Raw genomic sequence first — 56386 nt, 5'->3', positions numbered from 1 at the left:
GTAGCCCATGGGTTTGCCGTCCGCCACGAACGAGAAGGGCACCGAGCTTTCACGGTGGGCGATGCGGATGGCCCCGGTCTGCTGGATGCGCAACACCACCGAGTTGGGTGACGCCGCCCACGCCGGCAGGGCCGGCAAGGCAAGCAGCGTGGCGAGGAAACATACAACAAGCGCCGTGCCCCTGAAGGAGGCACGGCGCGGCAGGCCCGTATTGGTCATGAATGACACCCGTCCGAAAATTGTCTGGAAAGAAAACCCGGAAAACCCCGTTGGCCGGATGGGTCCGGCTCTGTACTGCCTTGTTGTTACCGCCTTGTTGTGCTTCTTTTCGGATTAATCCGATTGCGCTGAGTGTGTCGGATTGTTCCACGGCAGGCGCCCGACGCACAACCGCCGCGCTAGTAGGCGTGCTCGGGCTGCAACGCTTGGCCTCGCGCGCGGTTGACGGGGGCTTTCCCTTAAGGAGTTGTCCGACTTATTGCCCGGCCCCCGAATCGATATTCTTCAAACGTGCCTTGCGAGCAGGGCACCGAGGAGAGACTCTTGGGCCCGTTTGCTAACGGGCCCTTCTTTTTGGGGCGCTTCTTTTTGGGCCGTGCGGCCCCGGCCCCTGGGGTCGACTACAATTCGGGCCTGTTTCCAGTCTCCCCACCATGGCCCTGTTCTCCATTTCCGATGCCCAACTTGCCTTCGGGCACGTGGCACTGCTCGACCACACCGATTTCTCGCTGGAAGCCGGCGAACGCGTTGGCCTGATCGGCCGCAATGGCACGGGCAAGTCGTCGCTGCTGCGGATCGTGGCCGGCATGTCCGCCCCGGACGACGGCCTGATTGCCCGCCAGAGCGGCGTCACCACTGCATATGTTGCGCAGGAGCCACAATTCGCGCCCGGGCTGACCGTGTTCGATGCAGTGAGCCTGGGCATGGGCGCCGCCCACGACCTGCTGGCCCGCTACGAGGCGGCGCTGGCCAAGCTCGACACCCATCACGACGAGGCCACGCTGGCCGAGTTGCATCGCGTGCAGGCCGAACTGGACGCCGCCGACGCCTGGACGCTGCGCACCCGCGTGGAAACCACGCTGGCCCGCCTCGACCTGGACCCCCACGTGCGCGTGGATTCGCTGTCCGGCGGCCTGCAGAAGCGCGTGGCGCTGGCGCAGGGGCTGGTGGCCGAGCCGGACATCCTGCTGCTCGACGAACCGACCAACCACCTCGACGTCACCGCCATCCGCTGGCTCGAAGACCTGTTGATTGGCTTCCGGGGCAGCGTGCTGCTGATTACCCACGATCGCGCCTTCCTGGACCGCGTGGCCACCCGCATCGTCGAACTGGACCGGGGCCGGCTGGTGTCCTTCCCGGGCAACTTCGCGGCCTATCAGGCCCGCAAGGCCGAACTGCTGGCCGCCGAGGCGGTGGAGCAGGCCAAGTTCGACAAGCTGCTGGCGCAGGAGGAAGTGTGGATCCGCAAAGGCGTGGAAGCGCGCCGCACGCGCAGCGTGGCGCGTATCCAGCGGCTGGTGACCATGCGTACCGAGCGCGCGGCGCGGCGCGAGGTGCAGGGCAATGTGAGGCTGGAAGTGTCGCAGGCGGACCGCTCCGGCAAGATCGTGGCCGAACTGACCAATGTGTCGAAGTCCTACGGCGACAAGCCGGTGGTCCGTGACTTCACCGGCACCATCATGCGTGGCGACAAGGTCGGCGTGATCGGCCCGAACGGCGTGGGCAAGACCACGCTGCTGCGCCTGATCCTGGGCGAACTGGCGCCGGACAGCGGCACGGTGCGCAACGGCAGCAACCTTCAGGTGGCGTATTTCGACCAGATGCGCACGGCGCTGGACCTGGAGAAGTCGCTGGCGGACACCATCAGTCCGGGCAGCGACTGGGTGGAGGTCAACGGCCAGCGCAAGCACGTGATGAGCTACCTGGGCGATTTCCTGTTCGCGCCGGAGCGCGCGCGGTCGCCGGTCAAGTCGCTCTCGGGCGGCGAGCGCAACCGGCTGCTGCTGGCGCGCCTGTTCGCCCGGCCGGCCAATGTGCTGGTGCTGGACGAGCCGACCAACGACCTCGACATCGACACGCTCGAACTGCTGGAGGAACTGCTCCAGGACTACAGCGGCACGGTGTTCCTGGTCTCCCACGACCGGGCCTTCCTGGACAACGTGGTCACCTCGACCATCGCCGCCGAGGGCGAGGGGCAGTGGCGCGAGTCGGTCGGCGGGTATTCGGACTGGGAAGCGCAGTCGGCCCGGGCCGGGGCCATCCAGGCCGCCAAGCCGGCCGAGGCGAAGCCCGCCGAGGCGCTGAAGACGCAGAACACGCGCGAGGCGCGCGGCGCCAATCGCACGGTCAAGCTCTCCTATAAGGAACAGCGCGAGCTGGATGGCCTGCCCGAGCGCATCAACGTGCTGGAAGCGGAGCAGAAGACGCTGGCCGGCCAGCTGGCGGACGGCGCGCTCTACGCGAACGACCCCGCCCGCGCGGCCCAGTTGGCCAGCCGGCACGACGAGATCGAGATGGAACTGCTGGAGGCGCTCGAGCGCTGGGAAGTGCTCGAGGCAAAGACCAAGGGCGAGGCGCAGTAAGCTAGCCGCTTACCCGCACCACGCCAGCACCATATTGGTGAGGTCGACCATGAACGCCGGCCGCAGGTAGGCCAGGAAGCCAAGCGTCAGCACTCCGGCCAGCGCCAGCAGGCCCACCGTCTTAAACAGCTTGGCCTTGAGCCAGGGATGGTGGCGTGCGGCGTCCATGGCTCAGACCGCTATCGGCTGCGGGCGCGTCAGCGCCTGCTCGCGGATCGGCAGGTTGACCAGCGCCGCCACCACCCCCAGCCCGATGGCGATGAACCACACGAGGTCGTAGCTGCCGGTCCGGTCGAACAGGAACCCGCCCAGCCACGCGCCCAGGAAGCTGCCGATCTGGTGCGAGAAGAACACCACCCCGCTCAGCATCGACAGGTACTTCACCCCGAACACCTGGGCGATGATGCCGTTGGTCAACGGCACGGTGGACAGCCACAGCAGCCCCATCAGCGCCGCGAACACCCACGTGCTGGCCGCCGTCAGCGGCAGCAGCAGATAGCCGGCAATCACGAACGAGCGCGCCAGGTAGATGAACGAGAGCAGGTAGCGCTTGGGCATGCGCTGGCCCATCGCCCCGGCGGTGTAGGTGCCGAACACGTTGAACAGGCCGATCAGCGCCAGTGCCACCGTGGCGATCTTGGGATCGGTGAAGCCACGATCCTTCAGGTACGGCGTCAGATGCACGCCGATGAACACCACCTGGAAGCCGCACACGAAATAGCCGAGCGTCAGCAACTGGAAGTTGCGATTGCCGAAGGCCTCGCGCGTGGCCTCGCCAATGGTCTGGTGATGCCCGCCCGTGGTCGCCGCCACCTTCGGCTCGCGCAGCGCGAACACCAGCGGGAGCATGAAACAGGCCATCACGGCCATGGTAAACAGCGCGTTTTGCCAGCCGACGAAGGAAATCAGCGACTGTTCGATCGGAATCATCAGGAACTGGCCGAACGAGCCGGCCGCCGCCGCGATGCCCATCGCCCAGATGCGCTTCTCGGCGCTGGCCACCCGGCCGATCACGCCGTAGACCACGCTGTAGGTGGTGCCCGCCTGGGCAATGCCGATCATCACCCCCGCCCCGGAGGCGAACGCCGTGCCGCTGGTGGCCATCGCCATCACGACCAGGCCGGCCACGTAGAGCGCCACGCCGACCAGCATGATGCGGATGGGGCCGAATTTGTCGGCCAGCGCGCCGGCAATCGGCTGGGTGACGCCCCACATCAGGTTCTGCAGGGCCAGGGCGAAGGCGAAGGTCTCGCGGTTCCAGCCGTGGGCCTGGGTAATCGGCAGGTTGAACAGGCCGAAGCCGTGCCGGATACCCATCGATAGCGTGACGAGCAAGCCACCGCACACGAGCACGGTGGTCAGGGAGAGTTTGCGGTCGGTCATGTCGGGCTCGGGACTTTGGCAGTCCTTTTCTCTGGTTATCGGGGGGCGCCGGGGGATTCCCTCTGCAGCCGGGCGAGTTTACCCCGGGTGGCGTATTTATGCCGAAGCCGCCGGTTCCGCGCGCCAGCGTACCGAGCCCGCCCCGGTCATCCATTACAATGCTGCGCAATCCGGCCGCGACGGCCGGGAGATCCACTTCTCCGTAGCGACTCCATGGCGAGCAAAACCAGTCAGTACAGCGAATCTTCCATCCGGGTCCTGAAGGGCCTGGAGCCGGTCAAGCAACGGCCCGGCATGTACACCCGTACCGACAATCCCCTGCACATCGTGCAGGAGGTGATCGACAACGCGTCGGACGAGGCGCTGGGCGGCCACGGCTCCGAGATCCTGGTCACGCTGCACCGTGACGGCAGCGTTAGCGTGGAAGACGACGGCCGCGGCATTCCGGTGGGTATTCACCCGGAAGAGCAGGTGCCGGTGGTGGAGATCGTGTTCACCCGCCTGCATGCGGGCGGCAAGTTCGACAAGGGCAAGGGTGGCGCCTACGCCTTCTCGGGCGGCCTGCACGGCGTGGGCGTGTCCGTGACCAATGCGCTGTCCACCCGTCTTGATGTGACGGTCTGGCGCGACGGCACGCTCTCCACGCTGACCTTCTCGGGCGGCGACGTCACCACGCCGCTCGCCGGCCGCAAGCTCGAACGCGGCGAGAAGAAGAACGGCACGCGCGTGCAGGTCTGGCCGGATGCCAGCTATTTCGACTCCGCCACCATTCCGCAGGCCGAACTCCAGCGGCTGCTGCGCAGCAAGGCGGTGCTGCTGCCGGGCGTGAAGGTCACGCTCGAAATCGAGAAGACCGGCGAAAAGCAGGTCTGGCAGTACGACCAGGGCCTGAAGGGCTACCTCGTCGAGGCGCTGGCGCAGGGCAGCGGGTCCGAACTCGTGATCCCGATGTTCGAGGGCGAGCACTTTGCCGACCCGGACGGCAATCCGGGCGAGGAAGGCTTTGCCGAGGGCGAGGGCGCCTCCTGGGTGGTGGCCTGGACCGAGGACGGCGCGCCGGTGCGCGAGTCCTACGTCAACCTGATCCCGACGCCGGCCGGCGGCACGCATGAGTCCGGCCTGCGCGAGGGCTTGTTCCTGGCGGTCAAGAGCTTTATCGAGATGCACTCACTCCAGCCCAAGGGCGTGAAGCTGATGAGCGAGGACGTGTTCGCGCGCGCCTCGTTCGTGCTCTCGGCCAAGGTGCTCGATCCGCAGTTCCAGGGCCAGATCAAGGAGCGCCTGAACAGCCGCGACGCCGTGCGCCTGGTCTCCACCTTCAGCCGCCCCGCGCTGGAGCTGTGGCTGAACCATCATGTGGACTACGGCAAGAAGCTGGCCGAACTGGTGATCCGCCAGGCCCAGGCGCGCACCCGCGCCGCGCAGAAGGTGGAAAAGAAGAAGGGCTCCGGCGTGGCCGTGCTGCCCGGCAAGCTGACCGATTGCGAGTCGACCGATGTGTCGCGCAACGAGATTTTCCTGGTCGAGGGCGACTCGGCCGGCGGTTCGGCCAAGATGGGCCGCGACAAGGAGTTCCAGGCCATCCTGCCGCTGCGCGGCAAGGTGCTGAACACCTGGGAGACCGAGCGCGACCGCCTGTTCGCCAATAATGAAGTGCACGACATCGCCGTGGCGATTGGTGTGGATCCGCACGGTCCGGACGACGAGCCGGACCTGTCCAACCTGCGCTATGGCAAGATCTGTATCCTGTCCGATGCCGACGTGGACGGCGCGCACATCCAGGTGCTGCTGCTCACGCTGTTCTTCCGTCACTTCCCGAAGCTGATCGACAACGGCAACGTCTGCGTGGCCCGCCCGCCGCTGTTCCGAGTGGATGCTCCGGCACGCGGCAAGAAGCCGGCCCAGAAGCTCTACGCGCTGGACGAAGGCGAGCTGGAAGCCATCCAGGACAAGCTGATGAAGGATGGCGTCAAGGAAGGCGCCTGGCAGATCTCGCGCTTCAAGGGCTTGGGCGAGATGAGCGCCGAGCAGCTGTGGGAAACCACGATGAATCCGGACACGCGCCGGCTGCTGCCGGTGGCGCTTGGCGAATTCGACTTGCCCCAGACCGTGAGCATGATGAACATGCTGATGGGCAAGGGCGAGGCGTCGCAGCGGCGCACGTGGCTCGAGGAAAAGGGCAACGAGGTGGAGGCGGATATCTGACCGCTCCGGCAACGGGTGCAGCGGTCGGCAACGGAGAAGCACCATGCGGACCATCGGCAATCGCCGCGCCCTGGCGCGGCTGGCAAGGCGGGTCACGGCGCTCGGGCTGGCGCTGGCGGGCCTGTGCGCGACCGGTGCCGCCCACGCCGAGCTGTATGGCTATATCGACGAAGACGGCGTGGCCCACTTCGCCGATGAAAAGATCGACGATCGCTACAAGCTGTTCCTCAAGGACGGCGGCAAGCTGGACACGCTGGCCATGCCGCGCGTGGCCGGGGTGCGCATGGTGGGGCGGCCCGGCAAGGGCGATGCCGACGCCGGCAAGCTGTTCCGCTATGTGCTGAACCACCCCAACATCGCGCTGGTCGATCCGATCATCCGCCAGATTGCCACGGCCCAGAACGTGGACCCGGCGCTGGTCAAGGCGGTGATGGCGGTCGAGAGCGGCTTCAACCCGAGCGCGGTGTCGCCCAAGGGCGCCATCGGCCTGATGCAGGTGATTCCGGACACCGGCGTGCGTTTCGGCATCGCCGCCGACAAGCGCCGCTCGGTGGAGCAGAAGCTCACCGACCCGCGCCTGAACATCTCGGCCGGCGTGCGCTACCTGAGCTGGCTGCAGGGCCAGTTTCCCAACAATCTCGAGCTGGTACTGGCCGCCTACAACGCCGGCGAGGGCGCCGTGGCGCGCTACAACAACCAGATCCCGCCTTTCCCCGAAACCCGCCAGTACGTGAGCACGGTCATGGAGTTCTACCGGATCTACCAGCCGTCCGGGGTGGCCGTGGTGCGCACCGGCAGCCATGCCGGACGCGTGAAAATGGTGATCGGCGGCCGGCGCAACATGCCGGAATGACCCCCTTGTGACACCCGCTGTCACATCGATCGGGCCTCACTTTCCTGCGGGGCGCCCGAGTTTCGTTAGAATCCCACGCTGACAAGCCGACCCACAGGGTTTGCGAGGCGCCGCCCGGCGCCCGCGTGCCGCATTCTTGCCGACCATGGATCAACCAGACATTTCGTTTCAACCCGAAGAGCCCGCCGATTCGCTGACCCTGGCGCGCTACGCGGAGCGGGCCTACCTCGACTACGCGGTGAGCGTGGTCAAGGGCCGTGCGCTGCCCGAGGTGGCCGATGGCCAGAAGCCCGTGCAGCGCCGCATCCTCTATGCGATGGCGGCCATGGGCCTGCGTGCCGACGCCAAGCCGGTCAAGTCCGCGCGCGTGGTGGGCGAGGTGCTCGGTAAATTCCACCCCCACGGCGACCAGTCGGCCTACGATGCGCTCGTGCGTCTGGCGCAGGACTTCTCGCTGCGCTACCCGCTGATCGACGGCCAGGGCAACTTCGGCTCCCGCGACGGCGACGGCGCGGCGGCCATGCGCTACACCGAAGCGCGCCTGACGCCGATCTCGCGGCTGCTGCTGGACGAGATCGACCTCGGCACGGTGGATTTCCTGCCCAACTACGACGGCTCGGAGGAAGAGCCGAGGCTGCTGCCGGCGCGGCTGCCGTTCGTGCTGCTGAACGGCGCCTCCGGCATCGCGGTGGGTATGGCGACGGAAATCCCGCCGCACAACCTGCGCGAAGTGGCCGGGGCGACGGTGGCGATGATCCGCAACCCGGCCATCTCGCTGGCCGAGCTGCTGGCGCTGATGCCCGGCCCCGACTATCCGGGCGGCGGGCAGATCATCTCGCCGGCGGCCGATATCGCCCAGATCTACGAGGGCGGCCGGGGCAGCCTGAAGGTGCGCGCGCGCTGGAAGATCGAGGAAATGGCGCGCGGCCAGTGGCAGATGGTGGTGCACGAGCTGCCGCCAGCCACCTCGGCGCAGAAGGTGCTCGAGGAAATCGAGGAAATCACCAACCCGAAGATCCGCACCGGCAAGAAGGCGCTGACGCCGGAGCAGGTGCAGCTGAAGACCTCGCTGCTGGCCGTGCTGGACGCGGTGCGCGACGAATCCGGCAAGGATGCGCCGGTGCGGCTGGTGTTCGAGCCCAAGAGCAAGAACGTGGACCAGCAGGAGTTCATCCAGACCCTGCTGGCCCATACCAGCCTGGAGTCCGGCGCGCCGATCAACCTGGTGATGATCGGCACCGATGGCCGGCCGCGCCAGAAGGGGCTGCAGGAGATCCTGCGGGAGTGGATCGGGTTCCGCTTCGAGACCGTGACGCGGCGCACGCGCTTCCAGCTCAACAAGGTCGAGGACCGCATCCACATCCTGGAAGGGCGGATGCTGGTGCTGCTGAAGATCGACGAGGTGATCCGCATCATCCGCGAGAGCGACGAGCCCAAGCCGGCGCTGATCGAGGCGTTCCAGCTCTCGGACCGGCAGGCCGAGGACATCCTCGAAATCCGCCTGCGCCAGCTGGCGCGGCTGGAGGCCATCCGCATCGAGCAGGAACTGGCCAAGCTGCGCGACGAGCAGGCCGAACTGGACGTGCTGCTGAAGTCCGAGACGATGATGCGCCGGCGCATCATCAAGGAAATCGAGCAGGACGCCAAGCAGTACAGCCCCGAGGAGAAGGACCCGCGCCGCACGCTGATCCAGGAAGAGCGCCGCGCCGCCGCCGAGGTGCGCGTGGTGGACGAGCCGGTGACGGTCATCGTCTCGGGCAAGGGCTGGGTGCGCACGCGCCAGGGCCACGGCCACGAGACGCAGCAGTTCACCTTCAAGGCGGGCGACAGCCTGTACGACACCTTCGAGTGCCGCACCGTGGACACGCTGCTGGCCTTCGGCAGCAACGGCCGGGTCTATTCGGTGGCGGTGGCCGGGCTGCCCGGCGGCCGGGGCGATGGCGTGCCGGTGACGACGCTGATCGACCTCGCGCCGGGCTCGCAGATCGCCCACACCTTTGCGGGTGGCGCCGAGCAGCGCGTGCTGGTAGCCACGGCCGGCGGTAACGGCTTCGTGACCAAGGTCGGCGACATGATCAGCCGGCAGAAGGGCGGCAAGTCCTTCATCACGCTGGATGAGGGGGACACGCTGCTGCCGCCGACGCCGATTGCCGACGAAGCCACGCATGTGGCCTGCTTCTCGGGCAATGGCCGGCTGCTGCTGGTGGGCCTGGACGAGGTGAAGGTGCTGTCGGCCGGCGGCCGGGGCGTGATCCTGATGGAACTGGAGCCCAAGGAGCCGCTGACGCACGCCGTGACGGTGGGCGCGCCGGGGCTGCTGATCTCCGGCACCGGCGTCCGGGGCGGCAAGATGCCGCCGCAGAAGCTGGCTGGCAAGACGCTGCTGCCGTACGTCGGCAAGCGCGCCCGCAAGGGCAAGGCGGTTGAACCACGTCTCAAGGAAGTGAAGATCGAGCCGGTGAAGGTGGACGGCGGGAGCTAAGGCAGCCGCCGGGTTGCTCCGCTCTCCCAGGGGGGAGGGGAGCAACCCACATCACCGTCCCTGACCCCCTCTTGCGCATCCGTGATGACCGCGTGCCACGCGGGCCGTCGCGATTGCCGTAGTATGTCGGCAGCCCGCGCCACCCCCTGCGTGGGCATTTATCGCCGCCTATCATGTCTGCCGCCCCGCTGCCCGACGTCTCCGAGCCTGCCCTGGCTCCGCCCCCCAACGCCCGCACCCTGTTCTTCGAATTTGCCCGCATGGGGCTTTCCGGCTTCGGCGGGGTGCTCCCGTTCGTGCGGCGCGCCGTCGTGGAGCGCAACCGCTGGCTCAACGACCGGGATTTTGTCGAGATCCTCAGCCTCGGGCAGGTGTTGCCCGGCCCCAACGTTATCAACCTGGCCCTGATGCTGGGCCTGCGCTTCGCCGGCCTGCGTGGCGCCGTGGCGGCCTTCTGCGGGCTGGTGCTGGTGCCGATGGTGGTGGTGCTGTGCGCCATGGCGCTGTACCTGCGCTACCAGGACGTCACCGCCGTGCGCCAGATGCTGGCCGGCATGACGGCGGTCTCGGCCGGGCTCGTGCTGTCCACCGGGGTCAAGCTGGCGGAAAGCCAGCCGCGCACGGTGCGCGCGGTGGTGGTCGGCGTGGCGGCGTTTGTCGCCATCGGCCTGCTGCGCTGGCCGCTGCTGCCGGTGATGGCGGTGCTGGTGCCGGTGGCGCTGGTGCTCGAACATCGCGCCGAAAAGCGCCGGGGGCAGGCATGAGTTCCCCGGAGATCCTGCGCAGCCTGCTCGGGCATTTCGGCATGCTGTCGCTGCTGGCCGTGGGCGGCGGCGGCACCGTCATCCCGGACATGCACCGCTACCTCGTGGAAGCCAACGGCTGGATGACCGATGGCCAGTTCGCGGCGCTCTACGCCATCTCGCAGGCGTCGCCGGGGCCGAACATCCTGTTCGTGGCGCTGTTCGGCTGGCAGGTAGCGGGGGCGGGCGGCACGTTCGCGGCGATGGTCGGCATGTGCGGGCCGTCGAGCCTGATCGCGCTCGGCTTCGAGTACTTCGCCGGCCGCTCGCCGCACGCGCGCTGGCCGGGGCTGATCAAGCGCGGCCTGTCCGCGCTGACCATCGGCCTGCTGATGTCCACCGGCTGGGTGCTGGCCAGCAGCGTGGACCACAACTGGACCGCCGTGGCGGTGACGCTGCTGACCATCGCCCTGATGCTGAAGACGCGCGTCCACCCGCTGATGCTGGTGGCGCTGGGCGCCGGCGCGGGGCTGCTCGGGTTGGTCTGACCCCGGTCTGACCCGGTCCGATCAGTCCACGCCGACGAAGCCGCCGGTCTGGTGCGCCCATAGCCGGGCATAGAGCCCGCCGCGCGCGAGCAGTTCGGCGTGGGTGCCGGTCTCGACGATGTGGCCACCGTCGAGCACCACCAGCCGGTCCATCCGCGCGATGGTCGAGAGCCGGTGGGCGATGGCGATCACGGTCTTGCCCTCCATCAACGCCTCCAGGCTCTCCTGGATGGCCGCCTCCACTTCGGAGTCGAGCGCCGAGGTGGCCTCGTCGAGAATCAGGATTGGCGCATCCTTCAACAGCACCCGGGCGATGGCGATGCGCTGCCGCTGCCCGCCGGACAGCTTCACGCCACGCTCGCCCACCAGCGCGTCGAGCCCCCGCTGGCCGTTCCCATCGATCAGATCGCCGATGAAGTCGTCCGCCCGGGCACGCCGCAGCGCCTCGCCCAGGTCGGCATCGCTACTGTCCGGCTTGCCGTAGAGCAGGTTCTCGCGGATCGAGCGGTGCAGCAGCGACGTATCCTGCGTGACCATGCCGATCTGCGCGCGCAGGCTCTCCTGCGTCACCCCGGCCACGTCGTGGCCATCGACCAGAATCCGGCCAGTTTCGACGTCGTAGAGCCGCAGCAGCAGGTTGACCAGCGTCGACTTGCCGGCCCCGGACGGCCCCACGAGCCCGATCTTCTCGCCCGGCTGCACGGTCAGGTTGACATGCTCGATCACCCCGGCGCCCTTGCCGTAGTGGAAGCCCACGTCCTCGAACTGCACCTCGCCCCGGGCGATGCGCAGCGGCTGCGCGTCCGGCCGGTCCACCACGTTGCGCGGCACGGCAATCGTCTTCATGCCGTCCTGCACCTGCCCGACGTTCTCGAAGATGCCATTGACCACCCACATGATCCAGCCGGACATATTGTTGATGCGGATGACCAGCCCGGTCGTCAGTGCGATGGCGCCCGTGGAGATCAGCCCCTGGTTCCACAGCCACAGCGCCAGCCCGGTCGTGCCGGCGATCAGCGCGCCGTTCATCGCCGTGATGGTCACGTCCATGGCGCTGACCATCCGCCCGGCCATGCGCATCTTGTCGGTGTGACTGGCCATGGCGTCGCGCGCGTAGCTTTCCTCGTGGCGCGTGTGGGCGAACAGCTTCAGCGTGGTGATGTTGGTGTAGCCGTCCACGATGCGGCCCATCAGCCGCGAGCGCGCCTCGGTGGCCACCACGGAACGCTGCTTCACGCGCGGCGTGAAGTACGCCAGGGCGGCGATGTAGCCGGCAATCCACAGGATCAGCGGGATCATCAGCCGCCAGTCCGCCTCGGCGAACAGGATCAGCGCGCTGATGGCGTAGATGATCACGTGCCAGAGCGCATCGAGCGCATGCACGGCCGAGTCGCGCAGCGAGAACCCGGTCTGCATGATGCGCTGGGCAATCCGCCCCGCGAAGTCGTTCTGGAAGAACGACAGGCTCTGCTGGAGCAGGTAGCGATGGTTCTGCCAGCGGATCAGGTTGGCCAGGTTGGGGTTGATGACCTGATGCAGCAGCACATCGTGCAGGCCGAAGAACAGCGGGCGCAGCAGCAGCGCCACGGCGGCCATCCACAGCAATTCATTCTGATGGCGCGCGAAGAACTGCCCGTCCGGTGTTCCTTTGGCGAGGTCCATGATCCGGCCGAGGAAGCTGAACAGCGACACCTCGATCAGCGCGGCGATCAGGCCCACCACCAGCAGCGCGAACAACACCCCGCGCACCTCGCGCAGGAAGTACGCGTAGAACCGCCAGATGCTGGCCGGCGGCTGCGTATCCGGCATGTTCCGGAATGGATCGATCAATCTTTCCAGGCGGCGAATCGGCATACGGCGGTCCCTCATCTCGTCTGTTGGAGTGAACCGGTGATGATACGCCCAACAAAAAGCCCCGCCATGAGGCGGGGCTTGTCTGCATGCCTGGTCGAGCAGGCAATATCAGTGAATCGCCATCAGTGAATCACCATGTGCGTGAACGGCGGCACGTACGCCTGCAGGGTCACGAACAGGCCGACGAGGATGGCCAGCACGACCGAGTGGAAGAACACGTAGCGCAGGATCTCGCCCTCGTGGCCGTACCACTTGGTGGCGGTGGAGGCCACCACGATCGACTGGGCGTCGATCATCTTGCCCATCACACCGCCCGAGCTGTTGGCGGCCGCCATCAGCACCGGCGACAGGCCCAGCTGCTCCGCCGTGGTCTTCTGCAGGCCGCCGAACAGGACGTTGGACGCCGTGTCGGAACCGGTCAGTGCCACGCCCAGCCAGCCCAGCATCGTGCCGAACAGCGGGTAGAACACGCCGGTCTGCGCAAAGGCCAGGCCCAGCGTGGCGTCGAGACCCGAGTAGCGGGTCAGGTAGCCGATGCCGAACATGGCGCAGATGGTCAGCAGCGAGTAGCGCACCAGCTTGATCGTCTCCCAGTACTCCTTGAGCAGGCGCGGCACCGAGTAGCCCATCAGCAGGCCGCCGACCAGCGCCGACACCAGGATGCCGGTGCCGGCCATCGACAGCACGTTGAAGTTGAACACCGCCCCTTCGACGATTTCCTTCGGCACCACCGGCGGACCCTTGATGATGGCCTTGTCGAGGCCCGGGATCGGGAATTTGTACTGCCAGATGCCGTCCACGAGCTTCTTGAACTCGGGGATGCCCCAGACGAACACGAACACGGTCAGGATGACCCACGGCATCCACGCCTTGACCACCGAAATGCCGACCGACGCCGCGTTGGCGCGGGCTTCGGCTTCCAGGGCTTCGGGGTGATCGACCTTCGAGTCGTCGTGGCGGCCGAGGATGCGGGTGGAGGTCCAGATCTCCTTCGGATGCCAGATCTTCAGGAAGGCGGTCAGGGCGCCCATCGAGATCAGCGCGGAGATCACGTCCACCAGCCACGGGCCGTGGTAGTTCGAGACCAGGAACTGCGGCACGGCGAAGCTGACGCCCGCCACCAGGATGGCCGGCCAGATGGCCAGCATGCCGCGGAAGCCCGCGAACGCCCAGATCAGCCAGAACGGCACCAGCACCGAGAAGAACGGCAGTTGGCGGCCAATCATCGCGGAGAGCACGGTCTGTTCGATGCCGGTCACCGACGAGAGGCCGATGATTGGCGCGCCGAGTGCGCCAAACGCCACCGGAGCGGTATTGGCGATCAGCGCCAGGCCAGAAGCGGCTAGCGGCGAGAAGCCCAGGCCGATCAGGATGGCGCCGGTCACGGCCACCGGCGTGCCGAAGCCGGCTGCGCCCTCGAAGAACGCGCCGAAGCTGAAGGCCACCAGCAGAAGTTGGAGGCGGCGATCTTCGGTCACGCCCGAGATCGAGTTCTGCAACACCCTGAATGACCCGTTAAGTGTGGTCAGCCGGTGCAGGAAGATGATGTTGAGGACGATCCACCCGATCGGAAACAGCCCGGAGACGATGCCCAGCCCGGCCGCCTTGCCGGCCATGGCCGCGGGCATGCCGAACACGAACGACGCCACCGCGATGCCGACCGCCAGCGCCAGTCCGGCAGCGATGTGGGCCTGCATGTGAAAGAACGCCAGCGCTGCGAGCAGCACGGCCACAGGGACCCCCGCGGCAATGGTAGACAGCGCCATATTGCCGAGCGGGTCATAGATTTGACTCCACACGATTGAATCCTCCTCTGGGTTTGGAAGGCAGCCGTGCCTCTGTCGGGCCTGGACTGCCGCTACTGCATAGCAACTGGGCGTGCGGCGGCAAGCGCATCGCTGCGCACAGAAAGGCGATTGTAAGGACGCGAGTTCCCCGCAATCGCTTAAATCCGGTCACCGGGTCGATGAATCGGATTCAGGGATCAGGGTTTGTTCGGGGGGAGCAGAGCGCACCTCACAACTCTCGGGCGAGGGTACTCCTAAAACGGACGTTCGAATTTGGCGTGGCCGTCGAGTGCGGCCAGGAAAAGTGACGCCTGCGCCGCTAGTCAGATCGGACAAAAACCGATCGACCAAAGGCGCAGGACGATTCAGCGCAGCGGCAGGACGAGGATGCCGGTGGCTGCCGGCCGGGCGCGCATGTCGTCCAGCCAGCGTTCGAGGTTGGGCCGTGCCGTGTGGGGCACGGGCGTGCCCATCCAGCGGTGTGCCGCGCAGGCCAGCGCGATGTCGGCCATGGTGAAGCGGTCGCCGCCGATGAACTCGCGGCTGGCGAGCGCCTTGTCCAGCATCGCGGCCAGCGGCTCGGTCCGTTCGCACGACTTGGCGATGACCGCCTCGTCGCGCTTCTCGACCGGCACGCGCACCATCTGCAGGAAGGCCGAGACCATGGCCGGGCTGAACGCCGTGGTCTGCCAGTCCATCCAGCGGTCGGCGGAGGCGCGCTCCTTGACGTCGGACGGCCACAGCGTGCCTTCGCCATAGCGCGCGCACAGGTAGCGCACGATGGCGTTCGATTCCCACAGCACGAAGGGCTCGCCGGCCACGTCCGTATCGCGGAAATCCTCGATCACCGGAATCAGGCGATTCGGATTCAGGCGAATGTAGGCCTCGGTGTCCAGCTCGCCCTGGTGATTGCCGATGTCGATGCGCTCGTGGTCCAGGTGCAGCTCGCGCGCGCACCAGACCACTTTCTGCACATTGATCGACGACAGGCGGCCCCAGATGCGCAACAGGCCTTGCGGCTCCTCCACGTCCATGGCGATCGGCTCTCCTTCAGGGTTCCGGGGCTAGCCTCAGGCAGCGCGCGGCTGCGGCGCTGCCTTGGCGATGGCTTCGCGGAACAGTTCGCCGAGGATCGTCACGCCTTGCTCGATCCGCTCCGGCGGCACCGTCACGAAGGCCAGGCGCAGCGTGTTCATGCGCGGATTGCCCGCATAGAACGGCGCGCCCGGCACGTAGGCCACGTTACGGCGCACGGCTTCCTCGAGGATCTTCATGCTGTCCAGGCCCTCGGGCAGTTCCACCCAGATAAACATGCCGCCTTCGGGCTGGTTCCACGTCACGCCGGCGGGCATGTGGCGCTTGAGTGCGTCAAGCATCACTTCGCATTGCTTGCCGTAGAGCGCGCGGATGGTCGGGATATGGCGTTCGAGCAGGCCGTCGCGCACGGACTCGTAGGCCATGCGCTGGGTGAAGCTCGGCGTGTGCAGATCAGATGCCTGCTTGGCCTGGCACAGCTTGAAGTGCAGTTCGGGCGGGGCGATCACGAAGCCCAGGCGCAGGCCGGGGGCCAGCACCTTCGAGAACGAGCCCATGTAGATCACGCCGTCCGGGTTCATCGAGAGCAGTGTTGGCAGGATGTCGCCGGTGTAGCTCAGTTCGCCGTAGGGGTCGTCTTCCACCAGCAGCAGGTTCAGTTCCTGCGCGCGCTTGACCAGCGCCTTGCGGCGCTCCAGGGGCAGGCGGCGGCCGGTGGGGTTCTGGAAATTCGGCAGGGCGTAGAGGAAGCGGGCGCCGGCGGTCAGCTCCGGCGTCAGCGCCTCGGGCACCAGTCCGCGCTCGTCGGTCGGCACCGAGACGAACTCGGGTTCGAACAGCGAGAACGCCTGCAGGGCGCCGAGGTAGCTCGGCGTTTCCACCAGCACCGGGCTGCCCGGGTCGATCATCACCTTGGCGATCAGGTCCAGCGCCTGCTGGCTGCCGGTGGTGATCAGCACGCGCTCCACCTCCACGTTGTAGCGCTTGGCCACGAATTCGCGCAGCGGCAGATAACCCTCGGTGGCGGCATATTGCAGCGCGCCCTGGGGGTTATCGGCGAATACGCGGGCCACCGCCGCTTCCATGGCCGCTACCGGGAACGACGCCGGGGACGGCAGGCCGCCGGCGAAGGAAATGACTTCCGGACGCTCGGTGACCTTCAGGATTTCGCGGATGGCCGAGCTGGTCAGTTGCTGTGCTCGGCGGGAGATGGCCCATTTCATGATCTGTCTCTGGTGGGGTGAATCTTGGACTGCGTGGTGGAAAAAATACGAATTATGCGATTTCGACGATCATTTCGATCTCGACGCAGGCGCCCATCGGCACCTGGGCCACGCCGAACGCGCTGCGCGCATGGCGGCCCTTGTCGCCGAAGACCTCGACCAGGAACTCGGATGCGCCGTTGGTCACCAGGTGCTGCTCGGTGAATTCCAGCGTGGAGTTGACCAGGCTCATCACCTTGACGATGCGCTGGACCCGGTTCAGGTCGCCGATATGGGCGTGGAGCGTGGCCAGCAGGTCGACGGCGATGGCGCGCGCGGCGGCCTTGCCGGTCTCGGTGTCGACGTCCTTGCCGAGCTTGCCGGCCCAGACCTTGCCGTCCTTGCGGGCGATGTGGCCCGAGAGAAAGACGGTGTTGCCGCTGGTCGCGGCCATGACATAGGCGGCGGCGGGGGCGCTGACGGGGGGCAGTTCCACGCCGAGGCGGGCGAGGGTGTCATATACGGACATGCATGGCTCCTGTTAGTGAAGTCGTCCTGGAAATATGGGGGGCGCCCCTTCGGCCGCGGTGGCGGCCGGTGGCGTGGCGGGTGCCGTGTTGCGCACGGCGGCGCGGCGGCCAAGGGCCACCACGGCAATCACCGCCACGGCAAAGGCGAGGGTGGGGGCGTCGAGGGGCTCGGCCAGGATCACGGCGCCGCCCGCCAGCGTGAGGAACGGCTGGAGCAATTGTATCTGGCCTACGCGGGCGACGCCGCCTTTTGCGAGTCCGGCGTACCAGAACAGGAAGCCGATGAACATCGAAAAGACCGAGACATAGGCCATGCCGAGCCACGCCCGGGAGGATGCCGCGCCGATCTCGGGCGCGTGCGCCATGGCCAGCCACGCCACCACGGGCACCAGTACCGGCAGGGACACGACCAGCGCCCAGCTGATGGTTTCCAGCCCGCCCAGCTCCCGTGACAGCTTGCCGCCCTCGGCATAGCCCAGCGCGCCAAGTACCACGGCGGCGAACAAATACCAGTCGGCATGTTGCAGGCCGCCGGCCCCCTGCCACAGGGCGAAGGCGATCACCAGCGCGCTGCCGGCCACGGCCGAGAGCCAGAAGGCCGGGGAAGGGCGCTCGCTGCCGAACCACGCCGCGAACACGGCGGTGGCCAGCGGCAGCAGGCCAATCACGATGGCGCCATGGCCGGCCGGCACCTCGCGCATGGCGAGTGACGAAAACAGCGGAAAGCCGACCACCACGCCCAGCGCCGTCACGGCCAGCCGTGCCCACTGGCGCCCGCGCGGCCGCCGTGCCGGGGCCAGCGCGCCGCGCAGGGCGAGCAGGCCCAGCGCCAGGCAGGCCGCCAGCACCGCGCGGGCCAGCGCCACGAAGATGGGGTCCAGCTCGGCCACGGCCATGCGCGTGAACGGGAGCGTCTGGCTGAAGATCGCCACGCCGATGAAGCCGAGCCACATGCCGCCGGAAGCGGGCGGATGGGAGGGAGAAGCAGAAGCAGAAGGATTTGCCATGATGCGGAGGCCCGGGAAGATCAGTGCGGCTGCGCGGCAAGGGCGATCCAGACCGCCGTCACGCCGAGCGCCAGCCCCATCGTTCCATTGAACCAGCGCACGCGGTTGCCCTGCGCCAGCCAGTGCCGCAGCGAGGCGCCGAGCAGCCCATAGGCGCCGTTGCTGAAGAAGCCGAACACCCCGAACACGGTGCTGACCAGCGCGATGCGCTGCGCGGGCGAGGGCGCGCCGGCCATGTACGAGGCCGCCACGGCCAGCGCCAGCATCCACGCCTTGATATTGGCGTACTGGAACGCGGCCGACTGCCAGACGTTCATCGGCTTGAGGACGGTCTTCTCGGCCAGCGAGGCGCTCCGGGCAATCTTCCACGCCAGCCAGAGCAGGTAGGCCACGCCGACGACATGGATGGCGCGCGCCAGCATCGGGCTGGCCAGTATCAAGGCGCCCACGCCGGTGGCGCACAGCGCGACGATGCTCGCGAAGCCGAACGCCACCCCGATGCAATGCGGCAGCGTGGCGCGCAGCCCGAAGTTGGCCCCGGTCACGGCGGCGATGGTGGTGTTGGGGCCGGGCGTGAACGCGCCCACGGCCAGCAGCGTGATCAATGCGAGGAACTGGGCCATCGACAGGCCCGTCAGCCAGTTGGCATCCATGACGGCGACCTCAGGCCAGCGCGGCGAAGTTGACCACCACGCGGCGGTTGGTGCGGCTCTTCTTTTCGATCTTGGTCACGGTGACCGCGCCGATCTCGCCCGTATTGGCCACGTGGGTGCCGCCGCAGGGTTGGCGGTCCACACCGGGGATCTCGATGATGCGGATGGTGGACGTGCCGGCCGGCGGCGCGGCGCCCACGGTGCGCACCAGATCGGGCTGCGCGGCGAGCTGTTCGGGCGTGATGCGGTCGATCCGCACATCGGTCTTCGCGCCGATCAGCGCGTTGAGCTGCTCGGTCAGTTCGGCCTTGTCCAGCGTGGATTCGGGGAGGTCGAAGTCGATGCGCGCGGAATCGGGCGAGATGCTGCAGCCAGTCACCGGCACCGGGATCAGCGATCCCAGCAGGTGCAGGCAGGTGTGCAGCCGCATCAGCTTGTGGCGGCGCGCCCAGTCGATGCGCACTTCGCCCTGGTCACCGGGCTGCACCGCCGGGGCGTCCGGCGCCGGCACGTGGAGGATGCGGGTGCGGTCCTCGGCGTAGATCGTGTCGATCAGCGCCACCACGCGGCCATCGGCCAGCACCAGCGTGCCGGTGTCCCCGGCCTGCCCGCCGCTGCGCGCGTAGCAGACGGTCTGGTCCAGCTCGATGCCGGCCTCGCTCACGGCCACGACCGTGGCGTTGCAGTGGTCGAGATAGGCGTCGTCGTCGAAACGCTTGGTGGTGGTGGCGGACATCGTCGGGGGCTCCTTCGGGGGTATTTATATAGTCAGCACAGGGTCTTGGTGCCTGCTGGGGTGTCGATTTCGGCCACCAGTTGTGGCGGCCCATCGGTCTGTTCGATCTCGATCAGGTCTGCCGCGCCGATCCACGCCAGCCCCTGCCGCAGCAGTTCCGCCTGTGGATGGCTGCCGCGCAGCCGACGCAGCGCCAGGTCCTGGCGCGGGAGGCTGATGGCGGGGTGGTTGGGCACGTCCCACTGGATCAGCGTGGGGAACAGGCCATCGCCCGCATGCGTCGCCTCACCCGGCCAGGCCGGCAGGCTGCCGTCGTCGGGCACGGTCAGGCGCCAGTGCAGCGCGCCGCGCGTCATCGGAATGGCCGGGGCGATGCGGTCCGGGTACTGCGCCTGCCAGCGCGACAGGTCGATCGGCCGTTCCACGCGGGCGGCCCAGTGGGCCAGGAACGGGCCGTCGGCCAGCCGCTCGCGGATGGCTTCGCTGTCCAGCCCGAACCAGCGCGGCCGATCCGGCGCCGGGGCGGCCGGGTCGATCGCGATCACTTCGAGGTACATCCCGCCGAACAGCCCCATGACGCGGTTGTGCGTGCCCATGCGCGGGTGCGCGCCGCCGCCTTGCGGGGCAACGCCGAGCAGGTCGGCAACATGGTTCGCGCCGGATTCCAGATCCGGGGCCGCGATCACGAGGTGGTCTATGGCGAGCGTCATTGTCGGTTGATGGTAGACAAGGTTATCGGTACAGTACCGATACAGTTCAGCAGATCGTATTCAGTACAGTTGCGGGAGCACCACATGGAAGGCAGTGAAGCGGACGAAAGGCGGCACCCCGGGCCAGACCGCAAGGATAGCGGAGGCCGCTCGGGTGCGTCGGGCGGCACACGGCCCTTGAGGCTGGTGATGCCGACGGCCGGCCACGAGCAGTTGCCGGACCCGATTCCTTCGGCCCAGATGACGCTGGTCGAGCAATTGACTGAATGGGCACGGCTGCGCATCGACGAACGGGTGTTCCGGGCCGGTATGCGCATGCCGTCGATCCGGCAACTGGCTACCGAGAAGGGGATTTCGCGCTTCACCGTGGTGGAAGCCTATGAGCGGCTGGTGGCGCTGGGCTACCTGGAGTCGCGGCGCGGCTCGGGGTTCTATGTGCGGGAGCGCGTGGCACATCCGTCCACGGCCGCCACGCCGCCTTCGGACGCCATCCGCAATATCGACGTGACCTGGCTGCTGCGCAGCATGTTCCATTCGGCGGAGAGCCACAAGGCGCCGGGCTGGGGCTTCCTGCCGAACGAGTGGCTGGACGGCGAGCTGATGTCCGGCGCGCTGCGCAGCCTGGGGCGGCAACCGGGCAACCATTTTTTGTCGAGCGGCACGCCGCAGGGGTTCCTGCCGTTGCGGCAGCAGTTGCGCACGCGGCTGGAGGAGCTGGAGATCGGCGTCACGCCGGACCAGATCGTGATGACCTCCGGCATCACGCAGGCGTTCGACCTGATCGCACGGCAATACCTGCACCCCGGCGATACCGTGCTGGTCGGCGATCCGGCCTGGTTCGTGATGTTCGCGCGCTTCGCCGCGCAGGGCGCCCACGTGATCGGCGTGCCGTACACGGCCGATGGCCCGGACCTGGACGCGCTCGAGCGCGTGGTGCAGGCCCATCGGCCCAAGCTGTTCGTGGTCAATTCCGTGCTGCACAACCCCACGGGCACCTCGCTCTCCGCCGCCCGGGCGTTCCGGCTGCTGCAACTGGCCGAGCAGTACAACTTCCTGGTGGTGGAGGACGATATCTATTGCGATCTCTGCCCGCCCGGCCACGCCGCCACCCGGCTGGCCAGCCTCGACCAGCTCCGGCGCGTGATCTATCTCGGCAGCTTCTCCAAGACGCTGGCCGCCAACCTGCGCGTGGGGTTCATCGCCGCCAGCCCGGAGCTGGCCGTGACGCTGACCGACAGCAAGCTGCTGACCGGCATGGCCACGCCCGAGATCAACGAGCGCGTGGTCTACAAGGTGCTGACCGAGGGCCACTACCGCAAGCACGTGGAGCGCGTGCGCGGCCGGCTGGACCGGGCGCGCGACGAGACCCGCCACCAACTCGAACGGCTGGGTTTGCGGATGTTCCCGGGCCAGCACGCCGGCATGTACCTGTGGGCCGATACGGGCGTGGACACCAATGTCATCGCTACGGCGGGGCACGAGGAGGGCTACCTGTTCGCCCCGGGCAGCCTGTTCTCGCCCAGCCAGATGCCATCCACCTGGACGCGCTTCAACGTGGCCAGCAGCGCCGATCCCGGCATGCTGCGTTTCCTGGCCGCGCAGATCGAGCGATTATCCGGCCAGCCGGCCTCTGGCACCCATACCGCCCATGCCCCCGCCACCCCGGGGGCTTGAAAAACCGTCCGCCCATCCCGATTTGAAGGGCCATCGACCCCGCCGCGCACCGCGCCCGGGGCAACCCCGGATGTGCCCGCTTTGTTTTCAAGCTTTCAAGAGGAGAACCATGACCGCACCGCACGAAACGATGAGCTTCCAGGCGGAAGTGAAGCAGCTGCTGCACCTGATGATCCACTCGCTGTACAGCAACAAGGAGATCTTCCTGCGCGAGCTGGTGTCGAATGCTTCGGACGCCACTGACAAGCTGCGCTTCGAGGCGATCGCCAACCCGTCGCTGCTCGAGAACGATGCCGACCTGGCCATCCGCATCGAAGCCGACGCCGCCAGCCGCACGCTGAAGATCACCGACAACGGTATCGGCATGAGCCGCGACGAGGCGATCCGCAACCTCGGCACGATCGCGCGCTCGGGCACCAAGGAATTCTTCCAGCAACTGTCCGGCGACCAGCAGAAGGACGCCGCGCTGATCGGCCAGTTCGGCGTGGGCTTCTACTCGGCCTTCATCGTCGCGGACAAGGTCACGGTGGAGACGCGCCGCGCCGGCGTGCCGGCCGAGGAAGCCGTGCGCTGGGAAAGCACCGGCGACGGCGAGTTCACGGTGGACGCCATCTCGCGCGCCGAGCGCGGCACCACCATCACGCTGCACCTGCGCGAGGGCGAGGACGACTTCCTGTCGTCGTACCGCCTGCGCCACATCATCCAGAAGTATTCGGACCATATCTCGCTGCCGATCCGCATGCCCAAGGAAGAGTGGGATGCCGAAGCCAGCGCCCACAAGACCACCGGCGAGTGGGAGAGCGTGAACCAGGCCAGCGCGCTGTGGACGCGCGCCAAGTCCGACATCACCGACGAGCAGTACCAGGCGTTCTACCAGCACATCGCCCATGACCAGGAAGCCCCGCTGACCTGGACCCACAACCGCGTGGAAGGCCGCAGCGAGTACACGCAGCTGCTGTTCATCCCGGCGCGCGCCCCGTTCGACCTGTGGGACCGCAATCACAAGGCCGGCCTGAAGCTGTACGTGAAGCGCGTGTTCATCATGGACGACGCGGACCAACTGCTGCCGGCGTACTTGCGCTGGGTCAAGGGCGTGGTGGATTCGGCCGACCTGCCGCTGAACGTCTCGCGCGAGCTGCTGCAGGAGAGCCGCGATGTGCGCGCGATCCGCGAGGGCAGCACCAAGCGTGTGCTGTCGATGCTCGAATCGCTGGCGGACAGCGAGGACGAAGCCGATCGCGCCAAGTACAAGACCTTCTGGGAGCAGTTCGGCCAGGTGCTCAAGGAAGGCATGGGCGAGGACCAGGCCAACGCCGAGCGCATCGCCAAGCTGCTGCGCTTCGCTTCCACCCACAGCGACACGGCCGAGCAGTCGGTCTCGCTGGGCGACTACGTGAGCCGCATGAAGGAAGGGCAGGACAAGGTCTTCTACGTCACCGCCGACACCTGGGTGGCCGCCAAGTCGAGCCCGCATCTGGAAGTCTTCCGCAAGAAGGGCATCGAAGTGCTGCTGCTGACCGAGCGCGTGGACGAGTGGATGCTGTCCTACCTGCACGAGTTCGACGGCAAGGAACTGGTGTCCGTGGCGCGTGGCGACCTGGACCTCGGCGCGCTGGCCGACGAGACCGAGAAGGCCGAGCAGGAAAAGGCCGAAACCGACTGGAAGGACGTGGTCGACCGTGCCAAGGGCGTGCTGGAAGGCAAAGCCAAGGACGTGCGCGTGACGCTGCGCCTGACTGAATCGGCTTCGTGCCTGGTGTCGGACGATGGCGACATGAGCGGCTACCTGCAGCGCCTGCTCAAGCAGGCCGGCCAGAAGGCGCCCGACGCCCAGCCGATCCTGGAGCTGAACCCCGAGCACGCGCTGGTGAAGAAGCTGCGCGACGTGGCCGGCGACGAAGCCTTCGCCGACCGCGTCAGCGTGCTGTTCGACCAGGCCCTTCTGGCCGAGGGCGGCATGCTGGAAGATCCGGCCACCTACGTGCAACGCGTGAACCGCCTGCTGGCCTGAGGCCGGTTTGCGGCCCCGCTCCCGCCTGCGGGGGAGGGGCCGCCAGCGAAGACCCTCCCAAGATGACCACCAAACGCTGTTTCCCGCCGGTCGTCGATGCCCACACCCGCGTCCTCGTGCTCGGCAGCCTGCCGGGCGAGGTCTCGCTCGCCCAGAACCAGTACTACGCGCACAAGCAGAACCGCTTCTGGCACCTGATGGGCGATGTCCTCGGGGTCGATCTCGTCGGCCAGGACTACCCGGCCCGCCTGCAAGCGCTGCTTGGGTACGGCGTGGGGCTGTGGGACGTGGTGGCCGAGGCGCGGCGCGATGGCAGCCTCGACAGCAATATCCGCGACCATGCCGGGAACGACCTGCTCGGGCTGATCGGCACGCTGCCGAGCCTGCGGGCGATTGCCTTCAACGGCGGTACGGCGGCGAAGATCGGGGAAAAGGCGCTGGGGGCGCTGGGGGCGCATGGCGACCGCCATGCCATCCTGCGGCTGCCGTCGAGCAGCCCGGCCTATACGCTGGCCTATTCGGAAAAGCGGGTCGCGTGGCAGGCCTTGCGCGCCTGGCTGGACTGAATCGCCCAGCCAGGCGTGGGGCGTCTTCTTTCGATGACGAAGGGGCGACGCCGTTCAGGCCGTCGTGTTGACGATGTTCCCGGTGCTGGAGGCGCCGGCCTGCTGAATGGCTTCGGCCAGCTTGGCGACGGCCTGCTGGAGCGACGCCGAGGTCGACGTGACACCGGCCTGCAGCGCGGCCACGGTGCTGGCCTTGGTGCTGTCGTCCGCGCCACTGTTCTGCGCGGCCTGGAGCTGCTGCATCTGGGCTGCCAGCTGCTTCTGCAGCGCCTCGATCTGCTGCTTCAGCGCCTTGATGACCGCCGAGTCGCTGTCTTCGCTGCTGGCCGCGCTGGCGTCTGCGGCACCTGCGCCGCCCAGGCGTCCGGCGCCGCCCGGGCCCTTGATGTCGCCGCTGGCGCTGGCCGAGGAAGCCGAGGAGGCCGACGCGCTGCCGTCCGTGCTGGCGGCGGCGGCTTGCGCCGCGTCGTCAGCCGGCGCGGTGAAGCGGCGGGTGTTGGTTACGTTGGCGTCACTGGCGGTGACGATCTGAGGGGTAACGCTGCTGATTGTTGTCATATGCGTGGTTCCGATCGGGAGAGAGCCCACCCCTTCTTCGGCGCAAATCCGCAAAACTTTAGGCGTACCGAACAAGTCTCACCGTCAGTCACTTCTGTCACAATCGCGGCCATGGCTCGCCCCGCGCGGCGGGCCGGCCTCCCATTTCGATAAATTCCTATGTCCAGTCTCGGCCTTGGCGGTATTGGCGGTATCGGCCTGCATGTCATCGTCGCCATCTTCTTCGCGGTGCATGCGGTGCGCACGCACCAGAATATGTACTGGCTCCTGCTGCTGTTCCTGTTCCCGGGGCTCGGCAGCGTGGTCTATTTCTTCGCGGTCTACCTGCCCAGCCTGCGCCAGACGCGCGGGGCGCGGGCGGCGGGACGGGCGATCCGGCAGATCGTGGATCCGAACCGTGCCGTGCGGGAGGCCCGCGACGCCTTCGACCGGGCACCCACCGTGGACCACCGCATGCGCCTGGGCGCCGCGCTGCTCGATGCCGGCCAGCCGGCCGAGGCGCTGACGCACTACCAGACGGCCGCCAACGGCCCGTTCGCCTCCGACCCGGCCTTGCTGGAAGGGCTGGCGCGCGCCCAGGTGGCCACCGGCCAGCCCGGGCCGGCGCAGGCCACGCTGGAGACGCTGTTCTCGCACCACCCGCAGGCGCGCGAGCAGGCCACGCCCTCGCTGCTGTACGCGCAGACGCTGGCCGCTACCGGCGCGCCGGGCACGCGGGCTGCGTTCGAGCAGGCCCTGACCAGCGCCAGCGATGCCGCGCCGCGCTGCCTGTTTGCCGACTGGCTGACGGCCCAGCCCGATGCCGCCGACCGCGAGCGCGCGAAAGCGCTCTATGCCGATATCGTCCATGACGCGCGCCACTGGCCGCGCCATGCCCGCGAACACAATCGCGAATGGCTCCAGCGCGCCCAGACCGCGCTGGGCCAATGATTCGCCCCCATGATCCGCGCCCTTGGCGCCTTTTTCTCCGCTATGACGCTTCTGAAACGCAAATCGATCGAGGCCGTGGCCTCGCGCCGTCCCGCCCGCGGACACCGTGACGCATCGCGCGGCAACCTGAACGCCCGGCAGGATTCCCGGCAGGACCCCCGTCACGAAGCCCGCATGAAGCCGCGCTTCGCGCCGGTGACGTTCTCCGAGATGGACGGCGTGCGCTACCTGCATTTCGGCACGGAATGGGTCCAGGGCGCGATGCGCCTGCGCAAGCCGGATGCCATCGAGCTCGAATACGCGCAGCAGATGATGGCCTGGCTGCTGTTCCAGTCGCCCTCGGTCGACGACTTCCACGTGGTGCAGTTGGGCCTCGGGGCTGCCGCGTTGACCAAGTTCTGCCATCGGCAGTTCGCCCGCGCCAAGGTGACGGCAGTGGAGCTGAATCCGGCCGTGATCGTGGCCGGCCGCAGCATGTTCGGCCTGCGCGAAGATGACGCGCGCCTGACCGTGCGCGAGCAGGACGCCTGGGACTTCGTGATGGACAGCGCCAGCACGGCGGCCATCGATACGCTCCAGGTGGACCTCTACGACGCCACCGCGCGCGGCCCGGTGCTGGACACCACGGCGTTCTACCGCGCCTGCCGCCGCGTGCTGAAGACGCCCGGCGTGATGACGATCAACCTGTTCGGCGACCACGAGAGTTTTCCGAAGAACATCGTGCGGATCTGCGATGCCTTCGACAACCGCGTGCTGGTGTTCCCGGAAGTGCATGACGGCAACGTCATCGCCATGGCGTTCAACGGGCCGGCCATCGACGTCTCCTGGGAGACGCTGGAAGCGCGCGCGGACGTGGTGGAAGCCGCGACCCAGCTGCCCGCCCGGGACTGGGTCAAGAAGCTGCGCGCGGCCAATGCCAATCAGGAAGACCGGCTGGTGATCTGATCGCTTTCTGAGGGAAAACGGTCATTCCTTGTGGAAGAACTGCGCCAGCGACCATTCGTCGGTGCGGGCCTCGTAGCGCAGGCCCTTGCGCATCGCCCACATCGCCAGCTGGCTGTGCGAGGGGATGATGGCGTGATCCGCCAGCGCGACCTTCGCCGCGGCGCGCGCGGCTTCCTCGCGCGCCTTGTCGCTGCTGACCGTGGTCAGTGACGTTTCGATCAGCTTGTCGAGCTGCGGATTGCTGTACTTGCCCCAGTTCCACGTGCCATAGCCGGTCTTCGGGTTGGGCGTGCCGGTGATCGAGCGCAGCGCCACATCGGCCGCCGCCGAGCCCCATCCCAGCATCTGGAACGAGAACTCGCCCTGGCGCGCGCGCGTGAAGTAGGCTGCCACGGGCAGGGTCTCCACCTTGGTCTGGATGCCGATGCGCGTCAGCATGCCGGCCGTGGCCTGCGCCACCTGGCCGTCATTGAGGTAGCGGTTGTTGGTGGCGTGCAGCGTCAGCGCGAAGCCATCGGGGTAGCCTGCCTGGGCCAGCAGCTTCTTGGCGCCCTCGACATCGTAGGCGTCCGGCTTGGTGCCCGGATGGCCGAAGATCTGCGGCGAGACGATCGACGAGGCCGGCACCGCCAGCCCCTCCATGATGCGGCTGACGATGGCGTCCCGGTTCAGCGCCTTGCTGACCGCTTCCCGCACGCGGGCGTCCTTGAACGGGTTCTTGGCCAGCGGCTTGCCGGCCTTGTCGGTCACGAACGGCGAGTTGTCGCGCGACTGGTCCATCTGCCAGAAGATGGTGCGCCACGACACCGTCTGCTCGATCTTGAACTTCGGATTCTGCTTGAGCTTCGCCACGTCGGCCGAGGGCACGCTCTCGATCACGTCCACGTCGCCGGCCAGCAGCGCCGCGCTGCGTGCGCCGTTGTCGGTGAGGATGCGGAACACCGCGCGGTCCCAGTCCACCTTCGGCCCCCAGTAGTCGGGGTTCTTCGCCATCACGATTTCCTGCCCGCGCGCGAAGCGCACGAACTTGAACGGCCCGGTGCCGATCATCGCCTTGCCCGAGTCGAAATCGGCCTGGGTCAGCGTGGCCGCGACCTTCTTCGGCATGATCGGCACGCTGTTCAGGTCGTTGGCGAGGTTGGCGTAATTCGGCACGTTCATGGTCAGGCGCACGGTGAGCGCGTCGGGCGTGTCGATGCGGGCGATCGGCTTGGTATAGCTGGTGAACGAGCCGGGGCTGTTGGTCAGCTTCTCGGGCCGCTCCAGGGACGCCTTGACGTCCTCGCTCGTGAACGGCGTGCCGTCATGCCACTTCACGTTCGGGCGCAGCTTGATCTCCCACGTGATGGCGTTCACCGGCTTCCAGGACAGCGCCAGCCCGGGGATGTAGCGGGCGTTCTTGTCCATGAACACCAGCGATTCGAAGATATGCAGCGCGATGGCGTTGTTCGGGCCCGCGTTGTTCCAGTGCGGGTCCATCGAGGTGACATCGGCAGCCAGGCCGATGCGCAGGTCCTCGGCGTGCGCGGCGCCCACGGTCACCCCGGCGGACATCGCAACGGAGAGCAGGGTGCCCAGCAAGGCATGGCGGATCTTGGCGGAACGATGGCTCGCTTTCATCGACAGGCTCCTCGGGTGGTGCGGGATGTGGGATGGGACGCCATGCATTGTGCCGTCAAACGTACACGCCTGCGTGGGTTGGGGGACTTCCTGGGCGATGGCACGGGTATGGGGTGTTTTCGGCACTTCCGGTTGGCGGCACCTTCCACCGCTTCGCGCCGATAAAAAAACCCGCTTGCGCGGGTTCTTTTATGAGTCGGCGGCCAGCTTAGTGGAACAGCGGCTGCTGGGTCGGCGCGTCCTCGGGCAGTTCGGCGTGGACGATCTCGCCCGAACGGTCCGCATAGAGCGGCGTACCGCAGTCTTCGCAGTACTCGGGGTCGAACAGCGCGGCGTGGCGGAAGATCTCCTCCACGCCGGCGTTGCGCAGTTCCTCGCAGATCTGCTCGAGCGGGTTGCCCTTTTCCTCGGCATCGACTTCGCCGGCCTCGCGGCCATAGACGGGCCAGACGATGCCGTAGATCACGTCCTTCTCGCCGCGCATGGTGAAGCCGACGCGGTATTCCTCGACCACTTCCTCGCCGAACGAGGCCACCACGGCCGCCAGTTGGCCGGCGGGCACGTCCAGCGTGCCGCACAGGTAGTTCACGGCGGCGCGGACGGTCAGCGGGCGGATGCTCTTGTCAGATTCGCGGCACGACAGGAAGAACGCATCGGGCAGCAGCAGTTCGAATTCGCAGCCCGGCAGCAGCACGGCCACGGACGGCTGCACCTGCTGGCGCCATTGCTCCAGGCAGGTGGAACGCTCGGCGTGGTGCTCCTTGGCATCTTCCTGCCAGCGGAACAGGGCGCCTTCGTGCGGCGCCACCACCACGGCCAGCAGGTAGCGCGGATCGGCCAGGATCGGGGCGGTCTCCGGCAGGTCGCGCAGATCCACCTTGGGCACCGTGCCGGCCAGCGCCGCCGAAGCGAGCTTGTGGGTCAGGGCGAAGGTGTCGCTATGGGTGCGCGGGAGCTGGTCGATGCTATATAGATACGGCGACAGCGCCACCTGGGTCTGCGTGGCCAGCACGTGGGCCTGCAGGTGCACGGCCAGCGTCTGGGCCAGCTCGGGCTTGAGCGCGCCGGACGGAATCGCGTAGCGGGTATGGGCGAGGATCGGCGCGGCGATCAGCAGGGCGTCATGCTGCACGCCGTCGATCTCGACCGTGGCGGACTCGGCCAGCGTCTCGGCCTGCTCGGCCAGCACGTCGGAGGCATCCGCGTTGTGCTTGAACAGGTGTTCGAGCGCGGCGTCGAGGGCGGTCTGGCTGCCGTTCTTCAGGAGGCGGCCCAGGCGCTGCGACAGCCGCCGCTCCCAATACCCATCCTCCATGCGGCTGCCCGAGGCGTCGAGCGCAAGCGCGTCGGCCACCAGTCGCTCGGCATCGGGCGAGAGTCGGGGGGAAGACTTGGGGCGAAAACCTGCCATATGTGAAGACCGTCCGTTTTACGTAAAACGGTATTCTACTCGCTGCGTTGACAAACACCGCGCCTGGCGGCGTTCCGTCTTATTTCTGTGCGGGCGCTGCCGGGGCCTCGGCGGGGGCCGGGGCGTGGGTCTCGGCGCCGTGCTGTTCGCCGCCCATGGAGACGTCGCCGCCACCCTTCGTCAGCAGATACAGGGCGGCGCCGGCGACGACGATGAAAGCGATGAGGATCTTGATCATGGTGTCTCCAGTCGGTGCGGGGGCGTGCCGTGGCCGCGCCCGCTTATAGGGATGAACGCCGAATTGCGTAGGGACCAGTCTGGCAGTGCAGCCTTGCGTGGAACTTACGTGCCGGATCGGGGATAACCCGCAAGCTGGCCCGGCCGCGCGGCGCCCAGCAATGAAAAACGGCGCACCGTGGGGTGCGCCGTTGTCACTTCCTGGCCGGGGCCGGGACCGCTTATGCGGCCAGCAGCTGGCGCAGCACGAACGGCAGGATGCCGCCGTGGTTGTAGTAGTCCACCTCGATCGGGGTGTCGATGCGCAGTAGCACCGGCACGCGCTGCGTGTCGCCGTTGGCGCGATGGATCACCAGCACCACATCCTGCTGCGGCTTCAGGTCGCCCTCGATGCCTTCCACGTCGAAGGTCTCGTTGCCGATGATGCCGAGCGACTGCGCGCTGTCGCTGCCCTTGAACTGCAGGGGCAGCACGCCCATGCCGACCAGGTTCGAACGGTGGATCCGCTCGAAGCTGCGCGCCACCACGGCCTTCACGCCGAGCAGCTGCGTGCCCTTGGCCGCCCAGTCGCGCGAGGAACCCGTGCCGTACTCTTCGCCGCCGATTACCACCGTGGGCGTCCCCTCGGCGATGTACTTCATGGCGGCGTCGTAGATCGACATCTGTTCGCCGGTGGGCTGGTGCAGCGTCAGGCCGCCTTCCACGCGCGAGCCGTCGGCCTTGGGCGGAATCATCAGGTTCTTGATCCGCACGTTGGCGAACGTGCCGCGCATCATCACTTCATGGTTGCCGCGGCGCGAGCCGTAGCTGTTGAAGTCCGCCTTCAGCACGCCGTGCGCGAGCAGGTACTTGCCCGCCGGCGAGGTGTCCTTGATCGAGCCGGCCGGGGAGATGTGGTCGGTCGTCACGGAGTCGCCGAACACGCCCAGCGCCCGCGCGCCGCGCACGCTGGCCGAGGCAGCCTTCGGCTCGAGCTGGAAGTCCTGGAAGAACGGCGGCTCGGCGATGTAGGTGGAAGTCGGCCAGTCATAGACCTGCCCCGTGGTGCCCTTGATGTTGGCCCACAGCTTGCTCGGCTTCTTGACCTGCTCGTAGTTCGTCTTGAACACCTCGGCGTCCAGCGCGAACTTCAGCAGCGCCTGGATTTCCTCCGACGTAGGCCAGATATCGCCCAGCCAGACATCCTTGCCGTTCTTGCCCTTGCCCACCGGCTCGGTCATCAGGTCGCGCGTGACGTTGCCGGCGATGGCGTAGGCCACCACCAGCGGCGGCGAGGCGAGGAAGTTGGCGCGGATGTTCGGGTGGATGCGGGCCTCGAAGTTGCGGTTGCCCGACAGCACGGCGGCCGCGACGATGTCGTTCTGGACGATGGCCTCGTTCAGCGCCGGGGTCAGGTCGCCCGCATTGCCGATGCAGGTGGTGCAGCCGTAGGCCGTCACGCCGAAGCCAAGCTTCTCCAGGTACGGCAGCAGGCCGGTGGCGGTCAGGTACTCGGTCACAACGCGGCTGCCCGGGGCCAGCGACGTCTTGATGTGCGGCGCCACGTTCAGGCCGGCTTCCACCGCCTTCTTGGCCAGCAGGCCGGCGGCCAGCAGCACGCTCGGGTTGGAGGTGTTCGTGCACGAGGTGATGGCGGCGATCAGCACGTCGCCGCTCTTCACCTTCACGCCGTCGGTGTTGGTGTACTCGCGGTCCAGGTCATCGGCATTCTTGTTGAAGCCGTTCTCGGCCACCGGCTTGGAGAACAGCGAGGCGAAGGTGCTCTTGACGTTGCCGATCTCGATGCGGTCCTGCGGGCGCTTGGGGCCGGCCAGCGACGGCGCCACCGAGCCCAGGTCGAGCGTCAGCGTGGTGCTGTAGTCGATGTCGCCGGCCATCGGCACGCCGAACATCTCCTGGGCGCGGAAGTAGCCCTCGAACGCGGCGATTTCCTCGGCGGTGCGGCCGGTGCCCTTGAAATAGTCGATGGTCTTCTCGTCCACCGGGAAAAAGCCCATCGTGGCGCCGTACTCGGGCGCCATGTTGCCGATGGTGGCGCGGTCCGGGGTGGTCAGGCTGGCGGTGCCTTCGCCGAAGAACTCGACGAACTTGCCGACGACCTTCTCGCGGCGCAGCATTTCGGTGATGGTCAGCACCAGGTCGGTGGCGGTCACGCCCTCGCGCAGGCGGCCCTTCAGTTCCACGCCGACCACGTCAGGCGTCAGGAAGTAGACCGGCTGGCCCAGCATGCCGGCTTCGGCCTCGATGCCGCCCACGCCCCAGCCCACCACGCCGATGCCGTTGATCATCGTGGTATGCGAGTCGGTGCCAACGAGCGTGTCCGGATAGTAGACGCCGTCCTTCTTGTGCACGCCGCGCGCCAGGTATTCGAGGTTCACCTGGTGGACGATGCCGAAGCCCGGTTGCACCACGCCGAAGGTGTCGAAGGCCTGCATGCCCCACTTCATGAACTGGTAGCGCTCGTTGTTGCGCTTGAATTCCAGCTGCATGTTCAGGTCGAGCGCCTTTTTCTCGCGGAAATGGTCGATCTGCACCGAGTGGTCGACCACCAGATCCACAGGCACCAGCGGCTCGATCTTCTTGGGGTTCTTGCCCATCTTCTCGGCCACGTTGCGCATTGCGGCCAGGTCGGCCAGCAGCGGCACGCCCGTGAAGTCCTGCAGCACCACGCGGGCTACCACGAACGGGATCTCGTCCACGCGGTCGGCCTTGGGCTTCCAGTTGGCCAGTTGTCGAACGTGTTCCTCGGTGACCTTCTTGCCGTCGCAGTTGCGCAGCACCGATTCCAGCACCAGCCGGATCGAAATCGGCAGCCGTTCGATCTTCACGCCCAGTGCCTTGCCCAGCTGCGGCAGGGAGTAGTACTGGCCGCGGCCGCCGGTGGCGAGCTTGAATTCCTTGAGAGTTTTATTGAGATTGTGGGGCATTGCCTGACTCCAATCGAGGGATGACGCGGGACGCGATTTTCTAAACTTTCTTCTTCTTCAGACCCCGGTGCACGAGAGGGTTCCGCCGCCTTGACGCGGCGCGGCCGGAGATTCCCCGGACGCGCACCGTGACAACAAACTCAACTGCCGCGCGGCGAGGGGCCGCGCGAAGTACTGCAATGATCGCAAATTTACGACTTTACTGCTTCGGAGCCTGGGCGGCGGGGGCGGGCTGGGCTTCGGCGGCCGGGGCCGGAGCCATCAGCAGCGGCGTGGCCACCGGTGCGCGCAGGGCGCCGGCCTGGGTCGGGGCCGAGCCACCGGCCTGCATGTCGGCGTTCTGGCATTCGTCGGCCAGGCGCTGGCCCAGGTTCTTGTTGAACAGCATGGCCTTGCCCGGGATCACGACGAGGTCGAGGCCCGATTGCTGGTCGAAGTAGCGGTCGGCGCCGGTCACGGTGGACTGGCGCGGCAGGCGGTAGTCACGGCCTTGCCAGTGCACGGTCAGCACTTCGTCGCGCAGCATGTTGCCATTGATATAGATGACGTTGCCCAGCTCGCACTGCCACTTCTCGCCGGACGGCGTGGCGGGGGCGGCGGCAGCAGTCGTGGCCTTCTTGCTGGACTTGGCGGGCGCTTTCTTGGTCGCAGCCGGCTTCTTGGCGGGTTCCTGAGCCATGGCGGTGGAGGCGACGGTCAGCGAGAGGGCGCCGAGCAAGGAGGCAAGCACGATCTTTTTCATGGGTATTCCTTCCGGATTTTGAATGATTACTTGGGGGCTCTGATATTGGGCGGGGCCGGGTGCCCGTGCGGACGCCCGGCAACTTTCCGCCGCTATTCTCTACGATTTGCCTGACAGGGCGAAGTCCGTCATCTATTGGTTACACAATCGGAAATGTCTGGTTTGCCATGGGGCACTTCAGGCCGGAAAAGGGCAGTATCCGCGCGCGGAGGCGTCACCCGGGTCATTCAGTCGAAGAACAGCTCGGCCGCCGCTGCCGGCAGGTGGGTGCCCGTCGCGTGGGCACGCTGCAACAGCGCCCAGTAGTACCGGTAGCTGGCGCGGTCGTGCAACTGGCCGTCATGGCGGATTGGCGCCCAGTTGTTCTCGTGCGCGGCCAGCAGAATCTCGCTGGCCGCGCCGATCTCGGTGTCGGTGGGGCGGAAAGCGGCCACGATCGGGGCAATCTGGCCCGGATGGATGCTCCACTTGCGCAGGTAGCCGAACTCGGCGCGGGCGCGGCTGGCGTCTTCGCCGGCGCGCTGCGGATGCTGAACGTCCGTGCTGACGTTGTGCGACGGCACTTTGCCGTGGCGATGGCAGGCCGCCGAGATCTCCAGCATCGCGCGGCGGATCAGCGGGTATTCGAACTGGCCCGGCGAGCGCATCGCATCGCCCGGAATGGCGCCGTGGTGCGCGGAGACGAAGTCCATCAGCCCGAAGCTGAGGCACTCCACCTGGACCAGCGCGGCGATATCGAAGACCTGTTCGAGTGCTGCATGTGTCTCAATCAGCACATGAATCGGGATATGCCGGGCGATGCCGGCACTGCGCGCCACGTGGTTGACGTGGTCGGTCACCCGGGCCACTTCCACCACATCGGTCACCTTCGGCACCACGACGTAGGCCAGCCGCGCGCCAGCGGCGGCGACCAGGATGTCGATGTCCTCGCGCCAGTGCGGGTGGGCCGGGTCGTGGATGCGCACGCCCACGCGATTGTGGACGTTCGCGGGGCTGTTGATCAGCTGGGCGCACAGCGTGGCGTGCTCGCGCTCCAGACCGACGGCGGCGCCGTCCTCGCAATCGAACGTGATGTCGAACACGGGCCCAAGCTCTTGCTGCAGGGCCAGCGACTTGCGCATGAGCTTTTCGCTGCCGGCATAGTGGTCACACACCGGCAACTGGACCGGGATGGCTTCGCCCTGGAACAAGACCTCGGAAGGATGCACGTTGAATACTTATGGAGTGGGGGGTAATTGACGAGACAAAGCCCGCGCCCATGAAAAAACCGGGGTCCGCGCCGATTGTTGCATCGATGCGGGACCCCGGTTCGTCATGCGCGGGAAGCTCCGGAAGATCAGCCCAGCAGATGCTGCACGCCGGCCTTTTCTTCTTCCAGTTCCTTCAGGGTGATGTTGATCTTTTCCTGGCTGTAGGCGTCGATCTCCAGACCCTTCACGATTTCATACTTGCCGTTGGCGGTGGTCACCGGGTAGCCGAACATGGTGTCGGCCGGGATGCCGTATTCGCCGTTCGACGGGATGCCCATCGTGACGACCTTGCCGTTCGAGCCCAGTACCCAGTCGTGCACGTGGTCGATGGCGGCGTTGGCGGCCGAGGCAGCCGACGACAGGCCACGGGCCTCGATGATGGCGGCGCCGCGCTTGCCAACGGTCGGCAGGAACACGTCGTTGTTCCAGACCGGGTCGTTGATCATGTCCTTGACGCTCTTGCCGTCCACGGTGGCGTAGCGGTAGTCGGCGTACATGGTCGGGCTGTGGTTGCCCCACACGAACATCTTCTCGATCGACGCCACCGGCTTGCCGGTCTTGGCGGCGATCTGCGACAGCGCGCGATTGTGGTCCAGGCGCAGCATCGCGGTGAAGTTCTCGCGCGGCAGGCTCGGGGCCGACTTCATGGCGATGTAGGCGTTGGTGTTGGCCGGGTTGCCCACCACCAGCACCTTGACGTTGCGGCTCGCCACTTCGTCGAGCGCCTTGCCCTGCACCGTGAAGATCTGGGCGTTGGCTTCGAGCAGGTCCTTGCGTTCCATGCCCTTGCTACGGGGACGGGCGCCAACCAGCAGGGCCACGTCGGCGTCCTTGAAGGCAACCTTGGGGTCATCGGTGATGACCACGCCGGCCAGCAGCGGGAACGCGCAGTCTTCCAGTTCCATCACCACGCCCTTGACGGCGGCCTGGGCTTGCGGGAGGTCGAGCAGTTGGAGGATAACCGGCTGGTCTTTGCCGAGCATGTCGCCATTGGCGATGCGGAACAGCAGGGAATAGCCGATCTGGCCAGCGGCGCCGGTCACTGCGACGCGCATTGGGGCTTTAGCCATGAGTAAATCTCCAAACGAAATGAGGGGTAACCGGTCAGTGGCGCCTGCCGCACGGGGCGGGCGCGTCGCGTGTCGCCACGGGGCAGGCTGGCGTCCGCCGCGTCGGGGGCGACAAGGCGTAAGTCTACTACTGCTATGTGGTGCGCCGCATCCCGAACGGTGCCGCAATGCCCGAATCCGGGTCTTGCGGGGGATGGCGGCCGGGGGCGGCGGCGCGGACTGCGCGAGTGTAGGACGGGCCTCCGTGACTGTCAATTTATATGTCTTATATAAGACATAAGACATTTCATAGCGTGCTGGACGCGATTCTCGATTTTGTGGTGAAATCCGGGCTATGTCATCCCTGCCCACGTCCCTGTCCGCCGCAGCCGGCAACGGCGCGCCGGAATCTGGCGCCCCCCAGAGCGGTGCCGGGACGCAGCCGCCCGCCGCCAATGCGCCGGCCGGCCCGGTCAATCCCTCGCCCACGTTCAGTCCCCTCTATCAGCAGATCAAGGCCCTGATCACCCAGAGCCTGCAGTCCGGCGAATGGAAACCGGGCGAAATGATCCCGAGCGAGATGGACCTGGCCGCGCGCTACAAGGTCAGCCAGGGCACGGTGCGCAAGGCCATCGACGAACTGGCTGCCGAGAACCTGGTGGCCCGCCGGCAGGGCAAGGGCACTTTCGTGACCACGCACTATGAGGACGTGGTCAAGTTCCGTTTCCTGCGGCTGGTACCCGACGAGGGCGAGCCGCACTATGGCGCGAGCCGGGTGCTGGAATGCAAGCGCCTGCGCGCGCCGGCCGAGATCGCACGGCTGCTGGATATCCGTACCGGCGACAGCGTCGTGCAGATCCGCCGCGTGCTGACATTTTCGAATGAAGCCACGGTGCTGGACGAGATCTGGCTGCTGGGTACCAATTTCAAAGGACTGACGGCCGAGAAGCTCAACGAGTGGAAGGGCCCGATGTACGCGCTGTTCGAGGCCGAGTTCGGCACGCGCATGATCCGCGCCACGGAAAAGATTCGGGCGGTTTCTGCCGATAATACGGCGGCCGAGTTGCTGTCCGTGGCCGCGGGTACGCCGCTGCTGTCGGTGGAGCGGGTATCGTTCACCTATGGCGATCGTCCGGTGGAAGTCCGCCGCGGCCTCTATGTGACCACCCGGCACTATTACCAGAATGACTTGAGTTAATGCATGGTGGCGATGCTCGCCAGGGTCGGAGCTCGATTATTGCGGCGCCTGCAGATGACCTGTGCCGACCGTTGCGGCCATTGAATGGAATCATCGGGAATGCGCCGGGGAGAAGTCCGATCCGGCGTGGTGCGCGAAGTATTGCGTGCGATTGTCGGGCACGCCGGGTTGGTGCGCGATAGCTGAAAATTATTGGTGCGGCGCGCAACAAAGGCGCTAAAATCATCTGGATTTGCTCCAGTGCATTCATTTGCATCCAGCGCAACCCACGCGCAGGATCCAAACCGGTGCGCACCGGAAGGCGGGTGTGTCCCGTGCCTTCAAGGTACCCGGAGTCGCGTCACTGCGCAATCGTGTAGCGATCCGGTGAAACCCGGAGCAATGGCAGTTTTCGTTCTTTTGCAGTTTTTTTTCTACCGCAAATGGGGTCTCGCATGGCTGAAGCCGTCAAACAAGCCAGGCCGGAGTTCCGGAACATCGGTATTGCGCAAATCGCGCGTTATCGGTTGCCCTGGGCCGGCAAGGTATCCATCCTGCATCGCGTCAGCGGTGCATTGATGTTCCTCCTCCTTCCGTTCGTTCTGTACCTGTTTGAGCAGAGCGTCACGTCCGAGCTGAGCTTCGCCAAGTTCTCGGCACTGCTGTCCAACGGCTTCGTCAAACTGGTCATCCTGGCGCTGATCTGGGGTTACCTGCATCACTTCTGCGCTGGCATCCGCTTCCTGCTGCTCGACGTGCACGTCGGCGTGGCAAAGCCCACGTCTGCAAAGTCGGCCGTCGCGGTGCTCGTCGTCAGCCTGCTGCTCACCCTGATTTTCGGGCTGAAGCTATTCGGCCTGTTCTGAGGAGAATCAAGGTGGCAAACAATAATATCGGTCCCAAGCGTCTTGTCGTCGGTGCGCACTACGGTCTGAAGGACTGGCTGGCGCAACGCGTGACCGCCGTGATCATGGTGCTGTTCACCGTGATCCTGGCGGGTGTGTACCTGGCTTTCGGCAATCCGTCGTACGAAGGCTGGGCAGGTCTCTTCTCCAACCAGTGGATGAAGATCCTGACGTTCCTCACCATCCTCTCGCTGCTGTATCACGCCTGGTTTGGCGTGCGCGACATCTGGATGGACTATGTGAAGCCGATGGCCGTGCGCCTCGTGCTGCAAGTTCTTACGATTCTGTGGCTCGTCGGTTGTGCGGGCTACGCTGCTCAGATTCTCTGGAGGGTGTAATAAATGGTCGCAGTCAAGACTGGATTGCCGCGTCGTCGGTTTGACGTGGTCATCGTCGGGGCGGGCGGCGCCGGGATGCGCGCATCCCTCCAGCTCGCGGAAGCCGGCCTGAACGTGGCCGTGCTGTCGAAGGTTTTCCCCACCCGCTCGCACACCGTGGCGGCGCAGGGTGGCATCGGTGCCTCGCTCGGCAACATGAGCGAGGACAACTGGCACTATCACTTCTACGACACCATCAAGGGCTCGGACTGGCTGGGCGACCAGGACGCCATCGAGTTCATGTGCCGGGAAGCGCCGAAGGTCGTGTACGAGCTCGAGCACTTCGGCATGCCGTTCGACCGTAATGCCGATGGCACGATCTACCAGCGTCCGTTCGGCGGCCACACGGCCAACTACGGCGAGAAGCCCGTGCAGCGTGCCTGCGCCGCGGCTGACCGTACCGGCCACGCGCTGCTGCACACGCTGTACCAGCGTAATGTGCGCGCAAAGACACATTTCTTCGTCGAATGGATGGCGCTGGACCTGATCCGCGACGAAGACGGTGATGTGCTGGGCGTGACCGCGCTGGAAATGGAGACCGGCGAGGTCTACATCCTCGAAGCCAAGACCACCCTGTTCGCCACCGGCGGCGCGGGCCGGATCTACGCGGCTTCCACCAACGCCTTCATCAACACGGGCGATGGCCTGGGCATGGCGGCACGTGCCGGCGTACCCCTGGAAGACATGGAGTTCTGGCAGTTCCACCCGACCGGCGTGGCCGGCGCGGGCGTGCTGATCACGGAAGGCGTGCGTGGCGAGGGCGGCATCCTGCGTAACAAGGATGGCGAGCGCTTCATGGAGCGCTATGCCCCGACGCTGAAGGATCTGGCGCCGCGTGACTTCGTGTCGCGCTCGATGGACCAGGAAATCAAGGAAGGCCGTGGCTGCGGCCCGAACGGCGACTACGTGCTGCTCGACCTGACCCACGTCGGTGCCGAGACCATCATGAAGCGCCTGCCGTCGATCCGAGAAATCGGCATGAAGTTCGCCAACGTCGACGCGATCAAGGAACCGATCCCCGTCGTGCCGACCATCCACTACCAGATGGGCGGTATCCCGACGAACTTCCACGGTCAGGTCGTGGTGCCGAAGAACGGCAACCCGAACGAGATCGTGAACGGCTTCTACGCGATCGGCGAATGCTCCTGCGTGTCGGTGCACGGCGCCAACCGCCTGGGCACGAACTCGCTGCTGGATCTGGTGGTGTTCGGCCGTGCGGCCGGCAACCACATCATCGCCAACGCGAACAAGCAGAAGGAACACAAGCCGCTGCCGGCTGACGCCGCGGACCGCGCCATGTCGCGCCTGGCCAAGCTGCAGGGCACGACCTCGGGCGAATACACCCAGGACGTGGCCAACGACATCCGCCGCAACATGCAGTCGCATGCCGGCGTGTTCCGTACGCAGAAGCTGATGGACGAAGGCGTCGAGCGCATCCTGGAAGTGGCGGAGCGTGCCAACAACATCCACCTGAAGGACAAGTCCAAGGTCTTCAACACCGCGCTGGTGGAAGCCCTGGAAGTGTCGAACCTGGTGGAAGTGGCCAAGGCGACGATGATCTCGGCCGCGGCCCGCAAGGAATCGCGTGGCGCCCACGCCCACAGCGACTTCCCGAACCGCGACGACAACAACTGGCTCAAGCACACGCTGTTCTACAGCGAAGGCAACCGCCTCGACTACAAGCCGGTGAAGATGGAGCCGCTGACAGTGGAATCGGTTCCGCCGAAGGCCCGTACCTTCTGAGCCCCGCATCGTAGAGACAACAGGACCCACAGAAATGAAGCGTATTTTCGAAGTCTACCGCTACGATCCGGACAAGGACGACGCGCCCCGCATGCAGACCTACGAGGTAGAACTCGACGGTCACGAGCGCATGCTGCTCGATGCGCTGGTCAAGCTGAAGAAGCTCGACGAGACCATCTCGTTCCGCCGTTCGTGCCGTGAAGGCGTGTGCGGTTCGGACGCGATGAACATCAACGGCAAGAACGGCCTGGCCTGCCTGACGAACATGCGCGAGCTGCCGGACCGCATCGTGCTGCGTCCGCTGCCCGGCCTGCCGGTGGTGCGCGACCTGATCGTCGACATGACGAACTTCTTCAAGCAGTACAACTCGATCAAGCCGTTCCTGATCAACGACGAGCCGCCGCCCGAGAAGGAGCGTCTGCAGTCGCCGCAGGAACGTGACGAGCTGGACGGCCTGTACGAGTGCATCTTGTGCGCGAGCTGCTCCACGTCCTGCCCGTCGTTCTGGTGGAACCCGGACAAGTTCGTCGGCCCGGCCGGCCTGCTGCAAGCCTACCGCTTCATCGCGGATAGCCGCGATCAGGCCACCGGCGAGCGTCTGGACAACCTGAACGACCCGTACCGCCTGTTCCGCTGCCACAGCATCATGAACTGCGTCGACGTGTGCCCGAAGGGTCTCAACCCGACGAAGGCCATCGGCAAGATCAAGGAACTGATGGTTCGCCGCGCGGTATAAACCAGCGGTATAAACTGCCTCCTGCCACCACGCGGGAGGCTGCAGTATCGCAGTCTGCAGTTGAAGTAAGCGGCGCGTCAGCCTGTTGAGGTATATCAGGTGACGCGCCGATCGCAAGAAGGCTGACCATGAGTCTTTCCACCACTTTCTCCCATCAGGCCGATCCGCATAAGCGCGCCCGGTTGCGCTGGCGTGCCCGCCGCGGCCTCCTGGAGAACGACATCATCGTCGAACGTTTCTTCAACCGTTACGAGGAGAGCCTGTCCGATGAGGACGTGGCATCGCTGGGCGAGCTGTTCGAGCTCAGCGACAACGAGTTGATGGACCTGCTGCTTGTCCGCAAGGAGCTGGACGGTGAGCTCGACACGCCCCCGATGCACCGGGTCCTGGACCTGCTGCGTTCGGTCTGAGTTTGGTCAACACTATTATTCACAGCATTTGAAGGAACCGACATGACGCCGTCCGATGTGAAAGCCACGCTATCGTTTTCCGATGGTTCCCCCAGCGTTGAGCTGCCGATCTACAAGGGTACCGTTGGCCCCGACGTGATCGACATTCGCAAGCTGTACGGACAGACCGGCAAGTTCACCTATGACCCGGGGTTCATGTCGACTGCGTCGTGCAACTCCAAAATCACCTACATCGACGGTGACAAGGGCGAACTGCTGTACCGCGGCTATCCGATCGAGCAGCTGGCAGGCAAGTGCGATCACCTGGAAACCTGCTACCTGCTGCTGAAGGGCGAACTGCCCAACGCCAAGCAGAAGGAAGAGTTCGTCAACAGCGTGATGAACCACACGATGGTTCACGAGCAGCTGCAATTCTTCCTGCGCGGCTTCCGCCGCGATGCCCACCCGATGGCCGTGCTGACGGGTCTCGTGGGCGCGATGAGCGCGTTCTACCACGACGCGATGGACATCGATGATCCGCACCAGCGCGAGATCTCGGCCATCCGCCTGATCGCCAAGATGCCGACCCTCGTGGCCATGGCATACAAGTACAACATCGGCCAGCCGTACATCTACCCGCAGAACGACCTGTCCTACTCGGGCAACTTCCTGCGCATGATGTTTGGCACGCCGTGCGCCCCGTACACCGTGAACCCGGTGCTCGAGCGCGCGCTGGACCGCATCTTCATCCTGCACGCAGACCACGAGCAGAACGCCTCGACCTCGACGGTGCGCCTGGCTGGCTCGTCGGGCACGAACCCGTTCGCCGCCATCGCCGCTGGCGTGGCCTGCCTGTGGGGTCCGGCCCACGGCGGCGCCAACGAAGCTGCGCTGAAGATGCTGGAAGAGATTGGCAGCGTGGACAACATCAACGAGTTCATCAAGCAGGTCAAGGACAAGAACTCGGGCGTGCGCCTGATGGGCTTTGGCCACCGCGTGTACAAGAACTACGATCCGCGCGCCAAGCTGATGCGCGAAACCTGCCATGAAGTGCTGAACGAACTGGGCCTGCACAACGACCCGCTGTTCAAGCTCGCCATGGAACTGGAAAAGATCGCGCTGGAAGACGAGTACTTCGTGAGCCGCAAGCTGTACCCGAACGTGGACTTCTACTCGGGTATCGTGCAGCGCGCGCTGGGCATCCCGACCTCGCTGTTCACCTGCATCTTCGCCCTGGCACGTACGCCGGGCTGGATCTCGCAGTGGGAAGAGATGATCACGGACCCCGAGTACAAGATCGGCCGTCCGCGCCAGCTCTTCAACGGCAACGCCGCCCGCGAAGTGCCGGACATGGCCAAGCGCTGATCCCGCCGCGCGAGCGCAGGGTGGCCTAGTCGCCTTGCACTGCAGCAAACACAAACGCCCCGGCTTGCCGGGGCGTTTGTTTTTCCGGCGGCGTGGCGTTGTGCGGCGCCGCGCCAGGGTCATCTGCGCAGCTATGCACAACAGTTGTGAAAGGCCATTTTTGCGACGATTCCTGCCATGCGAAGGTTGCAACTGTCTACATTTGTTGTCTGATTTTCGGCAAAGTCGGGAACTATCGCCCCAACGGGTTGCAACTTCCCTCTATAATGCGGGCTGCTTTTGCCACCGGCAGCCGGGCCACCCTTCCGGCACGTCGCGAGGCAAGGCGGGGCAGGCGAAGCGCTTGCGCAATAGAGAACGCATCAACGTTGTCTTTCCGAACTTTTGGCGCCACGGGCTTCCGGGCGCTGACACATGCCGGGCCCCGCATCGCTTCACGTCTTCATCGCAGGCCCGTCTTCCGCTTCGGGTCGTCCCTCCGCCACCTCTGGCGGCTCTCCCCGCGGGTGTTGTTCGATTGCGCTGGTCATGCCGCCTCTGCCCGGAATGACCTAAACATAATCGAGGAGCTCCTGATGACGTTGTCCCGTCTCACGTCCACTGCCATGGCCGCCGTGATTGCCACCGCCGGCCTCACTGCCGCCAGCCTGGCCCACGCCGAAACCGTCAAGATCGCCATCGCCGGCCCCATGAGCGGCTCGGTCGCCCAGTACGGCGACATGGTCAAGGCCGGTGCCCTGACCGCCATCGAACAGATCAATGCCGCGGGCGGTGCCGGTGGCAACAAGCTCGAAGTGGTGCTGATGGACGACGCCTGCGAGCCGAAGCAGGCCGTGGCGGTTGCCAACAAGGTCGTGAGCCAGAACATCCGCTTCGTGATTGGCCACGTGTGCTCCGGCTCGACGATCCCGGCATCGGATATTTACGAGAACGAAGGCATCGTGATGGTCACGCCGTCGGCCACCGCGCCGCAGCTGACCGAGAACAAGAAGCGCAAGTTCATCTTCCGCACCATCGGCCGTGACGACCAGCAGGGTCCTGCCGCTGCCCAGTACATCATCGGCAAGGTCAAGCCGAAGAAGGTGGCTGTGCTGCACGACAAGCAGTCGTACGGCCAGGGCATCGCCTCTTCGGTGAAGAAGGACCTGGAAGCGGCCAAGATTCCCGTGGCCGTGTTCGAAGGCATCAACGCCGGCGATTCGGACTACTCCGCTGTCATCACGAAGCTGAAGTCGCAGGGCGTGGACTTCGTCTACTTCGGCGGCTATCACCCGGAAATGGGCCTGCTGCTGCGCCAGGCGCGCGAGCAGGGCGTGAAGGCCACGTTCATGGGCCCCGAAGGCGTGGGCAACAAGGACGTGACGGCCATCGCCGGCCCGTCGTCGGAAGGCATGCTGGTCACGCTGCCGGCCGACTTCTCGGCCGACCCGGCCAACGCCGCGCTGGTGAAGGCCTTCGCCGACAAGAAGCGCGACGCCAACGGCCCGTTCCAGATGCCCGCCTACGCCGCCGTGAAGATCATCGGCGACGCCATCGCCGGCGCCAAGAGCACGGACCCGGCCAAGGTGGCCGCGTACATGCACAAGAACGCGTTCACCACGCCGATCGGCAAGGTTGAGTACGACGAGAAGGGCGATCTGAAGTCGTTCAAGTTCGTCGTCTACACGTGGCACAAGGACGCCACGAAGACCGCCGCCAACTAAGTCCGGCGCCAGTCTGGCGAAACGCCTCGCTCCCGCATAGGGAGCGGGGCGTTTTGGTATCGGTTCGATGTCGGATAGTCGTCACATCATGATGGCCCGCGCGCCGCATCGGGCTCCCCGATCCACAAGGTCCCCCGCATGAACGAATTCCTTCCACAGTTCACCCAGCAGCTGGTCAACGGCCTGACACTGGGTGCGATCTATGCGCTGATCGCCATTGGCTACACCATGGTCTACGGCATCATCGGCATGATCAACTTTGCCCACGGCGAGATCTACATGATCGGCGCCTACGTGGGCCTCGTGACCCTGACCGCCATCGGCGCGCAGGCCGGCTACCCGCTGCCGCTGGTGCTGGGTGCTGCGCTGATCGTGTCCGTGGCCGTCACCGGCTGTTATGGCTTTGCCGTGGAGCGCGTGGCGTATCGCCCCTTGCGCGGCGGGCCGCGCCTTGTGCCGTTGATCTCGGCCATCGGCATGTCGATTTTTCTTCAGAACTACGTCCAGATCGGGCAAGGTGCACGCGACGTGTCCGTGCCGGTGCTGATCTCGGGTGCCATCGAATTCCAGATGGGCAGTGACTTCGTCGTGACCGTGCCGTATTCGCGCCTGCTGATCGTGGGCGTGACGCTGGTGCTGATGGTGGCGCTGACGCTGTTCATCGGCCACTCGCGCATGGGTCGCGCCTGCCGCGCCTGTGCGGAGGACATGCGCATGGCCAACCTGCTCGGCATCGACACGAACCGCGTGATCTCGTTCACCTTCGTGCTCGGCGCGATGCTGGCCGCCGTGGGCGGCGTGCTGATCGGGCTGACCATCGGCAAGCTCAATCCCTTCATCGGTTTCATTGCCGGCATCAAGGCCTTTACGGCCGCCGTGCTGGGCGGCATCGGCAGCATTCCGGGCGCGATGCTCGGCGGCGTGCTGCTGGGTCTGGCCGAAACCTTCGCCTCCGGCTACATGCCGGCCGAGTACAAGGATGTGGTGGCCTTCGGCCTGCTGGTCCTGGTGCTGCTGTTCCGTCCGACCGGCCTGCTTGGCAAGCCGGATGTGGAAAAGGTCTGAGGAGGGCGCCATGACACAAGCGATGTATCAAAAATCCGTCTCGCATTCCGTCGCGCAGACGATGAAAAACGCGGTGACGGCGGCCGTGATGACGGCCATCCTCACCATTCCCGTGCTGGGCCTGCAACTGAAGCTGGACGGCTACAAGGTGGTGCTGGAGCCACACTGGCGGCCGGTCTGGATCGCCGTGGCGGCCGTTTTCGTCTTTCAGCTGCTCAAGCCGCTGCTCACGCGGGCCCGTAGCGCCGTGAAGCTGCCCGCCGCGCCGGCGATGGGCGCGCAGCAGCAGCGCGTGGTGATCTGGGTGCTGCTGGCGGTGGGGCTGGTCTGGCCGTTCTTTGGCTCGCGCGGCGCGGTGGACGTGGCCACGCTTGCCCTGATCTACGTGATCCTGGGCCTGGGCCTGAACATCGTGGTGGGCTTCGCTGGCCTGCTCGACCTGGGCTACGTGGGCTTCTACGCGGTGGGCGGCTATACGTATGCGCTGCTCAACCAGTATTTCGGGTTCACGTTCTGGGAGTGCCTGCCGATTGCTGCGGGCATGTCGGCGCTGTTCGGCTTCGTGCTCGGCTTCCCCGTGCTGCGGCTGCGCGGCGACTACCTGGCCATCGTCACGCTCGGCTTCGGTGAAATCATCCGCCTGCTCTTGAACAATCTGACCAGCCTGACTGGCGGCCCGGACGGCGTCTCGGGCATTCCGAAGCCGACCGTGTTCGGCATCGAGATGGCGCGTAGCGCGAGCGTGGAAGGCACGCGCACGTTCCACGAAATGATCGGGCTCGACTACACCGGACAGCACATGGTGATCTTCCTGTACCTGCTGGCGCTGCTGCTGGTCGGTTTCACCCTGTTCGTGACGAGCCGCCTGATCCGCATGCCGATGGGCCGCGCCTGGGAGGCGCTGCGCGACGACGAGATCGCCTGCCGCTCGCTGGGCCTGAATCCCACGCGCATCAAGCTGTCGGCATTCACGCTGGGCGCCTCGTTCGCGGGGCTGGCCGGCGCGTTCTTCGCGGCGCGCCAGGGGCTGGTCAATCCGGAATCGTTCACGTTTATCGAATCGGCGTTGATCCTGGCCGTGGTGGTGCTGGGCGGCATGGGCTCGCAGCTGGGCGTGATCCTGGCAGCCATCCTGCTGACCGTGCTGCCCGAGGTGGCGCGCGATTTTGCCGAATACCGCATGCTGATTTTCGGCCTGGTGATGGTGCTGATGATGATGTGGCGTCCGCAGGGCTTGCTGCCCGCGAGCCGTCCCCACGTGGAGTTGCCGCAATGAGCGCGGAAATGCTGAAAGTATCCGGCCTGCAGATGCGCTTTGGCGGGCTGCTGGCCGTGGACGGCATCGATTTCGATGTGCGTCGCGACGAGGTCTTCGCCATCATCGGCCCGAACGGCGCCGGCAAGACCACGGTGTTCAACTGCGTGGGCGGCTTCTACAAGCCCACCGGCGGCGAAGTCACGCTGGACGGCCAGGCCATCGCCGGCCTGCCGAGCCACCAGGTGGCGCGGCGCGGGCTGGTGCGCACGTTTCAGAATATTCGCCTGTTCAAGTCGCTGACCGTGGTGGAGAACCTGCTCGTGGCGCAGCACCTGCAGGTCAAGGCCGGCCTGCTGCGCGGGCTGTTCGCCACGCCGGCCTACCGCCGCGCCGAGCGCGAGGCGCTGGAGCGCGCCGCCGTCTGGCTCGAACGCATGGGCCTGACCTCGGTGGCCAATCGCGAGGCGGGCACGCTGTCCTATGGACACCAGCGCCGGCTCGAGATCGCGCGCTGCATGATCACCAAGCCGCGCCTGCTGATGTTGGACGAACCGGCGGCGGGCCTGAATCCGCAGGAAAAGATCGAACTGCAACAATTGATCGACAAATTGCGCCACGAATTCAACATTTCGGTGCTGCTGATCGAGCATGACATGAGCCTCGTCATGGGCGTGTCCGACCGCATCCTCGTGATGGAGCACGGCAAGCCGATCGTCATCGGCAAGCCGGACGAAGTGCGCAACGACCCGCGCGTGATCAAGGCCTACCTGGGAGAGGACTGATGCTGAAGCTGGAACAGGTCCATACCCACTATGGCGCCGTGGAAGCGCTGAGCGGCGTATCGATCGAAGTGAACAAGGGCGAAATCGTCACGCTGATCGGTAGCAACGGCGCAGGCAAGACCACGCTGATGATGACCGTGTGCGGCTCGCCGCGCGCCTCGAGCGGCCGCGTGTCGTTCGAGGGGCAGGACATCACGCAGCGCAATACCCACGAGATCATGCGCATGGGCATGGCGATCTCGCCGGAGGGGCGGCGAGTGTTCCCGAGCCTGACCGTGCTGGAAAACCTGAAGATGGGCGCGTTTTTCGCCAGCCGGCACGACATCGAGGCCGGCATCGAGCACGTTTTCAAGCTTTTTCCGAGGCTGAACCAGCGCTCGGGCCAGCGTGCGGGCACGATGTCCGGCGGCGAACAGCAAATGCTGGCCATCGGCCGCGCCCTGATGAGCCGCCCCCGTCTGCTGCTGCTGGACGAGCCAACGCTGGGCCTCGCCCCGCTGATCATCGCCCAGATCTTCGACATCATCCGCACCATCCGTGACGAAGGCGTCACGGTGTTCCTGGTCGAGCAGAACGCCAACAAGGCCCTGCAGGTGGCCGACCGGGGCTACGTGCTGGAGACCGGGAAGGTGGTGCTGGCAGATACCGGGGAGAATTTGCTGGCGAATGACCGGATACGGGCGGCGTATTTGGGTGGGTGAGGGAGGGTGGACAGAGCTTGGAGTCCAGGCTCTGCCCTCCATATATCGCTTACCGCTTGAAGAGTCGGTTGAGAAGCGAGCACCTCTTTGGGTGTGAGCTATTCGCTCTCAGGTATTCCTCCGACTCTTTGGCGTCTTGATCGACATCGCGCTCCGAGAAAGACTCGAAGACAAACGCAATTGCCTCTCGCCATTCAGGGCTGGCCTGCCAGCCGTCTAGATAGAGATCCCGTTGTATCGACGTCAGCGACGCCCAGAAGGGCCTCCATTCCCGGTCGAACCATGGTTCGGCTACACCTTGTCTGACATGTGGCGCCAGTTCGCCAGATTCGATGTGCGGGAACACGATCCAAGGCGGCTGGGGAGCGTCCGGATAGTGCTCCACGCGGCCTTGGGCCGTCAGCATTCGGGCTCGTCGCTAAGACCATATGCGCAAGCGAACGGGTCGTGCCATTTGTTGCGTTTGTAGAGCAGGTCGACCGTATTGCCTCCTAACCAGAATAATGTAGAGGTCCCTCCTGAGTAGAGCCGGAATCTGCCGGAAGTGTTATCGCTGAACGATACCTCGCCGATCGCAAAGCATGGGGAATAACGCTCGTGCGTCAGAATGCGGCTCTCTATCGGATAGGCCTTGGAGAAGTACCGTTTCACTTGGCTGACTGTTGGCTTGAAGGTCTTACAGTTTTCCGTGAGGCTGGCGTCGTCAGTGTGCGAGGTTAAACCCGTTTCCTTGATGACTACCTTTGTCACTGTTCTCTCTTGGGCCGTTACAGGTAACGCGTAAAGTGCGGCCATCATAGAGACACTGATCAGTCCGAGCTTTACCATTCTGCTGTGCTCGCCTCGGTTAAGTTCTTATATGAGACCTGAGGATGTCGATAAATCTCTCCGGTCGGAACTTTGAACGTTGCAACCAGTTCCGCGATGAGCCAGCGGAGAGACGCATTTTGCTGGGTGGTGACGTTCTCGTAGACCCTTGCGGTCTTGCTGTCGCTGGCTGGATCAATCGGCATGGATTTCCCCACGATTTCGATACCGATGGAGTCGTCGCTGGAAGGGTAGCGCTCGGGCCAAGGCTTCTTGTGTTCGTGTATCGATAGCTTTGTATATTGAAGTTGAATTGCAGTGGTCAGCTTCAATTCAGCAGGCGAGCATTTGTGCGTAACAATGCAGCGTGACTGTAGCTTTCCCACGTGTCTGGTAATTTTCTTCAGCGAAGCTGTTTGATATATCGTCCCGTCCTTGTCGATCAGGAAATGGGCGCCGAGCGCGCCTTTCGCTCGATAGCTGCTGAATGTACTTTCAGTTGTAGAGCCATCTGTCTGGTGAACGATAATCCCATTTACCCTGTCCATCGGCCCCCGCTCAATGTTCGGGAAGATCTTGACCTTGACGCGTTCAGCGTCGACTCGACCATTCTTGTCGATAAAGAACATATGTGTCTCCCAGTCAGATTGATTTGTTTACCTTCACGTCATAACCCATGCTGACCGTCCCGGCGCTACCGCCCGACGCGTTCTGCACGACGTATTCCTGCTTCACTCGCGAGAATGAAAGGCTGACTTCTTCCCGGGGCGCGCGCATATTGATGTTGTGAGCTGGTTTCACCTGCGTGATCAGGACGTCCTCCATCGTGATCCTAAGAAACTCAAGCGGCTTGCCACCCGCCTTGCGCATCGTCAGCACTGCGCTGCCGATATGTTTCCCGGTCAGGCAGCACTGAATCAGATTGGGCGTGGCGCGGTCGACATAGTGTTCGAACGTCAGGTCCTCAACGGTCGCCTTGCCTGCGCCGCCGCCCCTTCCTGCGTGCGTGTTCGATGGCTGCTTCACCGACCATTCCCACGTCAGAACCTCAATCTCCTTCGAATGGCTGGCGTCCGTCGCTTCGCCCTCGATTCCTGTCAGCTTCAAGAAGATGTCCTGCGCCATCAGATGCTCCCGTCGTTGGTTGAGAAACAACTCAGGGAGCCTATCGATCGGCAAAGAAGTGATCTATAGAACTAGTTCGAAAGGCGCCGCCGCCCCGGACTTGCCGCCACCCACCCCCTTTTCGCCAACCGCGAAATCCCCCTTTCGCCAATGACTACCGGGCGGTTGGCAGCGTCTGACCGCTTGGGCGGGCCCCCGCGTGGCATAATCGATTGCGATGTCAAGCAATCACCGGCCACGCCGGAGGCGCGGCACAATAGCGGCGCCGACCCGCGAAGGCATCCGGTAAATAACAATCCCCTGCAAACCACTGCGCGGACCTGCGCCGTTCCTGCCCGGACGGACGGTTCGCCCCCCCTGCATCATGGCCAAGACGCTCTACGACAAACTCTGGGATGACCACACCGTCCACGTCGAGGAAGACGGCACGACGCTGCTCTACATCGATCGCCACCTGCTGCACGAAGTGACCAGCCCGCAGGCGTTCGAGGGGCTGAAGCTGGCGGAGCGTCCGGTGTGGCGCATCAGCGCGAACCTGGCCGTGTCCGACCACAACGTCCCGACCACGGACCGTACGGAAGGCATCACCGACCCCGTCTCGAAGCTCCAGGTCGATACGCTCGACGCCAACTGCGACGCCTTCGGCATCACCCAGTTCAAGATGAACGATCACCGCCAGGGCATCGTCCACGTGATCGGGCCGGAGCAGGGCGCCACGCTGCCGGGCATGACGGTGGTCTGCGGCGACTCGCACACCAGCACGCACGGCGCGTTCGGCGCGCTGGCGCACGGCATCGGCACGTCCGAGGTGGAGCACGTGCTGGCCACGCAGACGCTGCTGGGCAAGAAGGCCAAGAACATGCTGATCCGTGTGGAAGGCAAGCTGCCGCGCGGCTGCACCGCCAAGGACATCGTGCTGGCCATCATCGGCAAGATCGGCACGGCTGGCGGTACCGGCTACACCATGGAATTCGCCGGGTCCGCCATCCGCGACCTGACGATGGAAGGCCGCATGACCGTCTGCAACATGGCGATCGAAGCTGGCGCGCGCGCCGGCATGGTGGCCGTGGATGACGTGACGCTGGAATACGTGAAGGGTCGTCCGTACGCGCCGCAGGGCGTGGAATGGGACCAGGCCGTGGCCTATTGGCGCACGCTGCATTCGGACGCAGGCGCCCACTTCGACAAGGTGGTTGAACTGCGCGGCGAGGACATCCGTCCGCAGGTCACCTGGGGCACGTCGCCCGAGATGGTGGTCAGCATCGAGGACCGCGTACCCGATCCCGAGAAGGAAAAAGACCCGAACCGCCGCAACGCCATGGAGCGCGCGCTCGAGTACATGAACCTGCAGCCGAACGTGCCGATGGAGTCGATCCAGATCGACAAGGTGTTCATCGGCTCCTGCACCAACAGCCGCATCGAGGACATGCGCGCCGCCGCCTGGGTGGTGCAGAAGCTGGGCCGCAAGGTAGCCGGCAACGTGAAGCTGGCGATGGTGGTGCCGGGCTCGGGCCTGGTGAAGGCGCAAGCCGAGCGCGAAGGGCTGGACAAGGTCTTCAAGGCCGCCGGCTTCGAATGGCGCGAGCCGGGCTGCTCGATGTGCCTGGCGATGAACGCCGACCGGCTGGAGCCGGGCGAGCGCTGCGCTTCCACCTCGAACCGCAACTTCGAAGGCCGCCAGGGCGCCGGCGGCCGGACCCACCTGGTCAGCCCGGCGATGGCCGCCGCCGCTGCCATCGAGGGTCATTTCGTCGACATCCGAAAGCTGGGCTGAGGCGTTACGCAACGGCATCCGTACACGGCTAATCGAATAAGCAGAACATGAAAAAGATCGTGATCACGTTCCTGGCATGCCTGGGCATGCTGCAACTGGCTGGCTGCAACACGATGGCTGGCATCGGCAAGGACACGCAGGCCGCCGGGCGTTCCCTCGAGAACGCGGCGCGCAAGTAAGGACATACTCATGGACAAGTTCACCGTACACAGCGGCCTCGTGGCGCCGCTGGACCGCGAAAACGTCGACACCGACGCCATCATCCCGAAGCAGTTCCTGAAGTCGATCAAGCGCACGGGCTTCGGCCCGAACCTGTTCGACGAATGGCGCTACAAGGACGTCGGCCAGCCCGGCCAGGACAACAGCAAGCGCCCGCTGAACCCGGACTTCGTGCTGAACCAGCAGCGCTACCAGGGCGCGAGCATCCTGCTGGCACGCAACAACTTCGGCTGCGGCAGCTCGCGCGAGCACGCGCCGTGGGCGCTCACGCAATACGGCTTCCGCGCCGTCATCGCGCCGAGCTTCGCCGATATCTTCTTCAACAACTGCTACAAGAACGGCCTGCTGCCGGTGGCGCTGACCGACCTCCAGGTCGACCACCTGTTCAACGAGACCAACGCGTTCCCGGGCTACCAGCTGACCATCGACCTGGACAAGCAGGTGGTGCTCACGCCGGGCGGCAACAGCTACCCGTTCGACATCGCCCCGTTCCGCAAGTACTGCATGCTGAACGGCTTTGACGACGTGGCGCTGACGCTGCGCCACAAGGACAAGATCAAGGCGTACGAAGCCGAGCGCCTGACGAAGATGCCCTGGCTGGGCAATCGCCTTGTCGGCTGACCGCGCAAGACACACTCCAATACAGGAAGACAGATGAAGATTGCAGTCCTGCCGGGTGACGGCATTGGTCCCGAGATCGTTGCCGAAGCTGTCAAGGTGCTCAACGCCCTCGACGAGAAATTCGAACTGGAAACGGCGCCGGTCGGCGGCGCCGGCTACGAGGCCGAAGGCCATCCGCTGCCCGAGAACACGCTGAAGCTGGCCAAGGAGGCCGATGCCATCCTGTTCGGCGCCGTGGGCGACTGGAAGTACGACAGCCTGGAGCGGCCGCTGCGCCCGGAGCAGGCCATCCTGGGCCTGCGCAAGCACCTGCAGCTGTTCGCGAACTTCCGCCCGGCGATCTGCTACCCGGAGCTGACCGGCGCCTCGAGCCTGAAGCCCGAACTGGTGGCCGGCCTGGACATCCTGATCGTGCGTGAGCTGAACGGCGACATCTACTTCGGTCAGCCGCGCGGCATGCGCGAGGCCCCGGACGGCCTGTTCAAGGGCGCCCGCGAAGCCTTCGACACGATGCGCTACAGCGAGCCCGAGATCCGCCGCATCGCCCACGTGGCGTTCCAGGCCGCAGCCAAGCGTGGCAAGAAGCTGTGCAGCGTGGACAAGGCCAACGTGCTGGAGACGTTCCAGTTCTGGAAGGACATCGTGATCGATGTCAGCAAGGAATATCCGGACGTCGAGCTGTCGCACATGTACGTCGACAACGCGGCCATGCAGCTGGTCAAGGCGCCGAAGAGCTTCGATGTGATCGTTACCGGCAATATGTTCGGCGACATCCTGTCCGACGAGGCCGCGATGCTGACCGGTTCCATCGGCATGCTGCCGTCGGCGTCGCTCGATGCCAACAACAAGGGTCTGTACGAGCCGTCGCACGGCTCGGCGCCGGACATCGCCGGCAAGGGCGTGGCCAATCCGCTGGCCACCATCCTCTCCGCCGCGATGATGCTGCGCTACTCGCTGAACAAGGCCGACCAGGCCGACCGCATCGAGAACGCCGTCAAGAAGGTGCTGGCCCAGGGCTACCGCACCGGCGACATCCTCACGCCGGGCTGCAAGCAGGTCGGCACGCGGGAGATGGGCGAAGCCGTGCTGGCTGCGCTGTAATCGGCCGTTTTTTGCCAGTTCGTGCCAAAAACGGGGCCTTCGGGCCCCGTTGGCGCAAGAAAATCGTGTAGACTCCGCGAATGGTCCGAATTCCCCAGTTCCTCGCTACTGCCATCGCTGCCGTCATCACGGCCGGCGTGGGTTCGCGCGACCATACCGCGACGATTAAAACCATTACTACCAAAACGATCCCCTAAGATCGTTCGTCGTGCCTGCCCGTCTTCCCCGCGCAGCGTACGCCGGGCGAGGAAAATGGCGGGGAAGTACTCATCACATCCGAGGTAAGTCATGATTGTAGGTCTCGTCGGTTGGCGAGGAATGGTCGGCAGCGTCCTGATGCAACGCATGCAGGAAGAGCGCGATTTCGACCATATCGAGCCCGTTTTCTTCAGCACGTCCAACGCCGGCGGCAAGGCCCCGGCCATGGCGAAGAACGAAACCACGCTGAAAGATGCCAACGACATCGACGCACTGAAGCAGTGCGACGTGGTGCTCACCGCCCAGGGCGGCGACTACACCAGCGATGTCTTCCCGCGCCTGCGCGCGGCCGGCTGGAACGGCTACTGGATTGATGCGGCGTCTTCGCTGCGCATGAAGGACGACGCGATCATCGTGCTCGACCCCGTCAACAATGACGTGATCAAGGATGCACTTTCGAAGGGCGTCAAGAACTTCATCGGCGGCAACTGCACGGTCAGCTGCATGCTGATGGGCCTCGGCGGCCTGTTCGAGAACGACCTGATCGAGTGGATGACCTCCATGACCTACCAGGCGGCCTCGGGCGGCGGCGCGCAGCATATGCGCGAGCTGCTGACGCAGTTCGGCACCTTGAACGCCTCGGTCAAGCCGCTGCTGGACAACCCCGCCTCGGCCATCCTCGAGATCGACCGCACCATCCTGGCCACGCAGCACGGCCTGTCGGCGGACGAAACCAAGCAATTCGGCGTGCCGCTGGCCGGCAACCTGATTCCCTGGATCGACAAGGATCTGGGCAACGGCGTGTCGCGCGAAGAATGGAAGGGCGGCGCCGAGACCAACAAGATCCTGGGTCGCGGCGATGGCTTCCTGGGCGCGACCGGGGCCACCCCGATCGCCGTGGACGGCCTGTGCGTGCGGATTGGCGCCATGCGCTGCCACTCGCAGGCGCTGACCATCAAGCTGCGCAAGGATGTGCCGCTGGACGAGATCGAAGGCATGCTGGCCTCCCACAACCCGTGGGCCAAGGTGGTGCCGAACACGCGCGAAGCGAGCATGACCGACCTGACCCCGGCTGCCGTGACCGGCACGCTGAGCATTCCGGTGGGTCGCCTGCGCAAGATGCAGATGGGCGGCGAGTACCTCTCGGCCTTCACGGTGGGCGACCAACTGCTGTGGGGCGCCGCCGAGCCGCTGCGTCGTATGCTGCGCATTCTGATCGAGAAGTAAGCAGGTACTGAGTCTCCCCGGCATTCGTTGCGGGGAGGCAACAGAATCCGCCGCTTTCCTGCCAACGCCGCGCCCCAGCGCGGCGTTGTTACGTTCGGACCCCTATTTTTCCCAGGCTTGCGTCACAATACAGCCGGCATTCGCCTGGCCAAGGGGTCACCGTCGCGTCATTGCGGCGAAGGGGTGAGACAATCGGGCACGACGTTTTTTTCGTCCGCACCGGCCGTCCGCCCGCCTGCCAGGCATTTGGGTCGGGTTTATTTTTCGCTACTAGAAACATAAATGGAGCACGAGGTGAGTGTGAGCCTACATCGCCGGAAAGATGCGCCTACTGTCCGTCAGCGCTGGTCAACGCTGGCCGTCACGGCTCTCGGTTTGCTGCTGATGCAGCCCGCCGCGTACGCCGCGGGGTTCGGACAATTACGGGTACAGTCCAATCTGGGGCAACCGCTCCAGGCTGAAATCGATATCAGCGGCGTTTCGGCCGAGGAAGCGGACAGTCTCAACGTCAAGCTTGCCTCGCCGGCCGCCTATGCCAGGGCAGGGCTGACGTACCTGCCGGCCGTGTCCGGCGTGCGACTCCAGGTGGAGCAGCGCCCCAACGGCACCTATGTGGCAACCGTCCGTTCCAACCAGCCGATCAGCGAGCCGTTCGTCGACATCCTCGTCGACATGAGCTGGTCGAGCGGCAAGGTGACGCGCGCCTACACGTTCCTGCTCGATCCAGCGGGCGCGAAGTCCAACCAGAGCTTCGCCCCGACCACGGTGGTGCAGGCGGCTACGCCCGATGCGTCCCCGGCCGAGGCCCCCGCGCAGGCGGCCAAGCCCGCCGCGCCGGTGCCGGCCGCCGCGTCGTCGGAGGCCGCTCGCCCGGCTCCGGCCC

The 56386-nt window shown here is 65.7% G+C and carries 53 protein-coding genes (1 of these 53 cut by a window edge); 29 read left to right on the top strand and 24 right to left on the bottom strand.

The annotated features are described in order from the left end of the window. Window positions 1-219, bottom strand: the 5' portion of a protein-coding gene (locus AC1DEL_RS04940; protein ID WP_477106471.1) for an amino acid ABC transporter substrate-binding protein. 714 nt of this gene lie to the left of the window's left edge; the window shows 219 of its 933 coding nt (coding positions 1-219); the start codon lies at window positions 217-219; the stop codon falls past the left edge of the window. Window positions 220-653: 434 nt separating this feature from the next. On the opposite strand from AC1DEL_RS04940, the gene AC1DEL_RS04935 reads away from it, so the two are divergent. Continuing rightward, on the top strand, window positions 654-2582 hold the full coding sequence (locus tag AC1DEL_RS04935) for an ATP-binding cassette domain-containing protein (protein ID WP_477125528.1): 1929 nt from the start codon (window positions 654-656) through the stop codon (window positions 2580-2582). A 9-nt stretch (window positions 2583-2591) separates the two neighbouring features. Here the strand turns inward: AC1DEL_RS04935 and AC1DEL_RS04930 are convergent, their stop codons facing one another. Together AC1DEL_RS04930 and AC1DEL_RS04925 are read right to left on the bottom strand one after the other, a co-directional pair. Further along, entirely contained in the window at window positions 2592-2750 is a 159-nt protein-coding gene (locus AC1DEL_RS04930) for a hypothetical protein (RefSeq protein WP_177219834.1), read from the bottom strand. 3 nt (window positions 2751-2753) lie between these two features. Further along, window positions 2754-3965: an MFS transporter gene (locus AC1DEL_RS04925; RefSeq protein WP_092290257.1), complete on the bottom strand. Its 1212-nt coding sequence runs from the start codon at window positions 3963-3965 to the stop codon at window positions 2754-2756. Window positions 3966-4178: 213 nt separating this feature from the next. Between AC1DEL_RS04925 and AC1DEL_RS04920 the strand changes: the two genes are divergently transcribed. The 5 genes from AC1DEL_RS04920 (at window position 4179) to AC1DEL_RS04900 (ending at window position 10796) form a co-directional block, all read left to right on the top strand. Continuing rightward, complete coding sequence (locus AC1DEL_RS04920; RefSeq protein WP_092290255.1) at window positions 4179-6170, top strand: DNA topoisomerase IV subunit B; 1992 nt, start codon at window positions 4179-4181, stop codon at window positions 6168-6170. A 43-nt stretch (window positions 6171-6213) separates the two neighbouring features. Beyond that, on the top strand, window positions 6214-7023 hold the full coding sequence (locus AC1DEL_RS04915) for a lytic transglycosylase domain-containing protein (RefSeq protein WP_092290253.1): 810 nt from the start codon (window positions 6214-6216) through the stop codon (window positions 7021-7023). 145 nt (window positions 7024-7168) lie between these two features. After that, complete coding sequence (gene parC, locus AC1DEL_RS04910) at window positions 7169-9505, top strand: DNA topoisomerase IV subunit A (RefSeq protein WP_477125529.1); 2337 nt, start codon at window positions 7169-7171, stop codon at window positions 9503-9505. A gap of 173 nt (window positions 9506-9678) precedes the next feature. Further along, window positions 9679-10269 (top strand): chromate transporter, encoded by a 591-nt coding sequence (locus tag AC1DEL_RS04905; protein WP_092290221.1) that lies wholly within the window; start codon window positions 9679-9681, stop codon window positions 10267-10269. Further along, entirely contained in the window at window positions 10266-10796 is a 531-nt protein-coding gene (locus AC1DEL_RS04900) for a chromate transporter (protein ID WP_092290219.1), read from the top strand. The genes AC1DEL_RS04905 and AC1DEL_RS04900 overlap by 4 nt, the downstream gene beginning before the upstream one ends. A gap of 21 nt (window positions 10797-10817) precedes the next feature. Here AC1DEL_RS04900 and AC1DEL_RS04895 read toward each other — a convergent pair whose 3' ends face one another. The 9 genes from AC1DEL_RS04895 to AC1DEL_RS04855 all read right to left on the bottom strand — a co-directional run bounded on the left by AC1DEL_RS04895 (window position 10818) and on the right by AC1DEL_RS04855 (window position 20310). Beyond that, the gene (locus AC1DEL_RS04895; protein WP_092290217.1) at window positions 10818-12650 is read right to left on the bottom strand and encodes an ABC transporter ATP-binding protein; all 1833 of its coding nucleotides are present in this window, start codon (window positions 12648-12650) and stop codon (window positions 10818-10820) included. Between the two features lie 122 nt (window positions 12651-12772). Further along, window positions 12773-14449, bottom strand: a complete 1677-nt coding sequence (locus AC1DEL_RS04890; RefSeq protein WP_092290213.1) for an L-lactate permease — start codon at window positions 14447-14449, stop codon at window positions 12773-12775. Window positions 14450-14802: 353 nt separating this feature from the next. Continuing rightward, window positions 14803-15447, bottom strand: a complete 645-nt coding sequence (locus tag AC1DEL_RS04885; RefSeq protein ID WP_092290859.1) for a glutathione S-transferase family protein — start codon at window positions 15445-15447, stop codon at window positions 14803-14805. 60 nt (window positions 15448-15507) lie between these two features. Further along, complete coding sequence (locus AC1DEL_RS04880) at window positions 15508-16695, bottom strand: aminotransferase-like domain-containing protein (RefSeq protein ID WP_477125530.1); 1188 nt, start codon at window positions 16693-16695, stop codon at window positions 15508-15510. Window positions 16696-16747: 52 nt separating this feature from the next. Next, on the bottom strand, window positions 16748-17203 hold the full coding sequence (locus AC1DEL_RS04875) for a RidA family protein (RefSeq protein WP_092290209.1): 456 nt from the start codon (window positions 17201-17203) through the stop codon (window positions 16748-16750). A gap of 12 nt (window positions 17204-17215) precedes the next feature. Then, window positions 17216-18211 carry a DMT family transporter gene (locus AC1DEL_RS04870; RefSeq protein WP_441590552.1) on the bottom strand — a complete coding sequence of 332 codons (996 nt, stop codon included), beginning with the start codon at window positions 18209-18211 and terminating at the stop codon, window positions 17216-17218. Between the two features lie 20 nt (window positions 18212-18231). Next, the gene (locus AC1DEL_RS04865; RefSeq protein ID WP_441590551.1) at window positions 18232-18864 is read right to left on the bottom strand and encodes a LysE family translocator; all 633 of its coding nucleotides are present in this window, start codon (window positions 18862-18864) and stop codon (window positions 18232-18234) included. Between the two features lie 10 nt (window positions 18865-18874). Continuing rightward, window positions 18875-19600, bottom strand: a complete 726-nt coding sequence (locus AC1DEL_RS04860; protein ID WP_441590550.1) for an alanyl-tRNA editing protein — start codon at window positions 19598-19600, stop codon at window positions 18875-18877. A 32-nt stretch (window positions 19601-19632) separates the two neighbouring features. Continuing rightward, window positions 19633-20310 carry a VOC family protein gene (locus tag AC1DEL_RS04855; protein WP_092290196.1) on the bottom strand — a complete coding sequence of 226 codons (678 nt, stop codon included), beginning with the start codon at window positions 20308-20310 and terminating at the stop codon, window positions 19633-19635. A 189-nt stretch (window positions 20311-20499) separates the two neighbouring features. Between AC1DEL_RS04855 and AC1DEL_RS04850 the strand changes: the two genes are divergently transcribed. The 3 genes from AC1DEL_RS04850 to AC1DEL_RS04840 all read left to right on the top strand — a co-directional run bounded on the left by AC1DEL_RS04850 (window position 20500) and on the right by AC1DEL_RS04840 (window position 24561). Beyond that, the gene (locus AC1DEL_RS04850; RefSeq protein WP_255370663.1) at window positions 20500-21984 is read left to right on the top strand and encodes an aminotransferase-like domain-containing protein; all 1485 of its coding nucleotides are present in this window, start codon (window positions 20500-20502) and stop codon (window positions 21982-21984) included. Window positions 21985-22093: 109 nt separating this feature from the next. Next, window positions 22094-23995 (top strand): molecular chaperone HtpG, encoded by a 1902-nt coding sequence (gene htpG / locus AC1DEL_RS04845; protein WP_441644098.1) that lies wholly within the window; start codon window positions 22094-22096, stop codon window positions 23993-23995. Window positions 23996-24057: 62 nt separating this feature from the next. Next, window positions 24058-24561, top strand: coding sequence for a DNA-deoxyinosine glycosylase (locus tag AC1DEL_RS04840; RefSeq protein WP_441590547.1), 504 nt, complete (start codon window positions 24058-24060; stop codon window positions 24559-24561). A gap of 54 nt (window positions 24562-24615) precedes the next feature. Here the strand turns inward: AC1DEL_RS04840 and AC1DEL_RS04835 are convergent, their stop codons facing one another. Further along, window positions 24616-25119, bottom strand: coding sequence for a hypothetical protein (locus AC1DEL_RS04835; protein ID WP_092290192.1), 504 nt, complete (start codon window positions 25117-25119; stop codon window positions 24616-24618). A 159-nt stretch (window positions 25120-25278) separates the two neighbouring features. On the opposite strand from AC1DEL_RS04835, the gene AC1DEL_RS04830 reads away from it, so the two are divergent. Together AC1DEL_RS04830 and AC1DEL_RS04825 are read left to right on the top strand one after the other, a co-directional pair. Continuing rightward, window positions 25279-26049, top strand: coding sequence for a tetratricopeptide repeat protein (locus AC1DEL_RS04830; RefSeq protein WP_092290191.1), 771 nt, complete (start codon window positions 25279-25281; stop codon window positions 26047-26049). Window positions 26050-26091: 42 nt separating this feature from the next. Continuing rightward, window positions 26092-26994, top strand: a complete 903-nt coding sequence (locus AC1DEL_RS04825) for a class I SAM-dependent methyltransferase (protein ID WP_454757199.1) — start codon at window positions 26092-26094, stop codon at window positions 26992-26994. 21 nt (window positions 26995-27015) lie between these two features. On the opposite strand, the gene AC1DEL_RS04820 is transcribed toward AC1DEL_RS04825, so the two are convergent. From AC1DEL_RS04820 to AC1DEL_RS04790, 7 genes are all read right to left on the bottom strand, one after another. Further along, complete coding sequence (locus AC1DEL_RS04820) at window positions 27016-28548, bottom strand: ABC transporter substrate-binding protein (protein WP_441590748.1); 1533 nt, start codon at window positions 28546-28548, stop codon at window positions 27016-27018. Between the two features lie 274 nt (window positions 28549-28822). Beyond that, window positions 28823-30025, bottom strand: a complete 1203-nt coding sequence (locus AC1DEL_RS04815) for a DUF2863 family protein (protein ID WP_092290187.1) — start codon at window positions 30023-30025, stop codon at window positions 28823-28825. A 79-nt stretch (window positions 30026-30104) separates the two neighbouring features. Further along, window positions 30105-30263 carry a hypothetical protein gene (locus AC1DEL_RS04810; protein ID WP_477125531.1) on the bottom strand — a complete coding sequence of 53 codons (159 nt, stop codon included), beginning with the start codon at window positions 30261-30263 and terminating at the stop codon, window positions 30105-30107. Between the two features lie 220 nt (window positions 30264-30483). Continuing rightward, complete coding sequence (gene acnA / locus AC1DEL_RS04805; protein WP_092290185.1) at window positions 30484-33189, bottom strand: aconitate hydratase AcnA; 2706 nt, start codon at window positions 33187-33189, stop codon at window positions 30484-30486. A gap of 199 nt (window positions 33190-33388) precedes the next feature. Further along, the gene (locus AC1DEL_RS04800) at window positions 33389-33931 is read right to left on the bottom strand and encodes a hypothetical protein (RefSeq protein ID WP_092290183.1); all 543 of its coding nucleotides are present in this window, start codon (window positions 33929-33931) and stop codon (window positions 33389-33391) included. 227 nt (window positions 33932-34158) lie between these two features. After that, window positions 34159-35139, bottom strand: a complete 981-nt coding sequence (locus tag AC1DEL_RS04795; RefSeq protein WP_092290181.1) for an HpcH/HpaI aldolase/citrate lyase family protein — start codon at window positions 35137-35139, stop codon at window positions 34159-34161. Window positions 35140-35267: 128 nt separating this feature from the next. After that, entirely contained in the window at window positions 35268-36251 is a 984-nt protein-coding gene (locus AC1DEL_RS04790) for a malate dehydrogenase (RefSeq protein ID WP_092290179.1), read from the bottom strand. Window positions 36252-36585: 334 nt separating this feature from the next. On the opposite strand from AC1DEL_RS04790, the gene AC1DEL_RS04785 reads away from it, so the two are divergent. From AC1DEL_RS04785 to AC1DEL_RS04730, 12 genes are all read left to right on the top strand, one after another. Beyond that, on the top strand, window positions 36586-37428 hold the full coding sequence (locus tag AC1DEL_RS04785; RefSeq protein WP_092290175.1) for a GntR family transcriptional regulator: 843 nt from the start codon (window positions 36586-36588) through the stop codon (window positions 37426-37428). 434 nt (window positions 37429-37862) lie between these two features. Beyond that, on the top strand, window positions 37863-38273 hold the full coding sequence (gene sdhC, locus AC1DEL_RS04780) for a succinate dehydrogenase, cytochrome b556 subunit (RefSeq protein ID WP_092290173.1): 411 nt from the start codon (window positions 37863-37865) through the stop codon (window positions 38271-38273). Between the two features lie 11 nt (window positions 38274-38284). Next, window positions 38285-38650 carry a succinate dehydrogenase, hydrophobic membrane anchor protein gene (sdhD, locus tag AC1DEL_RS04775; protein ID WP_092290168.1) on the top strand — a complete coding sequence of 122 codons (366 nt, stop codon included), beginning with the start codon at window positions 38285-38287 and terminating at the stop codon, window positions 38648-38650. A gap of 3 nt (window positions 38651-38653) precedes the next feature. Continuing rightward, on the top strand, window positions 38654-40432 hold the full coding sequence (sdhA, locus tag AC1DEL_RS04770; protein ID WP_477125532.1) for a succinate dehydrogenase flavoprotein subunit: 1779 nt from the start codon (window positions 38654-38656) through the stop codon (window positions 40430-40432). Window positions 40433-40466: 34 nt separating this feature from the next. Next, entirely contained in the window at window positions 40467-41168 is a 702-nt protein-coding gene (locus tag AC1DEL_RS04765) for a succinate dehydrogenase iron-sulfur subunit (protein WP_092290164.1), read from the top strand. A gap of 128 nt (window positions 41169-41296) precedes the next feature. Then, the gene (locus AC1DEL_RS04760) at window positions 41297-41578 is read left to right on the top strand and encodes an FAD assembly factor SdhE (protein WP_092290162.1); all 282 of its coding nucleotides are present in this window, start codon (window positions 41297-41299) and stop codon (window positions 41576-41578) included. Between the two features lie 42 nt (window positions 41579-41620). Beyond that, complete coding sequence (gene gltA / locus AC1DEL_RS04755) at window positions 41621-42922, top strand: citrate synthase (protein WP_092290160.1); 1302 nt, start codon at window positions 41621-41623, stop codon at window positions 42920-42922. 575 nt (window positions 42923-43497) lie between these two features. Continuing rightward, window positions 43498-44625: a branched-chain amino acid ABC transporter substrate-binding protein gene (locus tag AC1DEL_RS04750; RefSeq protein ID WP_092290159.1), complete on the top strand. Its 1128-nt coding sequence runs from the start codon at window positions 43498-43500 to the stop codon at window positions 44623-44625. A 138-nt stretch (window positions 44626-44763) separates the two neighbouring features. Continuing rightward, window positions 44764-45690, top strand: a complete 927-nt coding sequence (gene livH, locus AC1DEL_RS04745) for a high-affinity branched-chain amino acid ABC transporter permease LivH (RefSeq protein WP_092290158.1) — start codon at window positions 44764-44766, stop codon at window positions 45688-45690. Window positions 45691-45700: 10 nt separating this feature from the next. Beyond that, complete coding sequence (locus tag AC1DEL_RS04740; protein WP_441590545.1) at window positions 45701-46966, top strand: high-affinity branched-chain amino acid ABC transporter permease LivM; 1266 nt, start codon at window positions 45701-45703, stop codon at window positions 46964-46966. After that, window positions 46963-47730 (top strand): high-affinity branched-chain amino acid ABC transporter ATP-binding protein LivG, encoded by a 768-nt coding sequence (gene livG / locus AC1DEL_RS04735; RefSeq protein WP_092290156.1) that lies wholly within the window; start codon window positions 46963-46965, stop codon window positions 47728-47730. The genes AC1DEL_RS04740 and livG overlap by 4 nt, the downstream gene beginning before the upstream one ends. After that, window positions 47730-48431, top strand: a complete 702-nt coding sequence (locus tag AC1DEL_RS04730) for an ABC transporter ATP-binding protein (RefSeq protein ID WP_092290155.1) — start codon at window positions 47730-47732, stop codon at window positions 48429-48431. The genes livG and AC1DEL_RS04730 overlap by 1 nt, the downstream gene beginning before the upstream one ends. Before the next feature lie 49 nt (window positions 48432-48480). On the opposite strand, the gene AC1DEL_RS04725 is transcribed toward AC1DEL_RS04730, so the two are convergent. Genes AC1DEL_RS04725 through AC1DEL_RS04710 form a run of 4 tightly spaced genes read right to left on the bottom strand, consistent with a single transcriptional unit; the run spans window position 48481 to window position 50363 of the window. Further along, on the bottom strand, window positions 48481-48837 hold the full coding sequence (locus AC1DEL_RS04725) for a hypothetical protein (protein ID WP_477125533.1): 357 nt from the start codon (window positions 48835-48837) through the stop codon (window positions 48481-48483). Continuing rightward, the gene (locus AC1DEL_RS04720; RefSeq protein WP_477125534.1) at window positions 48831-49259 is read right to left on the bottom strand and encodes a hypothetical protein; all 429 of its coding nucleotides are present in this window, start codon (window positions 49257-49259) and stop codon (window positions 48831-48833) included. Before AC1DEL_RS04720 ends, AC1DEL_RS04725 begins: the two co-directional genes overlap by 7 nt. Then, the gene (locus AC1DEL_RS04715) at window positions 49253-49867 is read right to left on the bottom strand and encodes a peptidoglycan recognition protein family protein (protein WP_092290153.1); all 615 of its coding nucleotides are present in this window, start codon (window positions 49865-49867) and stop codon (window positions 49253-49255) included. Before AC1DEL_RS04715 ends, AC1DEL_RS04720 begins: the two co-directional genes overlap by 7 nt. 13 nt (window positions 49868-49880) lie before the next feature. Next, a complete protein-coding gene (locus AC1DEL_RS04710; RefSeq protein ID WP_477125535.1) occupies window positions 49881-50363 on the bottom strand; it encodes an Hcp family type VI secretion system effector in 483 nt (160 codons plus the stop codon). A 364-nt stretch (window positions 50364-50727) separates the two neighbouring features. Between AC1DEL_RS04710 and leuC the strand changes: the two genes are divergently transcribed. From leuC to AC1DEL_RS04680, 6 genes are all read left to right on the top strand, one after another. Continuing rightward, a complete protein-coding gene (leuC, locus tag AC1DEL_RS04705) occupies window positions 50728-52137 on the top strand; it encodes a 3-isopropylmalate dehydratase large subunit (RefSeq protein WP_092290149.1) in 1410 nt (469 codons plus the stop codon). 47 nt (window positions 52138-52184) lie between these two features. Then, window positions 52185-52316 (top strand): entericidin A/B family lipoprotein, encoded by a 132-nt coding sequence (locus AC1DEL_RS04700; protein WP_092290135.1) that lies wholly within the window; start codon window positions 52185-52187, stop codon window positions 52314-52316. Between the two features lie 10 nt (window positions 52317-52326). Further along, window positions 52327-52977: a 3-isopropylmalate dehydratase small subunit gene (leuD, locus tag AC1DEL_RS04695; protein WP_441590542.1), complete on the top strand. Its 651-nt coding sequence runs from the start codon at window positions 52327-52329 to the stop codon at window positions 52975-52977. A gap of 33 nt (window positions 52978-53010) precedes the next feature. Then, on the top strand, window positions 53011-54078 hold the full coding sequence (gene leuB / locus AC1DEL_RS04690; RefSeq protein WP_092290132.1) for a 3-isopropylmalate dehydrogenase: 1068 nt from the start codon (window positions 53011-53013) through the stop codon (window positions 54076-54078). Window positions 54079-54366: 288 nt separating this feature from the next. Continuing rightward, window positions 54367-55503 carry an aspartate-semialdehyde dehydrogenase gene (gene asd, locus AC1DEL_RS04685; protein ID WP_092290130.1) on the top strand — a complete coding sequence of 379 codons (1137 nt, stop codon included), beginning with the start codon at window positions 54367-54369 and terminating at the stop codon, window positions 55501-55503. A gap of 294 nt (window positions 55504-55797) precedes the next feature. Continuing rightward, on the top strand, window positions 55798-56386 hold a 589-nt coding region (locus tag AC1DEL_RS04680; protein WP_477125536.1), incomplete at its 3' end, for a type IV pilus assembly protein FimV.

It is taken from the genome of Cupriavidus sp. 10L43_2, from assembly GCF_056395265.1.
The sequence above is the reverse complement of the archived record's forward strand: the minus strand, read 5'-3'. Positions and strand labels throughout refer to the sequence as shown.

Excerpts from the sequence above, each read along its gene's own strand:
- AC1DEL_RS04935 (WP_477125528.1), top strand. The coding sequence starts at position 654 with ATGGCCCTGTTCTCCATTTCCGATGCCCAACTTGCCTTCGGGCACGTG.
- AC1DEL_RS04930 (WP_177219834.1), bottom strand. The coding sequence starts at position 2,750 with ATGGACGCCGCACGCCACCATCCCTGGCTCAAGGCCAAGCTGTTTAAG.
- AC1DEL_RS04925 (WP_092290257.1), bottom strand. The coding sequence starts at position 3,965 with ATGACCGACCGCAAACTCTCCCTGACCACCGTGCTCGTGTGCGGTGGC.
- AC1DEL_RS04920 (WP_092290255.1), top strand. The coding sequence starts at position 4,179 with ATGGCGAGCAAAACCAGTCAGTACAGCGAATCTTCCATCCGGGTCCTG.
- AC1DEL_RS04915 (WP_092290253.1), top strand. The coding sequence starts at position 6,214 with ATGCGGACCATCGGCAATCGCCGCGCCCTGGCGCGGCTGGCAAGGCGG.
- parC (WP_477125529.1), top strand. The coding sequence starts at position 7,169 with ATGGATCAACCAGACATTTCGTTTCAACCCGAAGAGCCCGCCGATTCG.
- AC1DEL_RS04905 (WP_092290221.1), top strand. The coding sequence starts at position 9,679 with ATGTCTGCCGCCCCGCTGCCCGACGTCTCCGAGCCTGCCCTGGCTCCG.
- AC1DEL_RS04900 (WP_092290219.1), top strand. The coding sequence starts at position 10,266 with ATGAGTTCCCCGGAGATCCTGCGCAGCCTGCTCGGGCATTTCGGCATG.
- AC1DEL_RS04895 (WP_092290217.1), bottom strand. The coding sequence starts at position 12,650 with ATGCCGATTCGCCGCCTGGAAAGATTGATCGATCCATTCCGGAACATG.
- AC1DEL_RS04880 (WP_477125530.1), bottom strand. The coding sequence starts at position 16,695 with ATGAAATGGGCCATCTCCCGCCGAGCACAGCAACTGACCAGCTCGGCC.
- AC1DEL_RS04875 (WP_092290209.1), bottom strand. The coding sequence starts at position 17,203 with ATGTCCGTATATGACACCCTCGCCCGCCTCGGCGTGGAACTGCCCCCC.
- AC1DEL_RS04870 (WP_441590552.1), bottom strand. The coding sequence starts at position 18,211 with ATGGCAAATCCTTCTGCTTCTGCTTCTCCCTCCCATCCGCCCGCTTCC.
- AC1DEL_RS04865 (WP_441590551.1), bottom strand. The coding sequence starts at position 18,864 with ATGGATGCCAACTGGCTGACGGGCCTGTCGATGGCCCAGTTCCTCGCA.
- AC1DEL_RS04860 (WP_441590550.1), bottom strand. The coding sequence starts at position 19,600 with ATGTCCGCCACCACCACCAAGCGTTTCGACGACGACGCCTATCTCGAC.
- AC1DEL_RS04855 (WP_092290196.1), bottom strand. The coding sequence starts at position 20,310 with ATGACGCTCGCCATAGACCACCTCGTGATCGCGGCCCCGGATCTGGAA.
- AC1DEL_RS04850 (WP_255370663.1), top strand. The coding sequence starts at position 20,500 with ATGCCGACGGCCGGCCACGAGCAGTTGCCGGACCCGATTCCTTCGGCC.
- htpG (WP_441644098.1), top strand. The coding sequence starts at position 22,094 with ATGACCGCACCGCACGAAACGATGAGCTTCCAGGCGGAAGTGAAGCAG.
- AC1DEL_RS04840 (WP_441590547.1), top strand. The coding sequence starts at position 24,058 with ATGACCACCAAACGCTGTTTCCCGCCGGTCGTCGATGCCCACACCCGC.
- AC1DEL_RS04835 (WP_092290192.1), bottom strand. The coding sequence starts at position 25,119 with ATGACAACAATCAGCAGCGTTACCCCTCAGATCGTCACCGCCAGTGAC.
- AC1DEL_RS04830 (WP_092290191.1), top strand. The coding sequence starts at position 25,279 with ATGTCCAGTCTCGGCCTTGGCGGTATTGGCGGTATCGGCCTGCATGTC.
- AC1DEL_RS04825 (WP_454757199.1), top strand. The coding sequence starts at position 26,092 with ATGACGCTTCTGAAACGCAAATCGATCGAGGCCGTGGCCTCGCGCCGT.
- AC1DEL_RS04820 (WP_441590748.1), bottom strand. The coding sequence starts at position 28,548 with ATGTCCGCCGGGGTGACCGTGGGCGCCGCGCACGCCGAGGACCTGCGC.
- AC1DEL_RS04815 (WP_092290187.1), bottom strand. The coding sequence starts at position 30,025 with ATGGCAGGTTTTCGCCCCAAGTCTTCCCCCCGACTCTCGCCCGATGCC.
- AC1DEL_RS04810 (WP_477125531.1), bottom strand. The coding sequence starts at position 30,263 with ATGATCAAGATCCTCATCGCTTTCATCGTCGTCGCCGGCGCCGCCCTG.
- acnA (WP_092290185.1), bottom strand. The coding sequence starts at position 33,189 with ATGCCCCACAATCTCAATAAAACTCTCAAGGAATTCAAGCTCGCCACC.
- AC1DEL_RS04800 (WP_092290183.1), bottom strand. The coding sequence starts at position 33,931 with ATGAAAAAGATCGTGCTTGCCTCCTTGCTCGGCGCCCTCTCGCTGACC.
- AC1DEL_RS04790 (WP_092290179.1), bottom strand. The coding sequence starts at position 36,251 with ATGGCTAAAGCCCCAATGCGCGTCGCAGTGACCGGCGCCGCTGGCCAG.
- AC1DEL_RS04785 (WP_092290175.1), top strand. The coding sequence starts at position 36,586 with ATGTCATCCCTGCCCACGTCCCTGTCCGCCGCAGCCGGCAACGGCGCG.
- sdhC (WP_092290173.1), top strand. The coding sequence starts at position 37,863 with ATGGCTGAAGCCGTCAAACAAGCCAGGCCGGAGTTCCGGAACATCGGT.
- sdhA (WP_477125532.1), top strand. The coding sequence starts at position 38,654 with ATGGTCGCAGTCAAGACTGGATTGCCGCGTCGTCGGTTTGACGTGGTC.
- AC1DEL_RS04765 (WP_092290164.1), top strand. The coding sequence starts at position 40,467 with ATGAAGCGTATTTTCGAAGTCTACCGCTACGATCCGGACAAGGACGAC.
- AC1DEL_RS04760 (WP_092290162.1), top strand. The coding sequence starts at position 41,297 with ATGAGTCTTTCCACCACTTTCTCCCATCAGGCCGATCCGCATAAGCGC.
- gltA (WP_092290160.1), top strand. The coding sequence starts at position 41,621 with ATGACGCCGTCCGATGTGAAAGCCACGCTATCGTTTTCCGATGGTTCC.
- AC1DEL_RS04750 (WP_092290159.1), top strand. The coding sequence starts at position 43,498 with ATGACGTTGTCCCGTCTCACGTCCACTGCCATGGCCGCCGTGATTGCC.
- livH (WP_092290158.1), top strand. The coding sequence starts at position 44,764 with ATGAACGAATTCCTTCCACAGTTCACCCAGCAGCTGGTCAACGGCCTG.
- AC1DEL_RS04740 (WP_441590545.1), top strand. The coding sequence starts at position 45,701 with ATGACACAAGCGATGTATCAAAAATCCGTCTCGCATTCCGTCGCGCAG.
- livG (WP_092290156.1), top strand. The coding sequence starts at position 46,963 with ATGAGCGCGGAAATGCTGAAAGTATCCGGCCTGCAGATGCGCTTTGGC.
- AC1DEL_RS04730 (WP_092290155.1), top strand. The coding sequence starts at position 47,730 with ATGCTGAAGCTGGAACAGGTCCATACCCACTATGGCGCCGTGGAAGCG.
- AC1DEL_RS04725 (WP_477125533.1), bottom strand. The coding sequence starts at position 48,837 with ATGCTGACGGCCCAAGGCCGCGTGGAGCACTATCCGGACGCTCCCCAG.
- AC1DEL_RS04720 (WP_477125534.1), bottom strand. The coding sequence starts at position 49,259 with ATGGTAAAGCTCGGACTGATCAGTGTCTCTATGATGGCCGCACTTTAC.
- AC1DEL_RS04715 (WP_092290153.1), bottom strand. The coding sequence starts at position 49,867 with ATGTTCTTTATCGACAAGAATGGTCGAGTCGACGCTGAACGCGTCAAG.
- AC1DEL_RS04710 (WP_477125535.1), bottom strand. The coding sequence starts at position 50,363 with ATGGCGCAGGACATCTTCTTGAAGCTGACAGGAATCGAGGGCGAAGCG.
- leuC (WP_092290149.1), top strand. The coding sequence starts at position 50,728 with ATGGCCAAGACGCTCTACGACAAACTCTGGGATGACCACACCGTCCAC.
- AC1DEL_RS04700 (WP_092290135.1), top strand. The coding sequence starts at position 52,185 with ATGAAAAAGATCGTGATCACGTTCCTGGCATGCCTGGGCATGCTGCAA.
- leuD (WP_441590542.1), top strand. The coding sequence starts at position 52,327 with ATGGACAAGTTCACCGTACACAGCGGCCTCGTGGCGCCGCTGGACCGC.
- leuB (WP_092290132.1), top strand. The coding sequence starts at position 53,011 with ATGAAGATTGCAGTCCTGCCGGGTGACGGCATTGGTCCCGAGATCGTT.
- asd (WP_092290130.1), top strand. The coding sequence starts at position 54,367 with ATGATTGTAGGTCTCGTCGGTTGGCGAGGAATGGTCGGCAGCGTCCTG.